Source organism: Marinomonas foliarum (genome assembly GCF_003337275.1).
Classification (GTDB): Bacteria; Pseudomonadota; Gammaproteobacteria; order Pseudomonadales; family Marinomonadaceae; genus Marinomonas; species Marinomonas foliarum.
The window spans coordinates 1-57671 of the sequence record NZ_QPJQ01000005.1; the positions used below are offsets into that span (position 1 = coordinate 1).

The following is a 57671-nucleotide window of genomic DNA, read 5'->3' on the forward strand; positions in this document are numbered from 1 at the left end:
CGCACGTCCGAGTAGGAAACGGTTGGTGAAACAACCGGTTTCGTCAGGTAGACATACCCTGCGAAACAGAAATACTTGCAACTTTCAGGTCGCACGAGCAGGGAACCATTGTTTATCCGGGTAACTTTGGGGTGTTTAACTGGGGGAGTATCGCGGTCGATCCTAAACGTCAGCAAATGTTTGGTATGCCGCTTTATTTAGCGTTTACATCTACTTTAGTACCAAAAGATGGTGTTGATTTAGGTGAGGCAAATAAAGGTGAGCAGGGGTTAAATTCAAATGAAGGCGCAGACTATGCAGTTGAGTTAAAACCTTTCTTGTCACCATTGGGTGTCCCTTGTCAGCAACCACCTTGGGGTTATGTGGCTGGTGTGGATCTTAAAACGGGTAAGACGGCTTGGAAACACAAAAATGGTACCATTGAAGATATGACGCCATTCAAGTTGCCAATTGAAATGGGTATGCCCGGTATTGGTGGGCCCGTTATCACGGATGGTGGTGTTGTCTTTATGGCGGCGGCAGTAGATAACTATTTACGAGCTTATGATTTGTCTACTGGTAAAGAGTTATGGAAAGGTCGTTTACCAGCGGGTGGCCAAGCAACACCAATGACATACCTAAACAGTAAGGGTGAGCAAATGGTTGTTCAAGTAGCTGGTGGCCATGGCTCTATTGGCACCACAATTGGCGATTATGTGGTTGCTTATAAGTTGAAAAAATAATATTCAAACTGAGTTTTTCTTATAAATAGGCTGTCTTTATAGCCTTCAACAGGTCCAGTATTGAAATGCCCAGAAAGCGGGTGGTTTTAATACTGGACTTTTTATTAGCTTAATATCTCATATAGCGATATTGAATAAAAAATATTTTCATGGGTGTTTTTTGTTATAACGTTTTGTGACAACGACATTGCTAATTATTATTGGTCTCGTGGACTACTTTTTACTATCATTCGCGCCTTTCTTCCCTATGACCAAAAGTTGCAGGGTTAACTCAATCTGGAATCCTCAGACGATATGACTTCTAAATCTCCTCTGGCATTGCTGCCATTGTTACTTTTCCTTGTTCTTTTTGTTGGCAGCGGCCTTTGGTATCAGTCTGAAGGTGTGGATTTTGCCTTCTATCAGATCTCTGCTCCTGTCGCTATTTTGCCTGCGATCGCCTTGGCGATTCTATTAGGAAAAGGACACTTTAATCAGCGTATTGAAACTTTTATTCAAGGTGTGGGTGATAATACGATTATTACCATGATCTTGATTTATCTATTGGCTGGTGCCTTTGCTAATGTGGCAAAAAGCGTTGGTGGTGTTGATGCCACTGTTAACTTTGGCCTGAGCATTGTTCCTGCTTCGTTATTGTTGCCAGGCTTGTTTGTTATCACGGCATTTGTTGCTACTTCTATGGGAACGTCCATGGGAACGATTGCCGCCATCGCGCCAATAGCGATTGGGGTTGCCGAAGCTGCAGATTTACCTTTGTTGCTAACGGTAGGTACCGTCATTGGTGGTGCTATGTTTGGCGATAATTTGTCGATTATTTCCGACACTACTATTGCAGCAACACGAACTCAGGGCTGTGATATGCGTGACAAATTCCGCATGAACTTCAAAATTGCCTTGCCTGCGGCATTAGCGGCTTTGGTGTGGTTGTTTTTCCAGAGTGGCGAAGCGCAAATTGCTGATGTTCAAGATTACGAGCTGATTCGTGTCCTGCCTTATGTGGCTGTCTTAGGCTTGGCTGTGGCTGGTGTTAACGTTATGTTGGTGCTGTTCAGCGGTATTATTTTAGCAGGTGTGATTGGTTTGACCATGCAACCTGATTATTCTGTCGCTTCTTGGTCGGCAGATATTTATGCTGGTTACACTGGCATGCAGGAAATTTTGATTCTTTCCTTGTTGATTGGTGGTCTTGCTGCGTTAATGAAATCGCAAGGCGGCTTGGCTTGGTTGGTTAGTGCGATTGAACGTATTAGCCGTGCTTTAGGTGCGAAAGCGGGCTCTACTCGTGCTGGTGAACTGAGCATCAGTGCCGCTGTTGCATTGACTAATTTATGTACCGCTAATAATACAGTGTCTATTTTAATTAATGGTTCTGTCGCAAAAGACATTGCTGAGCGCTACAATGTTGATCCGAAACGCAGTGCTAGCTTGTTGGATATTTTTTCTTGTGTAGTGCAAGGTATCTTGCCCTACGGTGCACAAATCCTATTAGCTTCCTCTTTAGCAAAGGTGTCACCATTTGAGCTTATTGGTTATGTCCAATACAGTTGGTTATTGGCCGTTGCTGCTTTGATTTCTATCTTTATTGGCTGGCCAAAAGGCGCAAAAGCAAATAACGCTTAGTAACAAGCAATAGGTTTTATAAAGCCTGCGTACTTAGTGGTTATTCACTCAGTAGGCGGGCTTTTTTGTGTCTTAAATTTAGCATCGGGTATCGTATCTTTTCCGTCAAACGTCATTATTTTTTAAATAAGGAAAGCTCTTGAAACATGGATCTCATCTGAAAGCTGAAATGATATTAGTCTTCGTCACTATTTTGGCGGGTTTTGGTTGGATATTTTCAAAAGAAGCCATAGCAGGGATGCCGCCGCAGTTTTTTATGGGAGTGCGCTTTATTGTTGCTGGTTTTGTTCTGTATCTTGTTGGACTGAAATATTTCCAAGGGCTGAACTGGCAGGGTGTTAAGCGGGCCGGATTGGTTGGCTTGGTAATGGGGGTCACCATGATGTTTTGGGTGAAAGGATTGGATCAAGGTTCTAACTTGGGTGTTGGGGCATTTATCGCTAGCCTTGGTGTTGTTTTGGTACCTTTGATTGCTCGTTTTATGTTTGGCGCGAGACCGCCTTTGAGTATTTGGCTTGCTTTGCCTGTGGCTGTTTTAGGATTGGGCTTTTTGGCGTTGGATAATGGTTTGGATTTTGAATTCGCTCATGTGTACTTTTTCTGCTCGGCATTGGGTATGGCGTTTCAGCTGAATTTATTATCCCGGTTTTCTATGCGGATGCATGTTTTGGTATTAACGACGATCCAGCTGTCTGTTGCGGGTTGTGTCTTACTGCTTCTATCGCTGCTCACTGAAACGCTTCCACATAGTATTAGTATTGAGGTGGCCGGTTGGTTTCTAGCAAGTACCTTGATCGCTAGTAGTCTGAGGTTTTTGTTACAAACTTATGGGATGAGTTTAACGCCAGTAAGCCATGCAGCAGTTATTATGAATTTGGAGCCTGTTTGGACTGCCATTTTTGCTGTGTTTTGGTTTAGTGAGTCGATGTCTGGTGGTCAGGTGTTGGGCTGTTTCTTAATCTTTATCGCGATGTTGATTAGTCGTTGGCCTCAAATTAGGTCCATATTTAAACCGTCTAAGTATTCATAATGGAGGCTTTAAGGCATTGTGTGAATATTCAATCTGGCAGAATAGTGTCTAAAGTTTGCTGATAGATTAGTTGTGTTTCTTCGTTAAAAGGTCTGCTTTGTGAGTCCCATCGAGCGAGCAAACCTTCTGTAAGCGTCACTAGTATTTCAATACGTGCGATGATTTCTCTTTCTTCCATTTTCGGGTAGTGAGATTGGAGAATCTTTACTGCGCGGCCTTGTAACCGGCGATTAGATTCCATATAAATTCTTTCAATAACAGAGTTGCGTGAGGCTTCTGCTTGGATTTCATAGTGCATCACCCTCATGTTATGAGTATCTTGATTTTCTTCAGAGAAATGTCGATTTAACCAATCTTTCTTATCTAAAAAAGAGGCCATAAACTGTAATCTTTTTTCGGTAAGCTGATCGACTAATGCGCAGATGATGTCATCTTTATGTGCAAAGTATCGATAAATTTGGCCGACGCTCAATCCAGCTGTTTTGGCAATTTCGCTCATGCTGGCTTTATGAAAGCCTTTAGCGAGGGCGTGTCGTTCAGTGGCATCAATAATGCATTGTTTTCGCTGATCGTTGTGGCGTGGTGGCTTAATAGATCTCATTTATTTGCACGTTTTGTCATATATCAGGTACATTTCTTGTATTATAGTGCTAGTGAATGGTCATTCTCAATATTTCGAAAGGAAGTTTCCTCAATGTTGTCTAAATCTAAGTATGCTTTAAGCGTGTTAGTCGTTTTTTTGTTGGCTGGTTGTCAAGAAGAGGCTGCTAAGTCTGATTCTGCTAAAGCGCCTGCTCCGAAAGTTCAAGTTGGAGTTGTTACTATTGAAGCCCAAAAAACGGATCTAATCGCTGAGTTACCCGGACGCACTACATCAAGCTTGGTGGCAGAAATACGTCCACAGGTTGGTGGGATTGTAAAGAAACGTTTTTTTGAAGAAGGGCAAAACGTTAAGACAGGCGACTTGCTATACGAATTGGATGACTCCACTTATGTCTCTTCTTATACACAAGCTCAAGCGGATTTAGAGTCTGCGAATGCAAGTCTCAAATCAGCGCAATTAAAACAAGAGCGTTACAGCGAGTTGCGTAAGCAAAACAATGTTTCTCAGCAAGATTTAGATGATGCCCAAGTTGCTTACCTAGAAGCTAGAGCGAAGCAAAAAGGTTCTGAGGCCGCATTAGAAAATGCTCAAATTAACTTGGGTTACACCGAAATTAAGTCACCTATTGATGGTCGAATCGGTATCTCTCGTGTCACTGTGGGCGCCTTAGTGACTGCTAGCCAAGCAGCTGTGATGACAACGGTTCGTTCATTGGATCCTATTTTTGTTGATTTATCTCAAACCAGTTTAGACCAGCTGCAGCAGCGTACATTCCTAGCTCAAGATGGTGTTGAACGTGGCTCAAATAAAGTGTCTTTGATTCTAGAAGATGGTACTGAATACCAATATAAAGGTAGCTTGAAGGCCAGAGAAATAAGTGTTGATGAGTCAACTGGCAGTGTGACCTTGCGAGCTGAATTTCCAAATCCAGATAACCTTTTATTGCCTGGCATGTTTGTCCGCGGCTTGATCCACGAGTTAACGCATAACTCCGCGATCCTAGTGCCTCAGCAAGCAGTGTCTCGTGATGTGAAAGGTAATCCAGTTGCTTTGGTTGTGAATGATAATAATGTGGTTGAAAGCCGTATTCTAAAAGTTGAACGCACTCTGGCAAACCAATGGTTGGTGCTGTCTGGTATTAAATCGGGCGAGAAAGTGATTGTTGAAGGTTCAATGAAGGTCAAGTCTGGCGATGAGGTCACGACGGTTGCAATGAAACGAGACAGTGAAACTGGTGTTATCGTCGATGCCAATGCTTCTTCGACTCAAGGGAATTAATCTATGTTAGCTCACTTTTTTATCAATCGTCCGGTGTTCGCGTGGGTTATTTCCATTGCTATCATGTTGGCGGGGCTTGGCTCAATAACGGCCTTGCCAATATCTCAATACCCAAATGTGGCACCACCTACGATTAGTATTTCAGCGACCTATTCTGGTGCGTCAGCTGAAACGGTTGAGAACAGTGTTACTCAGGTCCTAGAGCAGCAACTGACTGGTCTTGATGGTTTGTTGTACTTTTCGTCATCTAGTAGTTCTAGTGGCCGTGCGAGTATCAACGTCACTTTTGAGCAAGGTACGGATGCCGATATCGCTCAAGTACAAGTGCAAAATAAGATCCAGCAAATTACGTCTAATTTGCCAACGTCTGTTCAGCAAAACGGTGTGGCTGTTCGCAAGGCTAACTCTGACTTTTTGATGGTAGCGGCTGTTTATGATGAGACAGATAGAGATACGGCCAATGATATTTCAGACTTTTTAGTGTCAAGTATTCAGGATCCTGTTTCTCGTGTTGATGGTGTTGGTAGTATCCAAGTTTTTGGTGCTGCCTATGCAATGCGTGTTTGGTTGGATCCACTTAAACTGGCGTCTTATAAGCTGATGCCTTCTGATATTTCGGCGGCGATTAATGCGCAAAACACTCAGGTCGCTGCAGGTAGTCTCGGAGCTTACCCAATCATTAAAGGCCAAGAGCTGAATGTCACAGTAACGGCTCAATCTAAATTACAAACGGCAGAGCAGTTTAAAGACATCATACTTACTTATGATGATAGTGGTGCGACGGTCCGTTTGAGTGATGTTGCGAGAGTTGAGCTTGGTAGTGAGTCTTATGGCTATATCCCTCGTTTGAATAAACACCCTGCCTCTGGTTTAGCTGTGATGCTGGCGCCGGGCGCAAATGCTTTATCTACGTCAGAAGCGGTTAAAAAGACGTTAAATGATTTATCCAACAGCTTGCCAGAAGGGTATAAGTTTTCTTTCCCTGTCGATAATACTGACTTTATTAAAATATCCATCGAGGAAGTGGTTAAAACTCTGTTTGAAGCCATTGCTTTGGTAATTATTGTCATGTTTATCTTCTTACAGAACTGGCGTGCGACGCTGATTCCTGCAATCGCAGTACCTGTTGTACTTTTGGGTACATTTGGTGTGTTAGAGGTGTTTGGTTTTTCCATTAATACGTTAACCATGTTCGGTGTTGTACTCTCTATCGGTTTGCTAGTCGATGACGCCATCGTGGTGGTTGAGAACGTTGAGCGAGTCATGGAAGAGGAGAAGCTCTCTCCCAAAGAGGCGACGATCAAGTCCATGAAGGAAATTACCAGTGCCCTAATTGGTATTGCAGTTGTGTTGTCTGCGGTATTCTTACCGATGGCATTCTTTAGTGGTTCTACGGGTGTTATTTATAGACAGTTTTCGATCACTATAGTAGCAGCCATGGTTCTATCTGTGATTGTAGCGCTAACCTTAACGCCAGCCTTGTGTGCGACTCTATTAAAACCAAAGGATCACGCGAATGAGAAGAAGGGACTCGGTGGTTGGTTTAATCGAAACTTTGATAGTGCAACAGGCAGATATTTTAATGGTGTTAGCCGTATTATTAAAAAGCCTATTCGCTGGATGCTGGTATACGGAATAATCGTTGCTGGTTTAAGTGGTTTGATGCTGAATTTACCATCTGGTTTCTTGCCAACAGAGGACCAAGGTCGAGTTATGGTCATGGTGTCGTTGCCTGAAGGCGCCTCTATGTCTCGTACTGATAAGGTTATGCAAGAGGTGGAAACTTACTTCCTCGAGGCAGAGAAAGATAATGTTAATGACATTTTTACTATCTCTGGCTTTAACTTTATGGGAAGTGGTCAAAATGCAGGTATGGCATTTATTGCATTAAAAGATTGGAGTGAGCGAGTTGGCCCTGCAAATAGCGCAAGTGCAATTGTTGGGCGTTCTTACGGTGCTTTTGCTGGAATACGCGACGCACAAATTTTCTCTCTAATCCCGCCTTCAATCCAAGGTTTGGGTCAAAGTAGTGGCTTTACTTTCCAGCTTCAAGCGACAGGTAATACTGACCGTGAAACCTTGTTAGAAATGCGGAATAACTTGCTTGGTGATGCCAATGCAAGCCCATTATTGACAGGTGTTCGTTTGGGGTCTCAGTCTGAAGGGCCGCAGCTGTATATCGATATAGACCAAGAAAAGGCGTCAGCGCTTGGCTTGTCTTTATCTGACATAAGTTCGACCTTGAGCAGTGCGTGGGCTGGACGTTATATCAATGACTTTATCGACCGTGGACGTGTTAAGACTGTTTATATGCAAGGTGAAGCGGAATACCGCTCTTCCCCAGAAGATTTACAGCATTGGTACGTTCGAGGTGGTGACAATACGATGACGCCATTCTCTGCTTTTGCTAAAAGTGAGTGGACATATGGACCGAAGAGTTTATCTCGTTTTAACGGTTTGGCATCGTATGAAATTCAAGGCTCAGGTTCGCCTGGCGTGAGTTCTGGTGAGTCTATGGATGAATTGCAGCGTATTACAAGCAATTTACCTGGTGTAACTGGTTCTTGGAGTGGCTTGTCTTATCAAGAGCGCTTGTCTAGTGGCCAAACGCAAATGTTGTACGCCATTTCGATTTTGGTTGTATTCCTATGTCTTGCTGCTTTGTACGAGAGCTGGACTGTGCCTTTCTCAGTGATCATGGTTATTCCTCTTGGGGTAATAGGTTCTGCTGCTGCGGCGCATTTGCGCGGGCTAGAAAATGATGTGTATTTTCAGGTCGCTTTATTAACCACCATAGGTTTGTCGTCTAAAAATGCGATCTTGATTGTTGAGTTTGCGGAAGCGGCCTATCGACGAGGTCTTGGGGTGTGGGATGCTGCAGCTCAAGCTGCTCGTTTGCGCTTACGCCCTATTATCATGACGTCGTTGGCATTTATGGTGGGAACCTTGCCATTAGCACTTTCTTCTGGCGCTGGTGCAAATAGCCGAATCTCTATTGGCTCAGGCATAGTTGGCGGTACCTTAACGGCAACCGTGCTGGCTATTTTCTTTGTGCCTTTATTCTTTGTGGTTGTACGTCGGATTTTTCCAAAACGTCCAGATGGATTATCGACTCAAGAAAACATAGAGTAATTAGGCGTAGCTAAAAAGCAGAATCTTATGAGTATAAAAAAGGAGCCGGCTTAGGCTCCTTTTTTGTGCAATAAACTGTTTACTGAAGAGAGTTAAAGTAAGCGTTTGCGAATATTTACTACAACAATTTCAGCCAATATTACGATGACAAAGATAGCCAAAAGAGACATAGCCACTCTATCCCATTGAAATAAGTTCATTGAATCATCCAGTACCACGCCGATACCGCCTGCACCGACTAACCCTAGAACGGCAGATTCTCGGACATTAATATCCCAGCGAAATAGTACGATACTAAAGAAGGCGGGTAATACTTGCGGCCAGTAACCCTTAAGTAAAATAGACATCCAAGAAGCGCCAGTGGCTTTTAATGCTTCGATAGATCCCATATTTACTTCTTCGATGGCTTCGCCAAGTAACTTGCCGACAAAGCCGATAGAGCGAAAGGCAATGGCTAAAACGCCAGCAATAACGCCCGGGCCGAAGATAGAGACAAAAAGCAGAGCCCAAACTAATGAATTAACTGATCGAGAAGACACTAGAAAAAACCGAGATATCCAGTGACACCAGGCTGAATTAACAATGTTACTGGCATTCATCAAGGCTAATGGGATAGCGAAAATCAATGTGATGAGCGTGCCTAGCGTAGCGATATTGAGTGTCTCTATCATGGCGTCATGAACAGCGACCGGGTAGTAAGCAAAGTCTATTGGCCACATACGGCTGAACATGTCCGCCATTTGTTCTGGTGCATCTAATAAAAATTCTGGGATAACCTCAACTGACTGAATGGACTGTACAAAGGCAATAACGAGAACCAAATATACGGCATAGCGTGAGAGCTTTTGCTTAAGCGTGAAGCGTTGCCAGTGATGGTCTATTGTGTTCATAAAATTAGCTCCTAGGTCAAACTAGCGGAAAATGCGTCGAACAATGTTGGAGAGGAATTCACCAAACATGATAAGAGCAATAATGACGATAAGGATGGCCGCGACAAAGTCATAGTCGAAACGCTGGAAGGCAGAGAAAAGTGTGCCGCCTAAGCCGCCAGCGCCGACAATTCCCACCATGGTTGAGTTACGTAAGTTAGAGTCGAGTTGATAGGTGGAGAAACCTATAAAACGCGAAAACACTTGCGGCATAACAGAAAATAAAATGATGCTAGTAAAGCCTGCACCGGTAGCTCGAATGGCTTCTACTTGTTTAAGTGATATTTCTTCAATGGCCTCTGCAAATAGCTTGGCAATAAAGCCAATTGAAGCGACTATAAGAGTAAGAATCCCTGCCAAAGCTCCGAACCCCACGCTCTTAACAAATAAGATAGCAATGATCACCGGATGAAAGGTACGACAAAGTGCGATAAGAGTTCGCACCGGTGTGCTAATCCAGCTCGGCATCATATTACGAGCTGCAAATAGCCCTAAAAATAATGAAATGAAAATACCGCAAATACTGGAAATGATGGCAATTTCGAGGCTCTCTATCAGTCCGCTCATTAGCAATGACCAGCGGCTAAAGTTAGGTGGAATCATACGCCCTAATAGGTCGCTAGCATGGCCTAAGCCGTCGCTAAAGCGTTCCCAACTTAAGCCCATAGCGTTAAAAGAGTACAACACATAACAAATAACCAGCAGCCAAGTTGCGGTGACAAACCAATTTTGTTTAAAAGGATTGTCTCTATTTTTGGGAGTGTTTATACCAGCCATGATTCACCTCCATAAATTTGTTTTAGGTGTTCATCAGTAATCCCTTCCGGAGGTCCGTCGTAAACCACAACGCCGTTGCTCATCCCAATCATGCGCTTGGCAAAACGGCTGGCCAGTTTTACATCATGAATATTGACCAGAGCGGGGATGTTTTTTTCTGCTGAGAAGCGCTCTAGCAGCTCCATGATTTCCACCGCTGTTTTTGGATCGAGAGAAGAGGTTGGCTCATCAGCTAAGAGGATTTTAGGGTTTTGCATCACGGCTCTGGCGATGCCAACGCGCTGACGTTGGCCACCAGACAAGCTATCAGCACGTTTGCTTGCATGTTCGGTTAAGCCAACAGCGTCTAATAATTCAAAGGCCGTATTAATGTCTTCTTGGCTGAATTTTCTTCTCCAAGCGTGCCAAGCCGACATATAACCCAGACGACCTGTTAGAACATTTTCAATGACGGTTAAACGTTCAACAAGGTTGTATTCTTGGAACACCATGCCGACTTGACGACGAAGTTTACGTAGTTGGGCCCCTTTGGCTAAACACAAATCAGCCTCATCAAATAAAATTTGTCCATCTGTTGGATCAATTAAGCGGTTGATGCAGCGTAGTAGTGTACTTTTTCCTGTCCCAGAAGGTCCTATGATGGCAATGATGCCTGGTTCTGTGATGGTAATATCTATCCCTTTTAAAATGGGATTTCCTACAGTGTATTCTTTTTTTAAGTTTCGAATTTCTAGAAAGTTTGAACGCTCAGCTGTGTTTTGAGTAACAGACATGATGATTTCCTACAGGCGAAGAGGTCCAATAGCTTGATTTCTCAGGCTATTGGAGTCCTTTTAAATAAGTCTTTTAAATTACGTTAAACGATAAGAAACAACCGTTTATTGGCTTTTACTAGCGGCTTCTTTTTTGCGTTTATCAGCAGCGGCTTTCGCAGCATCTGCTTCAGCGAGTTGCTTAAGTCCTGCTTTGGTATAAGCCGTACCAGATGAATGAGCAATGTCACGGATAACTTGCCAATCTTCTTTGTAGGTTACAGGGAAGAAGCGGTCAGCTCCGCCAAAGGTTTTTTGCATTTCTGGTGGAAAGCGGAAAGTGAAGAAGGCTTTTTTGATTTTCTCAACCAGCTCAGGGTTGAGATCATAAGCGTAACCGAAGGATGACGTCGGGAAACGAGGGCTAGTATAAATGATACGGAAATCATCTTTACTCACGCGTTTTGCATCAACCATACGTTTGAACACGTCTGAGGCGACAGGTGCGGCATCATAGTCTCCAGATAATACACCCATAACAGACTGATCATGTTTGCCAGAATATTTTACTTCATAGTCTTTATCTGGGGTTAGCCCTAATGCAGGGAAGATGGCGCGAGGCGCTAAGTTACCAGAGTTTGATGACGCAGAAGTATGAGCAACCACTTTGCCTTTTAAATCTGTCATTTTCATCATGTTGCTGTCTTTGCGAACGATGGTGATCAGATTATAACCTTGGAAAGATTCCTCTGTGCCTTTGACGGCGATTGGTACCAAGCCTCCTAGGTTTACAGCGTAGCCAGTTGGGCCAGTAGAAAAGCCGGCTATGTGTAGTCTGCCAGAGCGTAACGCTTCGACTTCGGCTGCATTGGAATGAACTGTGTAATACACCACTTTTTTACCAGTCACTTCACTGAGGTATTTTTGGAAATCACTGAATGCGTCTTTGTAAACCGCAGGATCTTCCACAGGAGTGTAGGTGAATACTAAGGTGCTTGGATCTCGCCACTGGCTTGAATCTTTTGGTAGATCGGCAACAAGGTCGTAGTTTTCGTCGCAGAATTTATCGTCTAGAACGCCACGGTAGCTGCAATCATCGGCTAGGGCGGTGCTGGCACCTAATAGTAAAGAGCTAGAGAGCACTAAACCTGTTAATAATTTAATAGGCATTTTTGTTTTCCTCGTGATGTATTTTTTATTGTTATCACCGGTCGGGAGGTTCCGTTGTCGGAGATGAGTTAATCCTTCACACATGAAGGATTAACTCAGATAGAGCAAGGCTAATGCCAATAGTTTTAAATCCTTTTAAAACAGTGGTTTATGAATTTTATTTAGGTGAGAATAGGATCTTTGGGACGCTTTAGTCTCATTGAAAAATGCCAAATGGGTCATTCCTGTCCTTCGTCTTCCAGTATTTTAAACTGCTGTTTTTCTAGTTGGTGTTTCTTCATTTTACGGTAGAGAGTTTTACGAGACATGTCTAATAGCTCTGCAGCTTCATTTAATAAACCGTTTGTGGCTCTGAGCCCTTCTTCTATTATGTGGCGTTCGAATTGATCCATACGTTCTTCATAGCTGCCATTTATGTCTTCATCGCGTTTAATCGATGCGAGGGAGGTCTCGCTTATCCCTAGTACAAACCTATCCGCTGAGTTTTTTAATTCACGGACATTGCCTGGCCACTGGTGTTGAATTAAATAATCCAGGTAGGCTGGTGTGATGCTTGGTAGCTCTCTGGAAAAATGATCTGCCGCTTTGCGGGCATAGTGATGAAATAACGGTAAAATGTCTTCTGGTCTGTCCCTAAGTGGTGGAATGGTCAGACTGGCAACATTGAGACGGTAAAATAAGTCTTTACGAAATTTTCCTTCATCACCCAGTTGGGCAAGGTTGTCTTTACTGGCCGCAATAACCGTGAGTTCGACCGGAATTGGCATGGTGCTGCCGACTCGCTCAATGGTACGTTCTTGTAATACACGCAGTAGTTTTATTTGAACTGGTAGCGGCATGGTTTCTATTTCATCCAGAAACAGTGTTCCGCCATTGGCTGCTTCAATTTTGCCGATATGGCGCTTATTAGCTCCTGTGAACGAGCCTGCTTCATGCCCAAAAAGCTCGCTTTCAATCAGGCTTTCGCTGATGCCGCCACAGTTAATCGCAATGAATCGTCCATTGTTACGAAGGCTGAACTGGTGAAGAGCTCTGGCGACCACGTCTTTGCCGCAGCCTGTTTCACCATAGATAATAGTGTCAATGTTTGCCTGCGCCAGAGAGGATATATGTTGGCGAATATTCTTGATTGCCGCAGACTCGCCAATAATAAAGGCTGCTAAGCCTGTTTGTTGAGCGAGATTTTGTTTTAGTTTCCGGTTTTCTAGCACTAAATGTCTTTTTTCTGCAGCACGTTGCAGCTTGCTTATCAGTTGGGCTGGTTGTAATGGTTTTTCAAGAAAGTCGTAAGCGCCTTCTTTCATCGCTTCTATAGCCATTGGGATGTCGCCATGACCGCTCATGAGCAAGACTGGCAATTCATTGTCTAGTTGTTGAAGGCGAGTCAGTAAACTCATGCCGTCCATTTGGGGCATTCTGACATCGCTAAGCACGACCGCGGCGCTATTTTTATCAAGTAGATTAATGGCTTTATCTGCTCTGTAATAGCTTTCTATCAGGAAGCCTTCAAGCTCGAGCATTTCGGTTAATGCTTCGATGATGGTTTGATCATCGTCGATAATGATTATTTTTATTGTATTAAGCATTTATTTTTCTGCCTTTGTTAATTCCAAGGTAAATCGGCTGCCGGCTTCTGGTGTGGATGTCACTCTTATTTGGCCGCCAAAATCTTGAACTATGTTGTAACTAATAGATAAGCCTAGACCGAGCCCTTGGCCAACTTCTTTTTGAGTGAAAAATGGATCGAAAATTTGTTCCAACTGATTCCCATCTATGCCAATTCCAGTGTCACTGACATCAATCATTATCCTTTCATCTTGTTCATATACTCTGATAGAGAGCTGCTTTATTGAGGCACTTGATAGGGCGTCCACGCCATTGCTTATTAGATTCACCATGACTTGTTCTAGCCTGATTGGCTCAGCCAGAACATAGAATGACGCTGAGTTTGTTTGATAATCCAATGTGCAATGTTGGTCGATGATCTGGCTCGACATGAGCTCGATGGCGTCTTGGATGACTGTGTCTAAACAGACGGGAGTCAATTCAGTGCCTGCAACGCGAGCAAAGGCTTTAAGGTGCTTGGTTATCCGAGTGATTTTGGTAAGCAATAAGCCAATTTTGTCTAAGCTATTTCGCGCCTTTTCCACTTGATCTTTTTCCATGTGTCGCCCAGCTGTGTGTAAATGGCTGGCGATGGCGGTTAATGGCTGGTTGATTTCATGGGTGATACCAACGCCAAGCTGTCCTAATGCCGCGAGCTTTCCTGCTTGTACCAGCTCGTTTTGAGCCGCTTTTAGCTGCGCTTCTGCCGCAACTCTTTCTTCTATTTCTGCAGCGAGGACTTGATTGGTTTTTTCTACTTCGATGGCCGTCTTCTGGAAATATTGTAAGTCTCTAGCCATGCTGGAGACTTCATCATGTCCCACAATGCGTATTTTTGTATCCAGTTGAGAGCTTGCAATGGCGCGCATATTTCTTTGTAGTTCGATGATGCGCTGCAACACATTGCGTCGAACATAAAACCAAGAGATAGCACAAGCAATGCTTAGGCTGATGAGAGACAGTAATAGAATATCGCGAATGCTGTTGTTGATGGATTTGATAGCACCTTCAAGGGAGCCTCGAATGCTGGTGTTGGTGTAATTTGTATATTGATTGATTTGGGCTGCTAGCTGTTGGATATGCTGTTGGCTATTTTCCAGTAGAAAACTTTGTTGATAAAGCAGGTCTAACTCTTCATTTTTAAGTTGGAAAAGTTCGCCTTGTCGAGAGCTCATGATTAATAAGTCGAGTAACGATTGGCGCAATACAAGAGGTACTTGCGGCAATAGGGTGAGGTATTGAGCAATCTCTGAGCCTAGTTTTTCAAGTCGTAAAAAGGTGTAGTCCAATTCGTTGAAAGAAGCGTCATTACTTACTTTTTCTATGAGGCCTGAAAAATAATACAGTCGACTAATAACTTGCTCTAGTTCAGGAGAACGTTCTAGTTGATCAAGTTGAGAAATAACTTCCTGAAATAATGGAAAAATCAATCGTGATTGTCTGGTGAGTTCACGTCTTATCACTTCACGACGCTCAACACTTTGGTTGAGGAGGGTGAGGCTATTTTGGATTTGTGCAATGAGCTCTAGGAAGTAGCGGCTGTAGTCTGGCAGGTTGCGCATAAGTGAGTCCATTTCATTAATGGCTGCACTGAGTTCGACCATGGTTTTTTCTCTAGAAATAGAGGCATCGCTGGTCACGAGCATCGGTGCAGTCGCGACGATTTGCCGGCTTTTGTCGTTTAGCCGAGCTGCGGCATCTAAGCCTGGAATATCTTGGTGTTTTAGTAAGAGAAGACGGTCACTTAGTTGCAGATACGTGTTTGTCGCCAAGCCACTGGCAACAATAGTGATAGAAGAGATTAAGACGAAAGCTAAAAAAAGCCTGCCGCCAATACCAATATTGCGAAGCCGTAAAAACGTGGGAATACCCATCTGTATTTATCCTATTATTTTTATTATTAAATAACCTAATGAAAAAATAGTGCCAACTTTGATAGACGCTGATTACTAGGTTTTGGCCTATGGTGAGGACAAAAATGTCCCATAACAAGCTTTTTAAAAATATATCGCTCGTTAATGAATAATGCTTATGGTGAGGTCTGTTGGGGGTAAGTGCTCAAATCATCATTTATTACTAGAGCATCGATTGTTTATAACGTCGAGATCAGCGAAAATAGACGTATTGAACTCACGATTAACATCACGGGGCTTTTCTAGAAGCCCGCGTATAACTTAAAAGAACTTTTTAATGGCAGACCAGACTTTTCTAAATGAAGTAAGCGATAGACGCACATTCGCAATCATCTCTCACCCTGACGCTGGTAAAACAACGATCACTGAGAAACTATTATTACTAGGGCAGCTAATCCAGACAGCGGGCTCAGTAAAAGGCAGAAAAGGCGACAAACACGCCACATCAGACTGGATGGCAATGGAGAAGCAGCGTGGTATTTCGATTACCTCTTCTGTGATGCAGTTTCCTTATAGAGATCGTACGGTTAACTTGCTAGACACACCTGGACACGAAGACTTCTCTGAAGATACGTACCGAACGTTAACCGCTGTCGATTCTGTATTGATGATTATCGATGGGGCTAAGGGGGTAGAGGATCGCACGATCAAGTTGATGGATGTCTGTCGTCTAAGAGATACGCCTATTTTAACTTTCATCAATAAGATGGACCGGGATATTCGTGATCCGATTGATTTGTTGGATGAAGTGGAAGAAGTGCTGAAAATCGCAGCGGCACCGATCACATGGCCTATCGGCATGAGTGATTTCTTTAAAGGGGTTTATAACCTTTATACCGATACAATTCATGTGTTTGTTCGCGGGCGTGGTCATACTTTGATGGATGATATTCGCATAGAAGGTTTAGAGTCCGACGAAGCGAAAGAGTTACTTGGTGATGATTGGGCTGCTTACATGGATGAGATTGAACTTGTTCGTGGCGCAAGCCATGAGTTTGACCATGACGCGTATTTGGCTGGTGAATTAACGCCTGTGTTCTTTGGTACCGCATTGTCTAACTTTGGTGTTCGCGAAATGCTAGATGGCTTTGTTAAGTGGGCCCCTGCACCGATTGACCGCGAAACAAACTCCCGTAAAGTGGAAGCGAAAGAAGAGAAATTCTCTGGCTTTATCTTTAAGATCCAAGCCAACATGGACCCTAAGCACCGTGACCGTATTGCGTTCATGCGAGTGTGTTCAGGAACCTATAGTCGCGGCATGAAAATGCGCCATTGCCGTATTGGTAAAGATATCAAAGTGACGGATGCGGTGTCTTTCACTGCCGGTGATCGTGAAGGTGTTGAAGAAGCATTTTCTGGCGATATTATAGGTTTGCATAACCATGGCACAATTCAAATAGGTGATACTTTTACAGAAGGTGAGGATTTGAAATTCACCGGTATCCCTCACTTTGCTCCAGAATTGTTTCGCCGTGTACGCTTGAAAGACCCAATGAAAATGAAAGCGCTACAAAAAGGTTTGCAGCAACTTTCTGAAGAAGGTTCTACTCAGCTATTTATGCCGCAGCGTAATAATGAGCTGATTGTTGGTGCCGTAGGTCAGTTGCAATATGAAGTGGTGGCTTACCGTTTAAAAGACGAATACAAAGTTGAGTGCATTTACGAGCCAGTTAACGTTAATACCGCTCGCTGGGTTGAATGTGACGATGCGAAGAAGTTTGAAGAATTTAAGAACAAATGTCGTGATAATTTGGCGATTGATGGTGGAGGCCATTTAACCTATTTGGCGCCAACACGAGTAAATCTGATGATGGCGGAAGAGAAATGGCCTCAGGTACGTTTCCGTTCAACTCGTGAACATTGATCTATACTTGACTAAATTACTCGGATAAGCGGATAATTCATTTATCGAAATGGTTTTAGTGGTATTGAGATGAGCATGGTTGAATCGATTGATCCTATCGAGTTTACAGACGCAGCAGCGGCGAAGTTGCAATCTTTGATTGAAGAAGAAGAGAACGATCGACTCATGTTGCGAGTTTATGTAACAGGTGGCGGTTGCTCTGGCTTTCAGTATGGTTTTACATTTGATGAAGATCATCAAGAAGACGATACCGAGGTGCAGCGTAACGGAGTGACTTTAGTTGTTGACCCGTTAAGCTTCCAATATTTAGTTGGCTCAGAAGTAGACTATAAAGAAAATTTAGAAGGCTCACGTTTTGTGGTGCAGAACCCTAATGCTACATCGACTTGTGGTTGTGGTGCGAGTTTTAGTGTTTAGTTCTAATATTTAGTTACTGAAACCCTTCAAATCTCTGGTTTGAAGGGTTTTTTATTGGCTGGTGTTTTAAATTAAGCTTTGGTGTAGAGGTTGGATGCTTGTCTGGCGCTTTCTTCTGCGCTGTTAATGTTGCCTTCAAGGGTTCTGTAGTGACCGACAAAGAGTAGACCTATTTTATTATCCCCTAATACTATAGGTGTTAGCGTGTTGTTCTTTGCTCGCCAAATTCTTAAGCCAAACATCTGTTTTGGCATCGAGTTTTCTTCTGCTAACCGGCTTTGATTAACATGAGCATAGAGGGCTGATAGCTGGTCCGGCTCACCGTCTTGATCAATCAAGATGTGGTGATGTTTAATTTGTTGGTCCAAAAATTCTGGTGGGTATGGTGTTCTTAGGAGCGGTAGAGCGTTTTCTTTAGGGAGCGAATGAAAAAGTTCTAGTGTTTCCGGTGAGCCGTTATGTGGCGATAAAAGTAGAGTCATCTCTACTGGAATTCCGTATGACGGTTTTACAGGTATGTGGAAAATGAGTTGCTTTGCGGGTGGCCGTCGATGAATCTCTGGCGCCATGTATCCCGCTGTCTTATTGTTTTTGTTCGCGTGTATTGGTGGCACTTGCAAGAATAAGCGCCATTCTTTTTTGTCTAAATCGAGCTCTTCTGGCGAGTGAACGTGAAACTTAGTTTCAAATATGTGGCTGAGTACGTGCTCAATAAGGTTGGCGAATATGCTGGTTGATGCTGTGAGGGGTTCTTTGCTTTGACTGTCTAAGTATATTTCTTTTACTTGGTGCGCGGCAGAGCTTAGGTCAACCGAGTCTTGGTTGCTGGTTATAGGGCGATATTTGACCCGAGAAATGATCTTTTTCTCGTTCGGTTGATTGGATGCTCGATTGAGCGCCTCTATAAACAGCATAATACGACTCCTTGATTAGCTATCAAGAGTATCGGCCATATAGTTGAAGAGTTTAGAGATAGTCTGTTTTTTGTTCAAAAAAGACTATCTCATGGTGTATTTAGCGAAGAAGATTCGAAAGCTTTGGGTTTGGCTCTAAAGCTGCACGGTAAAAAAGCGCTACTTTGCCAATAGTTTGAACTGTTTCGCATTTCATTATTTTACTGATTTCTGCAATAAGAGCTGTACGAACTTCGCGATCGGCGATGCTAATACGTACTTTGATAAGCTCGTGATCTTCTAATGCGCGATCTACTTCAGTTAATACGGTTTCAGTTAAACCGTTGCCCGCAATCATAACCACAGGATTAAGTGCGTGGCCGATTAGGCGATATTGCTTTTTTTGGGCGTTTGTAAGACTCATAGTTAAATTTTCTCATATTAGTTGACCCTCTTTATTGGAGGCTTAAGAGGTTAAGCGATATTATAGCGGAATATTGACTAATTTAGGTATGATGAAAACGTGGCAAGATCAAAAAGTAGTAATAATTGGATGAAGGAACATTTTGACGATCCATATGTCAAAAAGTCCCAACAAGATGGTTATCGCTCTAGAGCGAGTTATAAGCTGATAGAGATTAACGATAAAGACAAGTTATTCAAACCCGCTATGCGAGTTGTTGATCTTGGTGCAGCTCCTGGTGGTTGGTCGCAAGTGGCCGCAAAGCTTGTTGGGGATCATGGAACGATTGTGGCTTCCGATATATTGGAAATGGCACCCTTGCCGGGCGTGCGTTTTGTTCAGGGGGATTTTACTGAGCAGGAAGTGTACGAAGCTATTTTATCTGAAATTGGAGATGAAAAAGCAGATCTTGTAATTTCAGATATGGCCCCCAATATGAGTGGTAACAGTTCTTCTGATCAGCCACAAGCTATGTATCTTGTAGAACTTGCTTTGGATATGGCGGCACAAGTGTTGCGTCCCGGTGGAAATTTTCTGGTGAAAGTGTTTCAAGGTGAAGGGTTTGAAGAATACCTGAAAACCATGCGGGCTCAGTTTGGGTCAGTAGTAACACGTAAACCAGAGGCATCGCGAGCAAGAAGTCGTGAAGTTTACTTATTAGGAAGACAATATAAAGGTTAATGGGATATGTTCTGGTATGATTGCCAGATACATTTTAAATAACCGTTTAGAGGTGTGCTCTTGAACGATATGCTGAAAAATATACTGTTGTGGTTGGTAATAGCTGCTGTACTGCTAACTGTATTTAATAATTTTAATACGACATCTGATACGAATCGAATTTCATACTCTGAGTTTGTGAAAGAAGTTCAGGATGGGCGTGTTGCCAAAGTAATGGTTGATAACTCTACTATCAGTGGTACTCGAACAAGTGGCGATACCTTTGATACAGTGCGTCCAGCTGCAGCTGATCCAAAAATTATGGATGACTTGTTGAGAAACAATGTAATTGTTGAAGGGCGTATGCCTGAGCAGCAAAGCATTTGGACTCAATTGCTTGTTGCCAGTTTTCCTATTCTTCTTATTCTTGCCATTTTTATGTTCTTTATGCGCCAAATGCAAGGCGGTGGCGGCGGTAAAGGCGGTCCTATGTCTTTTGGTAAGTCCAAAGCGCGCCTTTTGCCTGAAGATCAGATTAAAACGACTTTCGCGGATGTGGCGGGTTGTGATGAAGCGAAAGAAGATACTGAAGAACTTGTCGATTTTTTAAGAGAGCCAAGTAAGTTTCAGCGTCTTGGTGGCAAAATTCCACGCGGTATTTTGATGTGTGGCCCTCCAGGTACTGGTAAAACTTTGCTGGCAAAAGCCATTGCCGGTGAAGCTAAGGTGCCATTTTTTACTATTTCAGGTTCTGATTTCGTTGAAATGTTTGTTGGTGTTGGTGCTTCTCGTGTTCGTGATATGTTCGAACAAGCTAAAAAGCACGCACCTTGCATTATCTTTATCGATGAAATTGATGCTGTAGGTCGTAACCGTGGTTCCGGTATGGGTGGCGGTAATGATGAGCGTGAGCAGACATTGAACCAGCTGTTGGTTGAGATGGATGGTTTCGAAGGTAACGAAGGTATTATTGTTATTGCTGCGACAAACCGTCCAGATGTATTGGATCCAGCTTTGCTTCGTCCTGGTCGTTTTGACCGTCAAGTGCAAGTAGGTTTGCCGGACATTCGTGGCCGTGAACAAATTCTAAAGGTGCATTTGCGTAAAGTGCCTTGCGATGATGATGTTGAACCAAAAAACATTGCTCGTGGTACGCCAGGTTTTTCTGGTGCAGATTTAGCTAACCTGATAAATGAAGCCGCATTATTTGCAGCCCGCTCTAATCGTCGATTAGTGAATATGGAGTTGCTTGAGTTAGCCAAAGATAAAATCCTCATGGGTGCTGAACGTAAGACCATGGTGATGAGTGATAAAGAAAAACTAAACACGGCATACCATGAAGCAGGTCATACAATTATTGGTTACTTGATGCCTGAACATGATCCTGTTTATAAAGTGTCTATTATTCCTCGTGGTCGCGCTTTAGGTGTCACCATGTATCTTCCTGAGGAAGATAAGTACAGCATTAGTAAGCGTGGTCTTGAAAGTCAGGTTTGTAGTTTGTATGGCGGTCGTATTGCTGAAGAAATGATCCATGGTTTTGATGGTGTTTCTACTGGTGCTTCAAATGATATTGAGCGTGCTACGAGTATTGCTCGTAACATGGTTACTAAATGGGGCTTGTCTGAAAAACTAGGACCATTTGCGTACGAAGAAGATGACAACAGCGGCAGCTTTATTACTGGGCCTACAGGCAGTAAGTCGAACTACTTCTCGCCTGAAACTGGTAAGATTATTGATGCTGAGGTTCAGGATATTATTAGTCGTTGCTATGAAAAAGCGAACACTATATTGGTTGATAATCGCTCTAAACTGGATGTTATGGCGGAAGCCTTGATGCAGTATGAAACGATTGATGCGAAGCAAATTAAAGAAATTATGGACGGAAAAAAACCGTCTGCGCCTGAGGGGTGGTCTGACCCTGGAGTCAAAACTCCAAAAACAGAAGGCGCTGATCAAGTAGATGATACTGAGGTTGCTACTTCATCTGATGATGTGAAAGCTGATGATAATGCTGATGCGGCTTCTGGTCAGGTATCACCTAAATCTACAGGTGAGTGATTTCGAATAGTATTCTTTGATATGGTTTTTTCATGTCTTTAATGTCATTTGGGGATAAGTCGTTAGACTTATCCCTTCCTCATGTTATGGGGATATTAAATATCACCCCAGATTCTTTTTCTGATGGTGGCGCATTCAATTCATTGGAAGCGGCATTGCGTCAGTCTGAATTAATGATTCAAGAAGGCGCTAGCATTATTGATGTTGGTGGCGAATCTACGCGTCCGGGTGCTAAGGCTGTATCGACTCAGCAAGAGATGGATCGAGTTTTGCCCATTGTCGAAGCGATCAAAAAGCGTTTTGATATCATTGTGTCCGTTGATACTAGTACTCCTGATGTTATTCGAAGTGCTTCTGCTGTTGGTATGGGGCTGATTAATGATGTTAGGGCTCTGGAGCGAGAAGGGGCTTTGCAGGCATCTGCTGAAACTGATTTGCCCATATGTTTAATGCATATGAAAGGTGTGCCCGAAACGATGCAAGAGCAACCAGATTATGCCTCCGTAGTGGATGATGTGGTGGGCTATTTGATGTCGAGGGTTGCTGCGTGTGAGTTAGCTGGAATTGATCGTTCTCGACTTATTCTAGATCCAGGTATTGGGTTTGGAAAGACACTTTCGCATAATCTATCTCTGTTGAATCATACCGATACCTTAAGGTCATTAGGCTTTGAGGTGTTGATGGGCCTTTCTAGGAAGACCATGATAGGTGATGTTCTGGGGAACCCGGTTGAAGAGCGACTTTATGGCACCATGGGAGCAAATGCTTCAGCTTACCTTAAAGGTGCACGTATATTTAGAGTTCATGATGTTAGGCCGCATGTAGAAATGTTGGCGTTGATGTCTCGTATTGAGGGAGCGGTTTGATGCGTAAGTATTTTGGTACAGATGGAATTCGAGGGAAGGTTGGTACAGCGCCTATAACACCAGAGTTTATGTTGAAGTTGGGTTGGGCTGCAGGTCAGGTTTTTAAAGAGCACGATAAAAAAATTCTGATCGGCAAGGATACTCGTATTTCTGGTTATATGTTTGAGTCCGCGCTTGAGTCTGGGATTGTGGCTGCTGGAGCAGATGTGCGTCTGGTTGGACCAATGCCAACACCTGCAATTGCCTATTTGACGCGAACGTTTCGTGCCAGTGCAGGTATCGTTATTAGTGCCTCTCATAATCCTTATACAGATAATGGAATTAAGTTTTTTTCTGCGGAAGGCGGCAAGATTTCTGACGAAATCGAAGAGCGTATAGAGTATTTCCTAGAGCAGCCGATGGAGGTTGTTGAATCTAGTCTAATCGGTCGAGCTAAGCGTATTGATGACGCTGCGGGTCGTTATATTGAGTATTGTAAAGGCACCTTTCCTATTGGGCTGCAGCTTAGTGGCTTAAAAATCGTTGTCGATTGTGCTGACGGCGCAACTTATCATGTTGCTCCCCGGGTTTTTTCTGAATTGGGTGCTGACGTTATTCCAATTGGTATTAACCCTGATGGGTTAAATATTAATGAATTCTGTGGTGCAACTAAGCCTGAGTTATTGCGTAAGAATGTTTTAGCTGAAGAGGCGGATTTAGGTATTGCTCTGGATGGTGATGGTGACCGTTTGATACTGGTGGACCGCCATGGTGTGGTGCGTGATGGGGATGATATCTTGTATATTATCGCTAATCATCTGATGCGTACCGGTCGATTCAGTGGTGGTGTTGTAGGTACTTTAATGAGTAACTTCGGCCTGGAGTTGGCATTTTCTGAAACAGGTATTGGCTTTAGTCGAGCAGCTGTTGGTGATCGTTATGTGAACGAAAAACTAATGCAGCATGGTTGGGTGTTAGGTGGTGAACCTTCTGGCCATATTGTATGTCGCTCTATCACTACAACTGGTGACGGTATTATTGCGGCCTTGCAGGTTCTTCGTGCAATGGTTGAAGAGGATAAGGCGCTTGATGAATTGCTCGTGGGCTTGGTTAAATTTCCTCAAAAGCTAAAAAATATTCGTGTCGCTAAGCGTTTTATTCCAAATGAAGAGCCAGCTTTGCAAAAAGCTATCGCGGTTGCTAATGAACGTTTGAATGGCCTTGGTCGAGTATTACTAAGGGCTTCTGGTACAGAGCCTTTGATTCGAGTCATGGTAGAAGGGCGAGATGATGAAACGGTTGATGAGTTAGTTGAATATCTTGTTGACGAAGTGAATGCGGTTGTTGAGTCAAAAAGCAGAGTGTAAAGTGATTTTTAAATTGAAAAAATAAATACTTGAAACCAAAGCGCCCATTCCATAGAATGGGCGCCTCGAATTTAGGGGTTAGAATATGATTCGTCAAAAGATAGTCGCTGGTAACTGGAAAATGAATGGCTCTAAAGAGAGCGTTTCTTCACTTGTTAATGGCTTACTTGAGATGGAGAATTCTGGCTCTGAAGTAGTTATTGCTCCTTCATTTCCTTATTTATCTCAGGTTGACGGTCTTATTTCTGGAAGCCGTATTGTTTTGGCTGCTCAGAACGCGAGTCAAGAGGTAAAAGGCGCTTTTACTGGTGAAGTTTCGGCTTCTATGTTGAGTGACTTTGGAGTTAAGTACGTTTTGGTTGGGCATTCAGAGCGTCGTTCTCTTTATGGGGAGTCTGATGAATTGGTTGCTGCCAAAGTAAAAACGATCTTTGAATTTGGTCTGACTCCAATGTTGTGTATCGGCGAAACATTAGCTGAACGAGAGTCTGGCAAAACACTTGAAGTTTGTGAGCGTCAAATTCAAGCGGTTATTGATCTTGTTGGAATTTCTGCATTTGAGCAATTAGTTGTTGCTTATGAGCCAGTTTGGGCTATAGGAACAGGTCTATCAGCAAGTGCAGAGCAAGCTCAAGAAGTTCATCAGTCAATTAGAGCCTTTTTGGCTAAGTTGTCAGAGTCTGTTGCTGAAAAAGTTCAGATTTTGTATGGCGGAAGTGTTAAAGCATCAACCAGCTCGGCTTTGTTTCAAATGCCTGATGTAGATGGTGCTCTTGTCGGTGGTGCATCACTTGATGCAAAAGAATTTATCGCGATTGTAAAAACAGCAGGTTAATAGATGGAAGCACTTATTTTGGTTTTGCATGTACTAGCGGCGATATTGATTATCGCGTTGGTTTTGTTGCAGCAAGGCAAAGGTGCGGATGCCGGTGCCTCTTTTGGTGGCGGAGCATCCCAAACAGTATTTGGTAGTCAAGGTGGTGGTAGTTTCTTCGGAAAAATGACTGCAGTGTTTGCCTTGGTATTCTTTTTGACTAGCTTTGGCTTGGCGTTCTTTGCCAGTGAGCAGGCGAAAAGTGTTTCTGGTGCGCTTGATTTCGTTCCTTCAGCTCCTCAAGTTGAAGAAACAGTGGGTTTACCAGAGCTAGGTGAAAAGAATAAAACAAGTTCCGATCTTCCAGTTACTGAATAATAATTATATTTAGTTTCTGAAAGGTTTGAGTTGAAGCGTTAAGAGAGAGTTTTGCGGATGTGGCGGAATTGGTAGACGCGCCACCTTGAGGGGGTGGTGAGCTATGCTCGTGGGGGTTCGAGTCCCCCCATCCGCACCAATATTGAATTGATGTCGTGTTTTGTGTATGATGTCGGAATATTGATGCAGAGTAATCTGGTTTGTTGGAAGTGTTATGTTTTTCTTTCGCTTTCTTACGGTTTTCCTATTTTAGGTATCCGCACCAGTTTGTTCTTAGAGTATTTAGTGTCAGGATTGACAACCTTCTTTCTGAAGGCTGCTCTCTCAATTAGTTTTGATGAGAGTGCTAAGAACCCCTATATGGGGTTTTTTGTTATCTGTACTGCTGCACTAAGTTTTTAATGTAAATGGGCCTTGAGCCCGTTTTTTGTTTCTGCGTTTTACAAAATTGGTTTTCGGAGAAAACGATTGTCAGCAAAATATACGATTTTAGAAGAACTTATTCGACCAGTCGTTGAAGGTTTAGGGTTTGAGTTTTGGGGGATGGAGTATTTATCATTAGGTAAAGACTCTGTGCTTCGTATTTTTATTGAGACGGATGAAGAGAAAGGAATTGATGTCGAAGATTGCGCTCGTGTCAGCCGTCAGGTTAGTTCTATTCTAGATGTTGAAGACCCAATTACTGGGGAATATAACCTAGAAGTATCGTCACCAGGTTTAGATCGGCCTTTATTCAGTTTGGCTCAATATCAGGCTTATATCGGTTCTATTGTTTCTTTACGTTTACGTGTGCCTTTCGATGGCCGTCGTAAATTTAAGGGGCAACTAATGGGGATCGAAAGCGAAGATATTGTTATTCGTGTAGATCAAGAAGAATACTTATTGCCTATTGATTTGATCGATAAGGCAAATGTTGTTCCACAATTTTAACAATTAACCTTGAAGAGAGGCTAAAAGGATGAGCAAAGAAATTCTTTTGGTAGTAGAAGCCGTTTCCAACGAGAAAGATGTTCCGAAACAAGTTATTTTCGAAGCCGTTGAAATTGCTTTAGCTAGTGCTGCCAAACGCCGTTTTGAAGAAGACGCATTGATTCGTGTATCTATTGATCAACGTTCGGGCGATTACATAACTTACCGTCAATGGAACATTGTTGCGGATGAAGATTATTCTAATCCTGCTTTCGAATTAACAATTGATGATTCTGAAGAGCAAAATCTTGGCGTCGCTATTGGTGAGATTTACGAAGAAGAAGTTGAATCTGAAGTTTTTGGGCGTATTGCTGCACAAACAGCAAAGCAGGTTATTGTACAAAAAGTCCGTGAAGCTGAACGCGCAAAAATGGTTGCTTTGTACTCTGAGAAAGTGGGTAAACTTGTCCATGGTCAAGTGAAGAAAGTAACTCGAGATAGCTTGATTATTGATCTTGGTGAGAATGCAGAAGCATCATTGCCAAAAGATCAGTTGATCTCACGTGAAAGCTTCAGAATGAATGATCGAATTCGTGCTTTGTTGCTTGAGATTCGTGAAGACAGTCGTGGTGCACAGCTGATTTTATCTCGTAACGCACCTGCGTTTATGATTGAGCTGTTCCGCCTTGAAGTGCCAGAAATTTCAGAAGAAGTTATTGAAATTCGTAGCGCATCACGTGATCCAGGTTTGAGAGCTAAAATAGCGGTTAAGACGAATGACCGTCGTATTGACCCTATTGGTGCTTGCGTTGGTATGCGTGGCGCTCGAGTTCAGGCTGTTTCTAACGAAATGAATGGTGAGCGTGTTGATATCGTTCTTTGGGATGATAACCCAGCGCAATTGGTTATCAATGCTATGGCGCCAGCTGAAGTTGATTCTATTGTGATTGATGAAGATGCTCATTCTATGGATGTCGCAGTTAAGAGTGATAATTTAGCTCAGGCGATTGGCCGTAATGGGCAAAACGTTCGATTAGCCTCCGCTCTAACGGGATGGTCTTTGAATGTTATGACCAGTGAAGATGCTGAAGCGAAACAGCAAGAAGAATCGCAAAAGCTAATTGATATCTTTGTTACAGGGTTAGATATCGATGATGATTTAGCGATTCAGATGGTCGATGAGGGATTCACTTCTTTAGAAGAAGTGGCGTATATCCCAATGGAAGAAATGTTAGATATTGACGGATTTGATGAAGATTTAGTGAATGAACTTCGTTCACGAGCAAAAGAAGCTCTTTTGAATCAAGCACTTCAAGCAGAAGAACAATTAGATGATGCCAAACCTGCTGCTGACTTATTAGCAATGGATGGAATGGATAATCACCTTGCGTTGGTACTTGCCTCTATTGGGGTAATTTCAATGGAAGATTTGGCTGAACAATCAGTTGATGAATTGCTTGATGTTGAAGGTATGACAGAAGAGCGTGCAGCGAGTCTTATTTTGACAGCTCGTGCGCCTTGGTTTGCTGAATCTGAATAAAATCTGAGTACATAAGGGGGAACTTAATGACAGTTCAAACCGTAAAGATACTATCCGAATTGGTAAATACGCCAGTCGATAAGCTACTGGCTCAGATGAAAGACGCTGGTTTACCTCAAACAAGTGCGAGCCAAGAAGTCTCTGAAGTAGAAAAGCAAGCGCTATTGAATTACTTAAAGCGTCAGCATGGTGAAGAAGGCGATACAAGTCAGCGTATTACTTTGCAACGTAAAACCACAAGTACTTTGTCTCGTAGCGATGGCGGCAAAGCCGTTAATGTTGCTGTAAAGAAAAAACGTACCTATGTTAAGCGTGATGATGCAGATGAAGAAACTCAAAAGCAGGAAGAGTTGCTTGCGAAACGTCTTGCAGAAGAGCAAGAGCGTTTAGCAGCAGAAGAGCAAGCTCGTCTAGAAGCCGAGCGTAAGTTAGAAGAAGAGAAGGCAGCTAAAGCGAAGGCTGAAGCTGAAGTAAAAGCGCGTCAAGAAGCAGCAGCGAACCCTGCCGTAGCGGATGCTGGCGCGGTAAATGATACGGAGCAGTATGTTTCCGATATAGGAGCGGCAGAACCCGTGGAATCACCGAAGCAGCCAAAAACCCCGAAAAAAGTGTCTCAACCAGCAATGGACAGTAAAAAGTCGACTGTTGCACCTAAAGGCAAAAAGGGTCCAGTTAGACATGACAATGATAAAGATAAGCCTCGTGGTCGTGCTAACCCAGATAACAAGCGTTCACGTGTAAACGTGAATGACGAAGATGAATTTACTCGCCGCGGTAAGTTAGGTCGTAAGAATAAGAAGCCTACTAAACAAGAGCATGGTTTCCAGAAGCCTACTGCGAAGATGATTCATGAAGTAGCTTTGCCAGAAAGTATTACGGTTGCGGATCTTGCTGAAAAAATGGCAGTAAAAGGCGCAGAAGTAATTAAAATCATGTTTAAGATGGGCGCTATGGCGACCATTAACCAAACAATTGACCGTGATACAGCAACCTTGGTTGTTGAAGAGATGGGTCATACGGTTAAGTTCATCGACGAGAACGCAGTCGAGAATGACATGATCGAAGCGATTGACTACGAAGGTGAATCTATTAAACGTGCGCCTGTAGTGACTGTAATGGGCCACGTTGACCATGGTAAAACGTCATTGCTTGATTACATTCGTACTACTCGTGTTGCAGCGGGCGAGTCGGGTGGTATCACTCAGCATATTGGTGCTTATCACGTTGAAACGCCTCATGGCATGGTTAGCTTCTTGGACACACCTGGACACGCCGCGTTTACGTCTATGCGTGCTCGTGGTGCTAAAGCAACGGATATCGTTATCCTAGTTTGTGCTGCTGACGACGGCGTAATGCCGCAAACAATTGAGGCTATTCAGCACGCACGTGCTGGTAATGTTCCAATGGTTGTTGCTATCACCAAGATTGATAAAGAAGGTGCAGATATAGATCGTGTTAAAAACGAACTAGTTGCACAGGAAGTTGTGCCAGAAGAATGGGGCGGTGACGTTCAGTTTGTTGGTGTTTCAGCCAAATCTGGTGAAGGTATAGAAGAGTTACTAGAAGCGATTCTTTTGCAATCAGAAGTGCTTGAGCTTACCGCTGTGCCTAGTGCTCCTGGTAAAGGTGTTGTAGTTGAGGCTCGTCTTGATCGTGGCCGCGGTTCTGTTGCAACCTTGCTTGTTCAAAATGGTACCTTGAAAAAAGGTGACATTGTGTTGGCCGGTCTGCAAATGGGCCGAGTACGTGCTTTATTAGATGAAACGGGTAAGGCAATTAACTCTGCTGGTCCTTCTATTCCTGTTGAGATTCTTGGTCTTGATGGAACGCCTGAAGCGGGTGAAGAATTCATCGTTGTTGCTGATGAACGTAAAGCTCGTGAAGTAGCTAACTTCCGTCAAGGTAAATACCGTGAAGTACGTTTCGCTCGTCAGCATTCTGCTAAATTGGAGAATTTGTTCTCTGAAATGGGTAAAGATGAAGTTCGTACATTGAATGTGGTTCTTAAGGCAGATGTTCGTGGTTCTCTTGAGGCGTTGATTAAGTCTTTGACTGATCTAAACACTGACGAAGTAAAAGTGAATGTCGTTTCTAGCGGCGTTGGTGGTATCACTGAAACTGATGCGACTTTGGCTTTAGCTTCTGATGCCGTGATTTTTGGTTTCAATGTGCGTGCTGACAACTCTGCTAAGCAGTTTATTGAGCGTGAAAGTATCGATCTTCGTTACTACAGCATTATTTATAACATCATTGATGATGTTAAGTCTGCCTTGTCTGGCATGTTGTCTCCAGATCTTCGTGAGGACATCAAGGGTACTGCAGAAGTACGTGATGTATTCCGTTCGCCTAAGTTTGGTTTGATCGCAGGTTGTATGGTTATCGAAGGTACAGTTTACCGTAACAAGCAGATTCGTGTATTGCGCGATGATGTTGTTATTTATGAAGGTGAGCTTGAATCACTTCGTCGCTTTAAAGACGCTGTGAATGAAGTTAGCCGCGGTATGGAATGTGGTATCGGTGTGAAGAATTACAACGATGTCAAAGTAGGCGATAAGATCGAGGTTTTTGAAACCGTCGAAGTAGCGCGTACGCTTTAATAGGGCAAGATCATGGCAGGCGAATTTAGTCGTACTAGTCGGATTGGTGACCAGCTCCAAAAGGAGCTGGCGTCCTTGATCCAGTTTGAAGTAAAAGACCCTCGTTTAGGGTTAGTTACTGTCAACGAAGTGCGTGTAGCAAAAGATTTGGGTTATGCGGATATTTACTATACCGTCCTTGGTAAAGATGATCAGCCAGAAGTATTGGCTGAGAACCAGGCTGCATTAGATAGTGCCAAAGGGTTCTTGCGTCGTCGTTTAGCACAAGAAGTGAAGCTTCGTGTTATGCCACATCTGCGTTTCCATTACGACCAGAGTGTAGTTAATGGTTCGCGCATGTCTGCTCTTATTGACGAAGCAATTCGTGATGATGAGACAAAAAACGGTAACGAAGACGAGTAATAAGTTCGTATGGCTAAGGCAACATGGCGTTCAGTGGACGGTATTGTTCTACTGAATAAGCCGATAGGTTTAAGTTCGAACCAAGCGCTGCAGCGTGTCCGTCGCCTTTATCAGGCCGCAAAAGCAGGACACACTGGAGCCCTTGACCCTTTGGCAACAGGAATGTTGCCATTGTGTCTTGGAGAGGCGACGAAGTTTTCTCAGTATTTATTGGATGCGGATAAGCGTTACCTAACCTGTATTCAGCTGGGAAAGAGAACAACCACAGGTGATCGAGAAGGGGAGGTATTGACGGAAGAGCCGATTCCTACTCTTACTGATGACGAGCTTGAGGTTGTTTTTGACAAATTTCGTGGTGAAATAGAGCAAATACCGCCAATGTATTCTGCTTTGAAGCACGAAGGGAAACCTTTGTATGAGTATGCCCGTCAAGGGATTGTCATCGAAAGGAAACGCCGTCGCGTTATCATTTCTAATCTGACCCTTATTTCAAGAACAGAAGATACGCTGACTTTAGATATTCAGTGTTCTAAAGGTACCTATATTCGAACCATTGGTGAGGATATTGGAGAGGTATTGGGCTGTGGTGCTCATCTTCATTCATTGCATCGTATTTCTACAGCAGGGTATTTGCCGGAAAATATGATGACGTTAGAAGAGTTTGAGTCTATTGCTGAACAGGGTTATGAGGCGTTAGATTCGCATCTAATTTCTATGGATACGGCGGTTGAGCATTTTGTTAAAGTGGATATACCAAAAGTAGATTCATTGGATATGATGTTTGGTCGAACTATTCCAAGCCCAGTCTCATTAGAGCATGAGACGGTTATTAGAATGTATGATCATGAGTCTCAGCGATTCTTAGGACTAGGGCAGATTAATGGGACGACTATTCGCCCTTATCGATTGGTTAATACCAGTGAGTTCTCTTTATAAATAGCAGTGAGTTCTGCGAAAAAGAGTGTTAAACTTGTTGGCCTAGGATAACTGAAAATATGCTCGGCTATCCTTTACTTTTAATAGCATATTAATTTGGAGATTAAGATTATGGCATTGTCTGCAGAATCAAAAGCAGCGTTGGTAAAAGAGTTTCAAGTAGCGGAAGGCGACACTGGTTCTCCTGAAGTTCAAGTAGCATTGTTGACTAAGAACATCGAAGGTCTTCAAGGTCACTTTAAAGCTCATATCCACGACCATCATTCTCGTCGCGGTCTAATCCGTATGGTAAACCAGCGTCGTAAGTTGTTGGATTACCTTAAGCGTAAAGATGCAGCTCGTTACACTAGTTTGATCAAAAAACTAGGTCTGCGTCGCTAAGACTGAGAAAGGGCCATAAGTTATTATGGCCCTTTTTTTATTGGTCTCCCAAGGGACAGCCTGTACTTCATATGCACTTTTCTTTTCTGTGATTGAGGAAAGCAAAAAGAGTTCATATGAGTACTGGCTTAAAAAGAGGTCTTTGGGAGAAGAATTATTTTTAATGAAAAGGAATACGCGTGAGTATTACTACGAAAACTTTCCAGTTCGGTAATGATACCGTAACTCTAGAAACAGGCCGCGTTGCTCGTCAAGCAACAGGTGCTGTTCTTTGTACAATTGGTGATGCACAAGTACTTGCTACTGTTGTGGGTGCTAAATCAGCTAAACCTGGTCAAGACTTTTTCCCATTGTCTGTTCATTATCAAGAGCGTGCTTACGCTGTTGGTAAAATTCCAGGTGGTTTCTTAAAACGTGAAGGTCGTCCATCTGAAAAAGAGACGCTAACTTCTCGTTTGATCGACCGTCCAATTCGTCCATTGTTTCCTAAAGGATTCATGAACGAAGTGCAGGTTGTTTGTACGGTTATGTCTACTAACACTAATCTAGACGCTGACATTGCGGCTATGTTGGCAACATCTGCAGCATTGACTATTTCTGGTATTCCATTTAATGGTCCTATCGGTGCTGCTCGCGTAGGTTTTAACGACGAGTCTGGTTACGTTCTTAACCCAAGCTATTCTGATCTAGATGGTTCTTTGCTAGACATGGTTGTAGCGGGTACTAAAGACGCAGTATTGATGGTGGAGTCAGAAGCGCAAGAGCTTACTGAAGACGAAATGCTAGGTGCTGTTCTTTACGCTCATAAAGAAATGCAATCTGCTATCTCTGCTATTACTGAATTTGCAGCTGAGTGCGCTAAGCCTCGCTGGGATTGGGTTGCAGATGCGGCAAACGTTTCTTTGACTGATGCTCTTCAGTCTGGTTATGCCGCTCAAATCGAAGATGCATACGGAATCAGTGAAAAAATGGCTCGTTACGCTCAACTCGGTGTTGTTCGTGATGCGGCTGTTGCTGCGCTAGTTACTGAAGAAGGTGAGTTCTCAGAAGCGGATGTTACTGGTGCTTTCTCTAAACTAGAAAAACGCATTGTTCGTCGTCGTGTAATTGATGGTAAGCCTCGTATTGATGGTCGTGACAACAAAACGGTTCGTCCAATTGATGTTGAAGTGGGTTTGCTAAGCAAAACTCACGGCTCTGCTTTGTTTACACGTGGCGAAACTCAGGCAATTGCAACTTGTACTCTAGGTACTAGCCGTGATTCACAAATGACTGATGGTTTGACTGGCGAAAGCAAAGATAGCTTCATGCTTCATTACAACTTCCCTCCTTACTCTGTAGGTGAGTGTGGTCGTATGGGTGGTGTGGGTCGTCGTGAAATTGGTCACGGTCGTCTAGCTCGTCGTGGTGTTCAAGCAGTATTGCCTTCTGAAGATGAATTCCCATACACAATTCGTATCGTGTCTGAGATTACTGAATCTAACGGTTCAAGCTCTATGGCGTCTGTTTGTGGTGCGTCTTTGTCTATGATGGATGCGGGCGTTCCTTTGAAAGCACCAGTTGCAGGTATTGCAATGGGTCTTATCAAAGAAGACGACGGCTTTGCTGTATTGACTGATATCTTGGGTGATGAAGATCACCTTGGCGATATGGACTTTAAAGTAGCGGGTACTGCAGAAGGTATCACTGCGCTTCAAATGGACATCAAAATTGAAGGTATCAACGAAGAAATTATGGATATCGCCTTGAGCCAAGCGCTTGAAGCTCGTACTCATATCCTTCGTGAAATGGCGAAAGTTATCGGTTATGCTCGTCCAGAAGTTTCTCCAAATGCACCTTCTATGGCGACGATCAAAATTGATCCTGAGAAAATTCGTGACGTTATCGGTAAAGGCGGTGCAACAATCCGTTCTATCACTGAACAGACAGGTGCTTCTATCGATCTAGATGACGATGGTACTGTTCGTATCTACGCTGCAGATAAAGCGGCTTCAGATGCAGCCTTGCTTAAGATTCATGAAATCACTGCAGAAGCAGAAGTGGATAAACTTTACAAAGGTAAAGTTGTTCGCCTAGCTGAGTTTGGTGCATTCGTAAATATCTTACCTGGTAAAGACGGCCTAGTTCATATTTCTCAAATCGCTGAAGAGCGTATTCGTGCGGTCTCTGACTTCTTGTCAGAAGGTCAAGACGTGATTGTTAAAGTACTAGACGTTGATGCTCGTGGTCGTATCAAGCTTTCTATGAAAGATGTAACGGAAGAAGAAAAAGCAGCTTACACTGAGTAATTACTAGTGTAAATTGATGTAAAAGGGCGCTATTTATAGCGCCTTTTTTTGTTTTTAATAGTCTGAATAGACTAAAATAACAACCATGTTTTTAATGTTTAAGTTATTTTTTGCCACTATTTATCTCTTAGTAATTCAGAAACTTAGATAAAGGAAAAAGTCATGACGATGAAGGTTGTAGGTTTATTGGCTGCTAGTATGCTTTTGGCTGCTTGTAGCAAAGATGTGGTGAATGCGCCAGTTGCTGCTGTTCCTGATTGTGTTTTTGCGGATGGCTCTAACCAGCCTGCTCCTGACTGGGTGTGTGGTGCACCTGTTGAAGGTGTGGCTTTGTCTGCAGTAGGTTATAGCGAAAAATCAGCGGCTGGACCTAATTACATGAAGCAAATGGCTTCGACGGCGGCGCGTGTTGAGTTGGCACAAGTGCTTAGTGTTGATTTGCAAAATATGGTTAAGCAGTATGTCGAGACAACGGGCGCTGGCGATGCTGAAACCGTTGACCGTGTGAATAGTGTGGTAACAAAGCAAGTAACTGAGCAAAAGCTGATTGGTTCAAAGGTGGTTCGTCAGATGCCTACGCCTAGCGGTGGTTTGGTTGTTTTGGTAGGTCTAGATCCGGATCAAGCAGGAAAAGTAGCGCAAGATATTTTGCGTACTTCTATGAAAAATGAAGCAGCTTTATTTCAGAAATTAGAAGCTGAAAAGAGTTTTGATGAATTAGCCTCTGAAATCGCTAAACGACGTGCCAATTAAATGAGTAAAGATGGGAGGCAGGCTATATTGCCGCCCATCGTTTTCTAGAATAGGTGTTAAGCATTTTCGTCTTCGTCAAAGATTGGCGTAGGTTTCTTATTGCTGTCTACTGCTACAAAGTTAAAATGCCCTGTGACGGCTTTTGTTCGTTTGTCGCTGTCGAGTTGCTCAAGAAAAATAGACACTTCTACTTTTAATGATGTTCTGCCAACATGAACTACGCGAGCGATAAGTTCAACTAAAATGCCTGAGGGGATTGGTTGTTTAAAATCGACTTGTTCTGTTGAAATGGTAACCATGGTTTTTCTTGAAAACCGAGTTGCTGCAATGTAGGCAACTTCGTCCATCCATTGTAAAGCGATACCACCAAATAATGTGTCGTAGTGGTTTGTTGTGCCAGGGAAAACCATTTTCGCCACACGTGTTTCTGAAATTTCTTCTCGTTTTTGGATGAGTAGCTTGTTCATGTTAATAAAACCTTTTTGTTCTAACATTCTGTTGCTTGCTATTATACTCGTTGTTGTTAGTGGTTGTGATACTCGCTTTAAAGCTGAAACCGTTTTGAGTGAATATATAGCAGATTTAAATCGTTCTCAGTCGCTGTCCGTCTCTTCTCCTGCGATTGTCATGCCAAAAAGCTTTCCTTCACCGCGTTATCGACAGCAAACTTTAAGCCAGTTCGATATTGGTTTATTGGATTTTCTTTCACTTCAGAAATGTGATGTGGGCGCTGTTGCTGGAAGAAAAAACAGTATTCTTGGCAAGGTAATGCCTGACAGTCAGCGATTTTTATACGAATTAGATATTATTCGTGCAATTGAGTCATGCGACATTAAGAATGATTCATTGTCTGAGGAGTTGCATCAAGTTGCCCAGACGAAGCGGCTTGAATTGCCTAAAGCGTTTGGGAATGCGGTTTTTAATGGTGCAGAAAGTGATGCATTTTTTAGTTTGTCGAATGGTTATCTGCCACTTAACTACTCTACGGCTGAGCAGCAAGAATTACTTAATTCACTGAATAGGTTGGTGGTTATTGGTGGCAATTTACAAAGTTTACCTATTGTCGATGCGGGTACTTTCGAAGACGATCTGAAAGTCTTAATGGACAGTGAGTACGCTGGCCGTTTGTTGTACTCTTTAGCTCGAATAAGGGAGTATTTGGACCTTGTCGCAAAAAATGTACAGGCTTTAAATGGAGGTGTTTGCGGTGCGCCAATGACATTTCTACAGCAGCAATTTGAGGCGCACTATGTGAAAAAAATTCAGCCTTATATGGGGCGTATTAATCGCGGTGCTTATCAGGTTTTACCGTTATTAAATCAATTGTTCGAGGTGAGTCAGCCGCTAAGTTCTGATATGACTGTATTCTCGCGCCAATTTTCTTTGCAGCAACAGGGCAGTGAGTGGCAGCACTATCAGTTGGCTTCTCAGTATCATGCTAAAGAATGGAGTGCATTATTCGAGCGTTGCTCTATTTCTGTTCGGGATCTTTAGATACGAACACTGAGCTGTTGCTCTAAACTTTCAACAGCATCATATTGGTAAGCAGGACCGTTTGCTAAAGGCTCTTGGCTTAATGCTTTTAACAGAGCAATGTTAGCAATTGGGTTCTCACCAATGTTATGAGAAAACTGCATTGGCCGTGTTAGTGCATGAGGTTGATGAAAACTTAATTCATCGTCCGTGTTCATGATAGACGGACCAGGTTGATTAAATAAGCTCATTAATAAGGCAAAATTAGCATTGCCAGATACAGGTTGGCCCGCTTTGCTGCTTTGGGTGACCTGCGTTTCAACAATTTCTCTTATATTCATTTGTATGCCTATTAAACAGTCTTAGATTAGATATCGGCAAAGACGATACTTTCTTAAAGAAAGCAGGCAATTAATTTAGGCTTAGTAGTATTGGGTGGTGATGTTAGGAAAATAGTATGACGTTAAATTTTGCTTAAGTGGCGTAGGAAAACACTATTTTGTATGATTATTCATCACTTTTTTGTTCCATCTATAGCTCAAAGTATTTAAGCGTCGTACTATAATGTAAGTAGATCAATGATAATTTTGGGATCTGGTGCTTCTATATAGAATTAATGAACCGCTTTAATAGATTGCGGTAAGGCATAATGCATGCATGATATTAATGAATTGATCGATAATGTTAGACACAATGAAGAGATAGCACGCAAATTTTTTGAAATTGAGCGCTGTATTCTTTCGATTGGTCGCTGTGATCAGTTTGTTTCGACTCTGACTAAAGAAGTGCAAAAACAATTTAATGTTCCTTATGTTTGGGTGAATTTAATCAACGAGGCCCCTTTGTCTCATCTAATTGAGAGTCTAGAAAAAATGCCAGATCTTCGTGATAGGGTATTGTTTACAAGACGTCGTTCAATGATTGATATCATTAAATCCAGTAATAAGACGGTTTTGGTTAATACAAATTTAAGTCGCTGCTGGGAGATTATTCCTTCGGTTTACCGAGATATTATTTCTTCGGTTGCTATTTCACCGTTAACAATTGATGGTGAGCTAGTGGGGTTATTTTGTCAGGCTGATTCGGACAGTACTCGCTACGATGCCACTACAAAAGACACCTTCTTACTTGATCAGTTGGCTATCAAAATTTCCATTTGCCTTAGTAATGTGACAGCAAGAGAAAAGCTTGAATACTTGGCGACTCGAGATCCTTTGACTGGTTTGTTAAACCGCCGACAATTGGAGTTAATGTTAGATCGTGAGTTCGCGCGTTCGAAGATGCAGGAACGTGATTTGACAACTGTGTTCATTGATTGTGATGCTTTTAAGTCGATCAATGATACGTTGGGACATAATTGTGGTGATGAGGTATTAGAATACATTGCCAAACGGTTATTGAAGTATGTGCACAAGCAGGGCTTGGCGTTTCGATTTGCTGGCGATGAATTTGTTTTTGTCATGCCTGGTAAAAGCTATGAGCAGGCTATGCAGATCGCTGAGTCTATCCAAGAATATCTACAATCTAATCCATTAAGGTATAAATCTAACCTTGTACCTATTACTATTAGTTATGGTGGTGCCAGTGTTACATCTGACAGACCAAGTAACTATAAGCATCTGTTAAAGATCGCAGATGAACGTCTCTATGATTATAAAAATAACCGTAAAAGATTGGTGCCGACAAAGGTGTTTAAATTTTTAAACAGGCTTAGATAAAATTGTAATTTTATTACATTTAAGGGTTTGTTTTTTCGGTGTTACGGTATTTTTCACTTCATTTTTGTTGTAAAATTTCAAAAAAATTAAATAGGGTTCGTTTATGTCCCATGCTTTAATCGCCGATCTCGGCGGAACTAACGCGCGTTTTGCTTTGGTTCCTATTCATCAATACGTGCCTCTAGAAGTTAGAGTGCTTCCTTGTGAAAATTACGATAATTTTTTTGATGCTGCGGCAGACTATATAGAAAACTGCAGTATCAGTATGGATAGAATAGACGCTATTGTTTTGGCGATTGCAGGCCCAGTTAATCAGCCTGTGATACAGTTTTCTAATAATCCGTGGAAGTTTACTCGTGATGAAGTGCAGTCCTATTTTGGCGATAATAAAGCAGTTGCCTTATTAAACGATTTTGATGCTGTTGGACATTGCTTAGAAATCCTTACTCCTGAAGATATGGTGGTCATTGGAGAAAGCTCAACAGTCGATCCAAAAGGTGCTTGTTGGGTGGTTGGTGCTGGAACGGGCTTGGGCATATCATGCGTCGTACCTCAAGACAATGGACCTAATATTGTTTTGCCTGGCGAAGGCGGGCATGTTGATTTATCTGCCTGTAATGATGTTGAAGATGATATTTTAAAATTTCTTCGTACGCGCCATAAACGAGTTTCAGCAGAGCGTGTTTTATCTGGCATGGGTCTCGAAAATATATACGAATCATTGGCTCTTCGTGAAGGTATTAAAAAGCGGTTAACCGCGCCTGAAATTGGCGATGCATTAAAGCTTGGTAATGATCCTGTAGCAACCGCTGCTTTAGAACAGTTTTTTGTGTTTTTAGGTCGAGTGATCGGTGACCTTGTGTTATCTGTTGAATCTCGCGGTGGTGTATATATTGCCGGTGGTATTGTGCCTCGCTATTTAAATTCGATTCTTAAAAGTGGTTTCCGTGATGCGATGCAAGATAAAGGTCGCATGAAAGATTTTGTTTCCCCTATTCCGACTTTTGTTGTGATGTCTGAATACCCAGGGCTGATGGGCTGTGCATGTTACGCGTCTCATCTTGTGTCGAAAGCCTAGATTTAGTTGGAGAGTAAAGAATGAAGGCCAGTTTGAAAGCCTGTGATGTTGTGATTTTTGGTGGTGGTGGCGATCTTGCAATGCGTAAGTTGTTACCAGCTTTATACCATTTAGATATGGATGGTTTGCTTGCTCCAACAACACGAATTATTGGTGCTTCTAGAAGAGAAGTAGCAACAGAAGATTATCAAGCCAAAATTCGTACGGCACTTGATGAATTTGTGCCTTCAAGTATAGGTGACAGCAAAACATGGGAGCGTTTTAAAAAGCGTTTGAGTTATGTTTCTGTTGATGCACAGCAAGAAGCTGACTTCGCTCGATTGAATGAGCACCAAGTAGGAGGTGATGATCGTGATGTTGTATTTTATCTTGCGACTTCTCCTGATCTATTTGGTTCTATTTGTTCTTCATTGGCGACGCATGGCTTAAACGCAGATCGTATGCGTGTGGTTCTAGAAAAACCACTTGGTCGTGATCTTGTTTCTTCTCGTGCCATTAATGATGAGGTGATGAAAAACTTTACGGAACAGCAAGCGTTTCGTATCGATCACTATCTAGGTAAAGAAACGGTACAAAACCTGTTGGCGATCCGTTTTGGTAACACACTTTTCGAACCACTATGGGATAGTGCTCATATAGATAACGTACAGATTACTGTATCTGAAACGGTCGGAGTGGAAGGTCGCTGGGGGTACTATGATAATGCTGGCGCCATGCGTGATATGGTGCAAAATCATTTGATCCAGCTGTTATGTTTGGTGGCAATGGAGCCTCCAGGTCGAATGGATGCTGACTCCGTACGTGATGAAAAAATCAAAGTGTTAAAGGCGCTGCGTCCAATCGCGGGTGCAAATGCTTATACCAAGACTGTTCGTGGTCAATATGCCAAAGGCATGATTAAAGGTAAGGATGTTCAAGGTTACTTTGATGAAGAAGGTAGTAATCCGAATTCAAGAACGGAAACCTTTGTTGCTTTGCGTGCAGATATTGATAACTGGCGTTGGGCTGGTGTGCCATTTTACTTGAGAACGGGTAAGCGTCTTGGTCAGCGTTATTCTGAGATTGTTATCCAGTATAAAGCGGTGCCACATAGTATTTTTAGTGACGAGAGCAATCGTCAGCTCCAGCGCAATCAGTTGATTATTCGTCTTCAGCCAGAAGAAAAAATATCTTTGACTGTTATGAATAAAGTGCCTGGCGCTAGTGAAGGGATGAACCTTCAGCCTGTCGATTTAAACTTGAGTTTGACAGAAGCCTTTAATGATAAGCGAAGCCCAGAAGCGTATGAGCGTTTATTGTTGGATGTGATGCGCAATGATGCAACCTTGTTTATGCGCTACGATGAAGTAGAGGCTGCTTGGAAGTGGGTAGATGGTATTATGTCTGCTTGGAGCCAAACTAGTGAGCGTCCAAAAGAGTACGCTTCTGGTTCATGGGGGCCTGCAGCATCCATGGCTCTGCCTATAAAAGACGGCCGTAATTGGCACGACTATTAGTCCTTAAACAAAGAAGTCTTAAAAAAGGAAAATCTCAATGATCACTTCTTATACTGCTGAGCAGGTAATGACTGCTACTCCGGTTGTTCCTGTTATTGTTGTTGATGACGTAGAGCAAGCTGTTGCTTTAGGTAAAGCGCTTGTGGCTGGCGGAGTGCCTGTTTTAGAGGTTACTTTGCGCACGCCTGCTGCCTTGGAAGCGATTACAGCGCTTCGCAAGGAAGTGCCTGATGCGATTGTTGGAGCTGGAACGGTTTGTTCTCGTGCACAATATATTCAAGCAATTGAAGCTGGCTCACAATTTATTATCAGCCCAGGAATGACAGCTGACCTATTGGCTGTTGGTAAAGAGTACGATGTGCCTTACTTGCCTGCTGTTGCGACTATTTCTGATATTTTGCTGGGAATGGAGCACGGTTATGATCGCTTCAAGTTTTTCCCGGCAGAAGTGAATGGTGGTGTTAAAGCGCTGAAAGCATTTGGCGGTCCATTACCACAAATCAAATTCTGCCCAACAGGTGGGATTGGTGCTGATAACTTTCGTGAATATTTGGCCTTGCCAAATGTGCTTTGTGTGGGTGGTTCGTGGATTGTTCCAACCGATTTGGTTCGTGCTGGTAAGTGGGACGAAATTACAGAATTGGCAAAATCTGTAAGTCTGTAGTGAATAGAATTTGCTCTTTGATTGGGTAAATTAAAAAAGGGAAATAGCATGTATGCTATTTCCCTTTTTTTGTTTCACTTTTTTCTACTTAGAGATTTTCTTCTGCAAATTCTGCAAGTCGACTGCGTTCAATGCCATTGACATGCATTATGCTTGAGTATTTGAAAGATTTTGTTTTTTCAACCAAATAGGTTAAACCTGATGTGAGAGGGGTGATGTACTTGTTGTCTATCTGTGCCAAATTGCCTAAGACGATAATTTTTGAATTGCTACCAACCCTTGTCACGATAGATTTAAGTTGGAATTGTGTTAATCCCTGAGCTTCGTCAATAATAATTAAGGCGTTATTGAAAGATCGCCCTCTCATAAAGTTCAATGATTTGAACTGAATATTGGCTTTTTGTTTTACGTAGTCGATGCTGCTAAAAGAGTGTTCGTCAGCACCATGAAGAATTTCTAGGTTGTCATCGAAAGCGGCTAACCAGGGTGCCATTTTTTCTTCTTCAGTACCTGGTAGGAAGCCAATGTCCTCAGCCATTGGCGGTGTTGATCTTGCCACAATGATCTTGTTAAAGCGTTTTTCTTCCATGGTAACTTGCAGGCCATAAGCTAGAGCCAGTAGGGTCTTACCGGAGCCTGCTGGGCCTGTCATTACCATTAAGTCTGAGTTGTCGTGGCGTAGTAAGTAAAACGCCATGGCTTGCTCTAGGTTGCGTGGGTGAATCCCCCAAAAGTTCTGATTCATCAAATGTTGTTTATTTACATCAAGCAAATAGACAAACTCTTGATCGAGGTTTACCACAAAGCCAATGAAGTCCTCATCATCAATAACGAACATATTGATGTAAAGGTTGGGGAGTCGGCTTTTATTTATCACGTGGACCGTATGGCGACCGTGTGATTCAGTTTTGACACTATCAATGGTCGACCAAAAGCTTCCTGTAAATTGAATATAACCTTTGGTCATTAAATCTAAGTCATCTAAAACACGATCTTTTCTGTAATCTTCAACTCGCTCTAGGCCGGAGCCTTTTGCTTTAATGCGCATATTAATGTCTTTAGTTACCAAACAAACCGAGGAGCGTGGGTGTGTCGCTTGTAAGCTTAAGCCAACATTAATAATGCGATTATCATTTGCGTGGTCATGGTTCCCATTTAGGAAAGGGATGTTATCGGTTAATGTAATTTGCTGATCAGGGTAGATCGCCAGAGAACCTTCTGTACGCGTATTTTGATCCTTGTCTATATCGTTACTAACGACACGGATTGGAACGCCTGCTTGTAATTCACGAGGGGAAGCATCACCGACTATTTTATCTATCGTGTTGATGGCTACTCGCGCCTCACGGCTGACGTCTTTGTCTCTTCTGTCTTTAATTACGTCTAATTCTTCTAAAACTGTCATTGGGATGACGACTTTATGTTCAGCGAAAGCATAAATTGCCAAGGGGTCGTGCAATAGCACGTTGGTGTCAAGAACGTATATTTTTTCCATAGAGTATTACTCCTGTAATGAACATGAAGTTTTCTTTTGAAAGTGTGTTTAAACGTACAAAACAATCGGTGCTTAGCGTTTTTTGTGATGCTGAACTTTTATAGGGGGTGGATATTGGAGTTGTGTGGGGTGTCTGACTAGAGTGGTGATCTGTCAGTGAGGTAGGGGGTGTTTTATGATCTGGATTATGGTTTTGTAGCAAGCTAAACCTCACTGTCTTTATCCATACTCTAATTAGAGTGTATGACAGTTTTGTTGCGTATGCTTGTTCTAATTGGTATTTTTTACATTTTTTGGTTATAAAAAAACCGCTGTTTATGGCAGCGGTTTTTTTTATAGCCAATCGTATCATTCGTCCAAGAAGCTTCTTAGGTGCTCTGAACGGCTAGGGTGACGCAGTTTACGTAATGCTTTTGCTTCGATTTGACGAATACGTTCACGAGTAACGTCAAATTGCTTACCGACCTCTTCAAGGGTGTGGTCAGTGTTCATGTCAATTCCGAAGCGCATACGTAGAACTTTGGCTTCGCGGGCAGTTAAGCCAGCAAGTACCATTGTTGTGGATTCACGCAAGCCCTCGATAGTCGCTATATCAATAGGAGATTCAGCGCCATCGTCTTCAATGAAATCGCCTAGGTGAGAATCTTCATCATCACCAATTGGTGTTTCCATTGAGATTGGTTCTTTAGCAATCTTCAGTACTTTGCGAATTTTGTCTTCTGGCATATCCATGCGAGCTGCCAATTCTTCTGGCGTTGCTTCGCGTCCCATTTCCTGAAGCATCTGACGAGAGATGCGATTAAGTTTATTAATCGTTTCAATCATATGCACAGGAATTCGGATGGTACGAGCCTGATCGGCAATTGAGCGAGTGATTGCCTGACGAATCCACCATGTAGCGTAAGTTGAGAACTTATAACCACGACGGTATTCAAATTTATCAACCGCTTTCATTAGGCCAATGTTACCTTCCTGGATCAAATCCAAGAATTGTAGGCCGCGGTTAGTGTATTTCTTCGCTATAGAGATAACCAAGCGTAAGTTGGCTTCAACCATTTCTTTTTTCGCACGACGAGCACGAGTCTCGCCAATAGAAATGCGACGGTTAATTTCTTTTAGCTCGGCAATAGTTAACCCTGTTTCTTTAGTCACTGCGCGAAGTTTGCGTTGGCTGCGCATAAACTCAGCTTCGTTTTCTTCTAGAGTGGCAGCGTAATCTGCACCCGTTGCAATTTGTTCTTTAAGCCAATCTGGATTGGTTTCATTGCTTGGGAAGCGTTTCAAGAATTCTGTTCTTGGCATACCTGCTTTACGGACACACACTTGCATGATTAAGCGTTCTTGGTCGCGTACTTTTTCCATACGCGAACGAACACGATCAATTAAATCATCAAACAGCTTAGGTACAAGCTTGATAGGAGCAAAGCTGATGCTTAATTCTTCTTGCTTGCTCTTTACCGCTGGATCTTGTCTATTGCTATTTTCTAGCAAGACTTTTAGCTCTTCGTAAATGCGTGAAATATCATTGAAGCGCAGTGCTGTTTCTTCAGGATCAGGACCGTTATCGGTTTCTTCTTCGCTGTCTTCGGAATCGTCATCATCGTCATCAGTGTCAACCGAATCCTCTTCGACCGCAGGTTCTTCCGTTACGACTTCCTCGAAAACAGGCTCTTCACCATCACCGTCAATAAAGCCGCTGAATATATCGCTTAGACGGCCTTCTTCTTCCTGTACTTTTGTGTAAGCATCTAGTAGTACGTCTACCGCACCAGGGAAGTAAGAGATAGCCGCCATGACTTCGCGGGTACCTTCTTCGATACGCTTTGCAATGGCTATTTCGCCTGCGCGTGTCAATAGCTCAACGGTGCCCATTTCACGCATATACATACGCACTGGGTCGGTTGTTCTGGTGATATCACCTTCTACTGCCGCTAACGCTGCCGCAGCTTCTTCAGCTGCTGCTTCGTCTGTAGCGTCACCTTCTTCCATAAGAAGGTTATCTTTATCGGGAGCAACTTCAGAAACCGTAATGCCCATGTCGTTGATCATGGCAATAATTTCTTCTACTTGCTCCGGGTCTGAAAGGTCATCAGGTAGGTGGTCGTTAACTTCTGAGAAAGTTAGGTAACCTTGTTCTTTACCCTTGGAGATCAGCTCTTTGAGACGTGACTGTTGAGTGTCTGGCATTCGACAACCTATCGTTAGAAATTCATTTGGGAGTTTAGCAAGCCGCGGATTATAACAAAATCAATCACTTTTATCCACCAAATCCTTCTTTTTTTGAATGAAAAGTAAGCAACCTTTAAGATTTTTTTTGCCTAATCAGATCCATCAAATTTCGCAGTTCTTGCTGACTGTTAATATCCTTTATGGATTCATTCCCCCTATTTTTCAACCGTGCAATGCTGCTATTTAATCCAAGATTTTTTTCCAGTGCAAGGATCATATCAAGCACTTCTTGCTTTGCGTTGGTTATTTTTTGCTTTGTAGTGGCATCTTTGTGGTTTAATAGTGCGTAAATAGAAGAAATAGCGAATGAATCTGTCATTTCACCCAAAAGATTTCCGGTGTTTTTTGTTGGATGTTTAGTGAAAAAACGCCAAATTTTACAAAAAACTTGTAACTCTTCGTTTGCTTGGTTGATTAAGGGGTCTGGTACATCAATTTCTTTGGCAATGTGCGGGTGCAACAAAAGGCACAGAGTAGCTTGTTTAATTTGACTTAAACTAGGTGCTGCTGGCGGTAATGCGGGCTCATCATTATAAAACTTACCTTTGGAAAAAGGCTTTTTACTAAATGGTTTTTTGAACGAGCCTTTAGGATTTGATTGAGCTGGTGGCGTGGGGTGATCCACGTGGTGGTAGTCATCATACCCACTATGAGGTGGCTCATAGTCGTAATGGCTTAAATCAGGGAGATCTTCATTGTAGCTTTGAGTTGGCGGCGTATGACTCTGTTGCGTAGTCTCATGAGCTTCTGGTGCGGCGGTATACTGGCGTCGAGCTTTAAAAACAGTATTGCTCAATGTTTCGCTGTCGATGCCAGATTGATCACTTAATTGGCGAATCAATACTGAGCGAAAGGTTAGCTCTTTCGGGATATCTCTAATCATTTCCATGGCGTTGCGGGCAAATTGTGCTTCGCCTTCTTCGTCGCCAAGGGTTACCTGATTTCGGGCGTGATCAAATAGAACATGAGAAAGAGAGGATGCGTCTTCTAGGCGGTGGTTGAAGGCTTCTTTGCCCTCCTTTCTGACAAGCGAATCGGGATCTTCACCTTCAGGTAAGAATAAAAATCGTACTTGTTTTTCATCTTGCATCACTGGAAGGGAGGCTTCTAAACCGCGAATCGCTGCGGCACGACCCGCTTTATCGCCGTCAAAGCAAAGTACAACTTTGCTGACCAGTTTAAACAGTTTGCGTATGTGTTGGCTGTTGACAGATGTGCCTAGTGTGGCGACTGCATTGGTAATGCCGTGTTGGGCTAGAACGATGACATCCATATAGCCTTCGACCACAATAATTTGGTCTAGTACAGGTGTGTTTTGCTTTGCTTCAAACAAACCGTAAAGTTCTTGGCTTTTTTGAAAAACGGGTGTTTCTGGAGAGTTTAGGTATTTGGGTTTTTCGTCGCCAAATGCGCGTCCACCAAAAGCGATCACTCGACCTCGTGAGTCGCGTATAGGGAAAATGATGCGGTCCCGAAATCGATCATAGTAATGGCCAGGCTGATCCTTTTTCTCGATTAGCATGCCGCCCAAAAATAGTTGTTCTTGGCTTTCAGCGCGGGTGCCGACTTTTTTAAGGAGGTTGTCCCATCCCGGTGGTGCGTACCCTAATCCAAATACTTTGGCGATTTGGCCTGAGAGTCCTCGGTCTTTTGATAAATAGTCGGTGGCCTTTTTCTTGTCAGGGTGCTGAGTTAATTGTTGCTGATAAAACTGTGAGCTTTCAGAAAGGCGTTTAAGTAGCTCTGCGTTTTGCTCATATCTATCTGGTGCGCCTTGTTCTCTCGGAACTTCCATACCAGCGTCTTTGGCGAGGGTTTCTATCGCATCGACAAAGTCCACATGATCGTGTTCCATCACAAATGAAATGGCGTTACCGCCGGCGCCACAGCCAAAGCAGTAATAAAATTGCTTGTTGGGGTTTAAGCTAAAAGAAGGGCTTTTTTCATTATGAAAGGGGCAGAGGGCACTGTAATTTTGCCCAGTTTTTTTTAAGCTAATACGAGACGCAACCACGTCGGTTAAGTCGGTTCGAGCGAGTAGCTCATCTATAAACTGATCAGGAATGCGTCCCGCCATTATATTAGCCTAGTTGTGCTTTTACTTGTTTGCTGATCTGCGCCATGTCGGCACGGCCTTGTACTTGAGGTTTTACGATGGCCATAACCGCGCCCATTTGTTGCATGGAGCTGGCACCCGTTTCTGCGATTGCAGCTTTAACAATCTCACCGACTTCTTCATCAGTCAATGGCGTTGGTAAAAATTCGCTAATGATTTCCATCTCTTCTTTTTCGACTACAGCTAGATCTTCGCGACCACCGTCAATGAACTGTTGGTAGGAGTCTTTGCGCTGCTTGTTCATTTTATCTAATACGGCCAATACGCGCGCATCATCTAGCTCAATGCGTTCATCGACTTCAATTTTTTTACATTCAGCTAGGATGGTTCGAATTACGGTTACACGCTGTTTTTCTTTGGCGCGCATCGCTGTTTTTAGGGTGTCTGAGATGTGTTTTTTTAATTCTGACATGGGATCCTCTTTAAATTCATGGTGCTTTAATTTATTGAGACGGTTGCTCGCGGTGTCATGCAAGGGTCTCTTTGGAAACAAAAAAAACGGCTAGTTGCATAACTAGCCGTTTTTTATAAGCCTAAATGTTAGAAACGTCTAGGCAAACCTTTGTTCTTTAGCAAATTGCCAAACGGCAGATTGGCCTAGTACAAACGTTGGAATTTCTTCTGCTCGCGAGAAACTTTCTTAGCGTGACGTTTAACAGCAGCGGCTGCAGCGCGTTTGCGAAGAGTAGTTGGTTTTTCGTAGCATTCACGACGACGAACTTCAGCCAAAACACCTGCTTTTTCACAAGAGCGTTTGAAGCGACGTAGAGCGATATCAAATGGTTCGTTATCTTTTACTTTTACAGCTGGCATGTTATTACCTTCAATAATATTTTTTTAAAGTTTAAGTATTCACAAAAACGGCGTGAATCATACCCGTATTTATTGGGCTTTCAAAGCGCGCTTTTGTTGAACAGAGTGTGATCCGCTATGGATCGATTTTTCTAGGCTAAAAAAGCCCAACCCTGAACAGACTATTGTCGCGTCTGTAACTGTATTCATTCTTTAAGAGGGTGTTTGGATCGCCATTGCGCTTACATCAGAAGCTATGTGCCAAACTAGAAAAATCACCTGCCTTTTAATTTAAACATTTAAAACGCGCGCATTATAATGCTTTTACTTTGACATGTCTAATTTCATTTGGGTAGTTTGCTAAGGAAGTCGCTCTTTGCTCTGCAATGGTCGAGATAGATAGGGTACAATGCGCTCAAATTATTGATGAGATTATTCTAATGAAAGTATTGGGATTAGAAACCTCTTGTGACGAGACAGGTATTGCGATTTACGATACTGAAAATGGCTTGTTGGCCCACAAGATTTATTCTCAAATAGCGCAGCATGCTGAGTACGGTGGTGTGGTGCCTGAATTAGCGTCTCGTGATCATGTTCGTAAGACCTTGCCTCTTATTGATGAAGTATTACAAGAAGCGGGAATGAAAAAGTCAGAATTGGATGCGATTGCTTATACCAGTGGCCCAGGTTTGGTTGGTGCTTTGATGGCTGGCGCCACAATTGGTCGCTCTTTAGCGTATGCGTTAGGTATTCCTGCTTTGGGTGTGCATCACATGGAAGGTCATCTTTTAGCGCCTATGTTAGAAGAGTCTCAACCAGCGATGCCGTTTATTGCTTTACTGGTTTCTGGTGGGCACACTCAATTGGTTCGAGTGGATGGTATTGGTGAATATCGTTTATTAGGTCAATCACTTGATGATGCCGCTGGTGAGGCCTTTGATAAAGCGGCAAAAATGATAGGTTTACCTTACCCCGGTGGCCCACAGATAGCTGCCTTGGCAAAAAAGGGTGATCCAAAGTCAGGGTTGAAATTCCCTCGCCCTATGACTGATCGCCCAGGCTTGGATTTTAGTTTTAGTGGTTTGAAAACGGCGTTTTTGACGGCCGTTCATGATGCATTGGATAACGATCGTTGTGATGAGCAGTTTAAAGCGGATGCCGCATTAGCGTTTGAAACTGCAGTGGTTGATACCTTGGTAATTAAATGTCGTCGAGCTTTGGAAGCGGAAGGGCTGAAACAACTAATTATTGCCGGTGGCGTAAGTGCAAATCAGCGCTTACGTGAACAGCTTGAAAGCCAGTTGAAAAAAATTAAGGCCAGTGTGTTCTATGCGCGACCAGAATTTTGTACCGATAATGGTGCTATGATCGCTTATGCAGGTGCGCAGCGTTTAGTAAATGGTCAATCTTCGGAATTGAGTTTATCGATACGTGCCCGCTGGCCTTTGTCTGAATTGCCATCTTTAAAGGGATGAGAATATGCAAGATTTAGTGTTTATTGAAGGCCTTAAAGCTCAGGCTGTCATAGGTGTTTATGATTGGGAAAAAAAGATTCAACAAGATTTGGTGTTTGATTTGGAAATGGAGCATGACAATCGTGTTCCTGCCGAAACGGACGATTTGGCTAAGACGTTAGATTACGAGGCCATTTCTAATTACATTTTAACTTTCTGTGCAGAGCGTCAATTTGAATTGATTGAAACCTTGGCAGAGCATTTGGTAGGTGAACTGATCGGGCAGTTCAAGTTAAATGCTGTCACGTTAACTTTGCGTAAGCCTGGTGCCGTCCCAGCAGCACAGGCCGTTGGTGTGAAGATTCACCGGAAGTCCGCTGTAACTTATTAGTTAGTTGTTAAGTTTTAGCTGATAAATGGTGATAGGGTTTTATCGAGCGCATCAGCACGTATTTTTTTAAGTGCTTGTCCAAGCTCGGCACCAACTAGGCCTTGCTTAATTAGACCCGCTGCATTAATTGCAGCAATAGTGTTGCGTAGCAATTGCCAGTCTTCTAGCTTGCTATTGGTTAATAGGCTCAGAACCTCAATTAGTAAGACAAATGGTTGAGGTTTTTTTATTGCGTTAACCGAAATTAACCAGTTTTCCCATGCGACAGAGTCCATAGGTATACGTTGATTTTCTAAAAAAGAACGAGTTTGCTCTGCGAGTACCTTAAACTGGTTAGGGCAGCGAATATGCTGATGCAGTTGAGCTAACTCTGCCAAAGGTGTGTCTTTGCAAAGAATGGCCCAGCGCTGAGCGGGAGTAAGCTCTATTTTGCTTAATATATCGACAAGAGATTGACTGTCTTCCCAAATGAACTCAGAAAAAAGCTTTTCAAGTGCGTTTGCTTCTTTTAATACTGAAAAAAAGGCATTAGAGTTCTGAGTATTTAGCGCTTTTTCCAGTTCTTTCCAAATGCGTTCAGCACTTAAAGAGGAAAGCTCCCCAGATGCGCTTATAGCTTGCATTAACCGCATGGTTTCTGGGGCGATAGAAAAGCCAAAGTGATGAAAGCGAGCGGCAAATCGAGCGACTCTTAATACTCTTAGCGGGTCCTCGATGAAGGCATTTGATACATGACGAAATACTCTATCATGTAAGTCTTTTTGCCCATTAAATGGATCTATTAGTGTGCCGTTTTTATCTTGTGCAATGGCGTTGATAGTCAGATCTCGGCGCTCTAAATCTTCTTCTAGGCTGATGTCAGGCGAAAAATCACAGATGAATCCTGTATAGCCTTCACCTTGTTTTTTTTCTTTGCGGGCAAGGGCATACTCTTCTTTATTCTTTGGGTGTAGAAAAACAGGAAACTGTTTGCCAACTTGCTGGAAACCTTGTTGTTCAAGTTGCTCTGGAATGGCACCTGTGACGACCCAATCGTGGTCGGTTACGGGTAATTCTAATAAGGCGTCGCGAACGGCGCCACCAACGAGATAAACTTGATAGGGTTGTGGCATTATCGGTTAATTGCCTGATTCACATTGATCTGGAAACATGGCGCTCCATTGACTAAAGCCACCATTCAATGAGTAAACTTCTTTAAATCCCTGAGATGCTAGGTATTCCGCTGCACCTTTACTGCTGTTGCCATGGTAGCAGCACACAATAACGGGTTGTGTTTTGTCCGTATTGTCGATGAAGTCTTGTACGTTGTCATTGCTTAGACTTTTTGCATTTGCGATACGGCTTGTTTGGAAGCTAGCCGTATCACGGATATCTACGATAGCTGCATTGTTTTCAATTATTGGGAGGGCGTCTGAAATATCGATACAAGTGTAAGTCATGATTTCTTCCGGTTGATGGTACAAGGTGTGCTAAAGCGTTGCATATCTTCAAGACGTAAAGCTGTTAAACTTCCGCCCCAGACGCAGCCAGTGTCTAAAGCATGGATATGGCTTTTCTGGGTTTCCCCTTCTATTGCAGCCCAATGCCCAAATACAATATGACAACCTTCAGGTAATTTTGTTGGGTAGTTGAACCATGGGGCATAGCCTTTGGAGGCAGTGTCTACGCCTTCTTTAGATTTTAAGTCGAGCTTGCTATTTTCGTCGCAAAAGCGCATCCGAGTGAGATAGTTGGTAATAGCTCGAAGACGATCTAATCCAGTTAATTTATCGTCCCATAAATCAGGTGTATTACCATACATGGTCGCAAAATATTCATCAACACTGTCTGACTGAAGCTTGTTTTCAACTTCTTTGGCTAATGTAAGTGTTTCTGACAAATCCCAGCAAGGGGGGATACCTGCGTGGGTCATAATAGTGTTGAGTTTTGCGTCGTAATGGCATAAAGGTTGGCTGCGTAGCCAATCTATTAATTCATCTCTATCTCTAGCTGTTAGTATTTCCATTAGTGTGTCGCCACGCTTTAATTTGCCATGACCAAACGAAATGGCAAGCAAATGTAAATCATGATTGCCTAAAACAACAGTGGCGTTATCGCCTAATGATTTAATAAACCGTAGTGTTTCAAGTGATTCGTGTCCACGGTTAATTAAGTCTCCCGCAAACCACAGTTTGTCTTGCTCAGGGGAGTAACCAATTTGTTCTAATAACTGCACTAATGGGGTCAGACAACCTTGCAAGTCCCCAATTACATACGTTGCCATAGGGGCCTCAGTGAATTTGGTTAGGAACAGACAGGGTGAACGGGCGAACTGGGGCACGAAATTCTGTGCCATCATCTGCAAGAAATTGGTAGCTGCCATGCATACTACCAACCACTGTGTCCATCACTGTGCCGCTTGTGTAATGGAAAGATTCCCCAGGCTGTAAATAGGGGTATTCGCCTATGACACCGCTGCCTTTAACCTCTTGAACTTGTTCGTTGCCATTGGTGATGACCCAGTGGCGAGTCTGAAGTTTTGCAGACTCGGTTCCACAGTTAGTAATGGATATATGGTAAGCAAATACATAGCGTGACTCAGCTGGTGTAGATTGGCTTGCTATATATTCTGTTCGAACAGAAACCACGACGTCATATTTTTCCATTCAGCCTTCCTTGTTAAGGACGTAGTTTGTAATTCTAACAAAATCTTCTACATCCAATCGTTCTGGGCGCAGTGTTGGATCGATGTTTACTGCCGCAAAATCATCATTGTCCAGTACCCCTTTATAGTTGTTTCGAAGGGTCTTACGTCGTTGTTGGAAGCCAATTCGAACCATGTCTTCTAGCTTCTTAATATCGTTGACAGGGTGAGGTGGTGTTTTGTAAGGCGTCATTCTAACAATGGCTGAATCGACTTTAGGTGCAGGGTCGAAAGACTCGGGTCCAACAATAAAAAGTGATTCAACAGCGCAGTAATATTGCGCCATGACACTGAGTCGTCCATATAAGCTGTCACCTGGACGTGCGGCCAATCGGTCTACTACTTCTTTTTGTAGCATGAAGTGCATGTCTTCAATAGCGCTAGCTTGGCTTAGTAAATGGAATATTAGAGGCGTTGAAATATTGTAAGGCAAATTACCAACAACTCGAATGGCTTGTTCTTCTGTTCTTAGGGAGGTGAAGTCAAACTTCATCGCATCGGCTTCATGTACCGTAAGGTCAGGGTAGCGGAACAGGTTTACTCTTAGTATAGGAATAAGATCACGGTCAAGCTCAACCACGTCCATGCGCTCAGTGACGCTGATAATTCCTTCCGTTAGGGCCCCTTTACCGGGTCCTATCTCTACGATGCGCTGTCCTTTTTTAGGGCCTATACAGGCGACAATTTTTCGGATGACACCATGATCGTGAAGAAAATTTTGGCCGAATCTTTTTCTGGCTTTATGGGGTTGTGGTTTGCTCATTTAGAAAACTTTTTCGCGTTATTTGCCATGTTAATAGCATGTTGAATGGCCACTTTTAGGCTGCCGTTGCTTGCTTTGCCTGTGCCGGCTAAATCAATCGCCGTGCCGTGGTCTACAGATGTCCGAATAATAGGTAAGCCTAATGTAATATTGACGGCATTACCAAAACCTGAATATTTTAACACAGGTAAGCCTTGATCGTGATACATGGCCAAAGCACAGTCGGCATCATTTAGGTATTTTGGGGTGAAAAGTGTGTCTGCTGGCAAAGGACCAATGAGATTGAGTCCTTCTAGGCGGAGTTTATTGAGTGTTGGGATAATGACGTCGATTTCTTCTCTGCCCAAATGACCGTCTTCGCCAGCATGTGGGTTTAGCCCGCAAACGAGTATCTTGGGTTTTTTGATGCCAAACTTTTCTATTAAATCTTGATTAAGTGCTCTGGTAACAAGGCTAATACTGTCTTTTGTGATCGCAGCTGGTATATCTTTCAGCGGTAAATGAGTGGTAACTAAAGCCACTTTCATCGCTTCGGTTGCTAGCATCATAACAACATGAGGGGACTGGCACTGGGCTTGAAAAAACTCAGTATGTCCAGAGAAGTGTATCCCAGTCTCACATAAAACGCCCTTGTGAACAGGTGGCGTGACAATGGCATCGAACTCTTTTCGTATGCAACCTTCACCAGCTTGCTTAAGTGTTTCTAACACATAGGGCGAGTTGTCGACGTCTAATATGCCCGCTGTAGTGGGCTTTGCTTGCTTTATTGGCAGTACGCTAATAAGGCCTTGCCGATGAGGTGGGGTGTCTTTAGGGTTGCTTAAAGTGTGGATTTCCACACAGATCCCAAGTTTTTGGGCTCTGTCTTTAAGCAATTCTGGATCGGCAAGAATCACTAAGCGCGCAGGGAATGCCTGTTCGCTTAGTGCACTAAGGATAATATCCGGACCAATGCCTGCAGGCTCCCCTGACGTGATGGCAATAACAGGCAATGACTCAAGCAGATCGTTAGGCATTAGGTGACCCTTAATCTTTAATATCTATAAAGGCATCGGCGCGTAATTCATCAAGCCAATTGCCTAACACAATATCTTGCTTTTGTGCTGTTAGGGCGCGTTCTGCATTGCTGCGTTTAACTTTATCGCTAATATCTGCTTCACGGCGACCTTCAACTTGAAGGATATGCCAACCGAATTGTGTTCTAAAAGGCTTGCTCACATCTCCGATGGCTGTTTGGTCCATCATCTCTTCGAATTCTGCGACCATAGTGCCTGGTGTGACCCAGCCTAGGTCTCCACCTTGTAAGGTCGAGCCTTGGTCTTCACTGTATTCCTTGGCTAGTTCAGAGAAATCAGCGCCATTTTGTAGCTTGGTGTAAATTTCTTCAGCGACCGTTTTAGTTTGTGCTATGTTTCTGATTTCATTAGCTCTAATAAGAATATGTCGAGTTTTTGTTTGTTGTTGCAATGTCACATCAGGAGAGCGCTTTTCAATTACCCACAAGAGGTGAAAGCCTGCGTTGCTTTGTAACGGGCCAACAAGTCGACCACTTTGTGAGTCAAGGGCTCGTACGAACAGCGGTGGAAGCTGATTTAATGGTCTCCAGCCTAAATCACCGCCTTCAATAGCGAATTGCCCATCTGAGTTTTCAATCGCTTGTTGAATAAAGTCATCCTCAGTTTGAATCTTTTGTGCGATGGCTTCTACTTTGCTTTTCGCTTGCTCAGAGTTGGTCGCTCGAATCAGTAAGTGGCGCAAATGAACTTGGTCTTTTTCTTTAGTAATACTGGTGTCAGAGCTTAAGTAATCGTTGATCTCTTGGTCTGAAATCACAATGCGCTTTTTGATTATTTCTCTTTTGATGTTGTTGATCAGAATCTCTTGCTCAATTTGTTCTCGGTAGCGTGCGTAGTTAATTCCTTTGCTAGCAAGTACATTTTTCAGCCCTTGAAGGTCCTGATTCATGTTTTTGGCAACACCAAGAATGGCATTGTCGACATCGGAGCTGGAGGCTCTCATACCGACTTTGCGTGCATAGTTTACCTGCAGTGCTTCGTCGATCATTTGGTTTTGAATTTGACGATGAATGTTGTCTGTCATAATGCCGCCAGGAACGCGTTCTTTCACGATTTGGAAGCGGCTTTGGATATCACTCTCTAAAATAGGGCTCGAGTCCACAATGGCAGAAATACCATCGATTTTTGTTGGTGCTGCGTGTAGTGATTGCAAGGGTAATAATGCAAACAGAATAAAAGATAAAAAAGACAACTTCATGATTAATATCCAACGTTTCCTTGGTTCCAATAGTTATCAGCAATATTGGCTTCGCTGTTTGCTCGGCCGGCAGTGCTTAAACCACGTAAAATAAATTGTAAAAAGACACCTCTATCAAATACATTGTCATCATTTAGCCAATCTTGATAGCTAAGCGATACTTTGATACAGCAGTTTTCATAGCCTAAACCTACGATTTCCTTAGTTGAGTCTTCTCGGGTGAAATCATAGGTGTATTGAGTGTACATAGACCAGTTTTGGTTAAGTGGAAATATCGTTCCAATACTGGCTTGTTTGGCGTCATCATCTGGGTCTGTGTTATTAATTGAATACAAATAACTTAGATTAATTTTGACATCTTTTATAGGCTCTATATTGGCAATAAATTGCGCTAAGTTTACCTCGTCGTGATCAATGTTGTAATTCAAATTACCTGTGAGTGTATAGTTATTCCCATTATAATTGGCAGAGGTCAGCAAATCACTGCGCTTGTTTGTATCTATGGGAGTGTACTCGTCAGTATCGCCAATAATACCAACATAGCGATCTTTCAAATAAAAGATCTGCCCTGCTTTAAATGCCCACTTTTCATTATTGTTTTCGTCATATATACGACTTTCTAAGCCAAAGGTTATCTGCTCTGTATCGCCGATGCGGTCATTACCATTAAAACGGCTATGACTAAAGGCTTGTGAGTAAGTTGTGACGGGAAGACTCGCATCAAATTTGGGAACCAAACTTTGTTCTTTATATGGCGAATTTAAATAGTTGATCCTTGGTTCAAGAGTTTGTCTCCAGACATTGTCTTTTATCATTAAGCGTCGCTCAAAGGTGACTGATGAATCTAAGTAACCACTAAGGTGCTCTAATGATTGTTCGCTATTTGAATCTGTACCGTAGTGGTGAAGGCTATAGTCGCGATATTGAGCTATAAAACCTGTTGTTAGGTCCCCCCAAGCATTTTTGAAATTTAGTTTTGAGTCTTGATTGATTACGATACGTTGCCCATCAAAATTATTTTCATCAGGGTCATAGAAGTCGGTATATTGGGTGTCAATTTTATAATCGAGAAAGGTAGTGGCGATTTGGTAAGAGCTATCAATACGAGGCAGCCAATCAAATGGTTTATCAGTGCTGCTATTTGGTGTTTGGTGGGTTAAGTAAGTCGCTTTGTTTAAAAAATTGCCGTTGTTCACCGAAAAGTATGCGCTCTGCTTATAATGGTCTTTCTCGCCAATGGAAGTGCTGTTGGCTTCTGGGAATTTATTGTCTGTTGGGTTTGCCTCTAATAAAAAGCCAGCATTGAAGTGGTCGTTAAATTTTTGTTTAGAGGTTAATTTCAATAGTGTCTGCTCGCCTTCATCATTATCAGAGAAAGTAGACTGTTCATATGTCGTTTGTCCGTAAGGACTTAGATGACGAAACTCTAAGTCTATGCCTTCCCCTTTTTTCTGAATGAACTGAGGTGTAATGGTAGCGTCGTAGTTTGGTGCAATATTCCAGTAGAATGGTGCTGAGAAACTTAGACCGTCTGATCCAGAATAGCCAAATTCAGGAAATAGAAGGCCAGTTTGACGGGTGTCATCTAGTGGAAAGCGTAACCATGGAAAGTAAAAGACCGGTATGCCAGCGATGCGTATTTGCACATGCTTTGCCGTTCCGAATCCACTTTTGGTGTCTAACTCAATTGAGCTTCCATAAAGTTTCCAGCTCTCTTGGGTTGGCTCGCAAGTAGTAAAGAAGCCCTCTTCAATGAAGACTACTCCATCTTGGTCGTTCGACAGCGATTTGGCTGCAACACGAGTACCTGACTGGTGGTTAAGCAGGGTCGCATCATTAAATTCGGTTGTTCCATTGCCGTTATTTGAAATGTAAGCGTTGGAGCTGCGTATTAATTGATTGTTGCCACGTAAGGTGACATTGCCATCGGCGCGATAGTAGTCAT

The 57671-nt window shown here is 42.9% G+C and carries 52 protein-coding genes and 1 tRNA gene (1 of these 53 running past the window's edge); 29 read left to right on the plus strand and 24 right to left on the minus strand.

The window, feature by feature from the left end:
* Positions 1–71 precede the first annotated feature (71 nt).
* The 3 genes from DFP77_RS03635 to DFP77_RS03645 all read left to right on the plus strand — a co-directional run bounded on the left by DFP77_RS03635 (position 72) and on the right by DFP77_RS03645 (position 3372).
* On the plus strand, positions 72–722 hold the full coding sequence (locus DFP77_RS03635) for an outer membrane protein assembly factor BamB family protein (RefSeq protein WP_441328189.1): 651 nt from the start codon (positions 72–74) through the stop codon (positions 720–722).
* Between the two features lie 294 nt (positions 723–1016).
* Positions 1017–2342: a Na+/H+ antiporter NhaC family protein gene (locus DFP77_RS03640; RefSeq protein ID WP_114410939.1), complete on the plus strand. Its 1326-nt coding sequence runs from the start codon at positions 1017–1019 to the stop codon at positions 2340–2342.
* Positions 2343–2481: 139 nt separating this feature from the next.
* On the plus strand, positions 2482–3372 hold the full coding sequence (locus DFP77_RS03645) for a DMT family transporter (protein ID WP_114410940.1): 891 nt from the start codon (positions 2482–2484) through the stop codon (positions 3370–3372).
* 28 nt (positions 3373–3400) lie between these two features.
* On the opposite strand, the gene DFP77_RS03650 is transcribed toward DFP77_RS03645, so the two are convergent.
* The gene (locus tag DFP77_RS03650; protein WP_114410941.1) at positions 3401–3973 is read right to left on the minus strand and encodes a TetR/AcrR family transcriptional regulator; all 573 of its coding nucleotides are present in this window, start codon (positions 3971–3973) and stop codon (positions 3401–3403) included.
* A gap of 93 nt (positions 3974–4066) precedes the next feature.
* On the opposite strand from DFP77_RS03650, the gene DFP77_RS03655 reads away from it, so the two are divergent.
* Together DFP77_RS03655 and DFP77_RS03660 are read left to right on the plus strand one after the other, a co-directional pair.
* Positions 4067–5254, plus strand: coding sequence for an efflux RND transporter periplasmic adaptor subunit (locus tag DFP77_RS03655; protein ID WP_476738609.1), 1188 nt, complete (start codon positions 4067–4069; stop codon positions 5252–5254).
* A gap of 3 nt (positions 5255–5257) precedes the next feature.
* Positions 5258–8386, plus strand: a complete 3129-nt coding sequence (locus DFP77_RS03660) for an efflux RND transporter permease subunit (RefSeq protein ID WP_114410943.1) — start codon at positions 5258–5260, stop codon at positions 8384–8386.
* A 92-nt stretch (positions 8387–8478) separates the two neighbouring features.
* Here DFP77_RS03660 and phnE (DFP77_RS03665) read toward each other — a convergent pair whose 3' ends face one another.
* The 6 genes from phnE (DFP77_RS03665) to DFP77_RS03690 all read right to left on the minus strand — a co-directional run bounded on the left by phnE (DFP77_RS03665) (position 8479) and on the right by DFP77_RS03690 (position 15493).
* The gene (phnE, locus tag DFP77_RS03665) at positions 8479–9276 is read right to left on the minus strand and encodes a phosphonate ABC transporter, permease protein PhnE (RefSeq protein ID WP_114410944.1); all 798 of its coding nucleotides are present in this window, start codon (positions 9274–9276) and stop codon (positions 8479–8481) included.
* A 21-nt stretch (positions 9277–9297) separates the two neighbouring features.
* Positions 9298–10092: a phosphonate ABC transporter, permease protein PhnE gene (gene phnE / locus DFP77_RS03670; protein ID WP_114410945.1), complete on the minus strand. Its 795-nt coding sequence runs from the start codon at positions 10090–10092 to the stop codon at positions 9298–9300.
* Complete coding sequence (gene phnC / locus DFP77_RS03675) at positions 10080–10865, minus strand: phosphonate ABC transporter ATP-binding protein (protein WP_114410946.1); 786 nt, start codon at positions 10863–10865, stop codon at positions 10080–10082. Before phnC ends, phnE (DFP77_RS03670) begins: the two co-directional genes overlap by 13 nt.
* 105 nt (positions 10866–10970) lie before the next feature.
* Entirely contained in the window at positions 10971–12014 is a 1044-nt protein-coding gene (gene phnD, locus DFP77_RS03680; RefSeq protein ID WP_114410947.1) for a phosphate/phosphite/phosphonate ABC transporter substrate-binding protein, read from the minus strand.
* A gap of 218 nt (positions 12015–12232) precedes the next feature.
* Positions 12233–13600, minus strand: a complete 1368-nt coding sequence (locus DFP77_RS03685; protein ID WP_114410948.1) for a sigma-54-dependent transcriptional regulator — start codon at positions 13598–13600, stop codon at positions 12233–12235.
* Positions 13601–15493 (minus strand): ATP-binding protein, encoded by a 1893-nt coding sequence (locus DFP77_RS03690; protein ID WP_114410949.1) that lies wholly within the window; start codon positions 15491–15493, stop codon positions 13601–13603.
* 316 nt (positions 15494–15809) lie between these two features.
* On the opposite strand from DFP77_RS03690, the gene DFP77_RS03695 reads away from it, so the two are divergent.
* Positions 15810–17396 carry a peptide chain release factor 3 gene (locus tag DFP77_RS03695; protein WP_114410950.1) on the plus strand — a complete coding sequence of 529 codons (1587 nt, stop codon included), beginning with the start codon at positions 15810–15812 and terminating at the stop codon, positions 17394–17396.
* A 69-nt stretch (positions 17397–17465) separates the two neighbouring features.
* Positions 17466–17813: an iron-sulfur cluster insertion protein ErpA gene (gene erpA, locus DFP77_RS03700; RefSeq protein ID WP_147270549.1), complete on the plus strand. Its 348-nt coding sequence runs from the start codon at positions 17466–17468 to the stop codon at positions 17811–17813.
* Positions 17814–17884: 71 nt separating this feature from the next.
* Here erpA and DFP77_RS03705 read toward each other — a convergent pair whose 3' ends face one another.
* Positions 17885–18727, minus strand: a complete 843-nt coding sequence (locus DFP77_RS03705) for a hypothetical protein (protein WP_114410952.1) — start codon at positions 18725–18727, stop codon at positions 17885–17887.
* A 100-nt stretch (positions 18728–18827) separates the two neighbouring features.
* Positions 18828–19130 carry a YhbY family RNA-binding protein gene (locus DFP77_RS03710; RefSeq protein ID WP_114410953.1) on the minus strand — a complete coding sequence of 101 codons (303 nt, stop codon included), beginning with the start codon at positions 19128–19130 and terminating at the stop codon, positions 18828–18830.
* Positions 19131–19229: 99 nt separating this feature from the next.
* Between DFP77_RS03710 and rlmE the strand changes: the two genes are divergently transcribed.
* The 15 genes from rlmE to DFP77_RS03785 all read left to right on the plus strand — a co-directional run bounded on the left by rlmE (position 19230) and on the right by DFP77_RS03785 (position 35100).
* Positions 19230–19850: a 23S rRNA (uridine(2552)-2'-O)-methyltransferase RlmE gene (gene rlmE / locus DFP77_RS03715; RefSeq protein WP_114410954.1), complete on the plus strand. Its 621-nt coding sequence runs from the start codon at positions 19230–19232 to the stop codon at positions 19848–19850.
* A gap of 60 nt (positions 19851–19910) precedes the next feature.
* Entirely contained in the window at positions 19911–21890 is a 1980-nt protein-coding gene (gene ftsH / locus DFP77_RS03720) for an ATP-dependent zinc metalloprotease FtsH (protein ID WP_258861060.1), read from the plus strand.
* A gap of 32 nt (positions 21891–21922) precedes the next feature.
* Positions 21923–22756 carry a dihydropteroate synthase gene (folP, locus tag DFP77_RS03725; protein ID WP_114410955.1) on the plus strand — a complete coding sequence of 278 codons (834 nt, stop codon included), beginning with the start codon at positions 21923–21925 and terminating at the stop codon, positions 22754–22756.
* Entirely contained in the window at positions 22756–24102 is a 1347-nt protein-coding gene (gene glmM / locus DFP77_RS03730) for a phosphoglucosamine mutase (RefSeq protein WP_114410956.1), read from the plus strand. The genes folP and glmM overlap by 1 nt, the downstream gene beginning before the upstream one ends.
* An 85-nt stretch (positions 24103–24187) precedes the next feature.
* On the plus strand, positions 24188–24937 hold the full coding sequence (tpiA, locus tag DFP77_RS03735; protein ID WP_114410957.1) for a triose-phosphate isomerase: 750 nt from the start codon (positions 24188–24190) through the stop codon (positions 24935–24937).
* Positions 24938–24940: 3 nt separating this feature from the next.
* Entirely contained in the window at positions 24941–25294 is a 354-nt protein-coding gene (gene secG, locus DFP77_RS03740; protein WP_114410958.1) for a preprotein translocase subunit SecG, read from the plus strand.
* Positions 25295–25347: 53 nt separating this feature from the next.
* A tRNA-Leu gene (locus tag DFP77_RS03745) sits at positions 25348–25433 on the plus strand.
* A gap of 329 nt (positions 25434–25762) precedes the next feature.
* Positions 25763–26224 carry a ribosome maturation factor RimP gene (rimP, locus tag DFP77_RS03750; protein WP_114410959.1) on the plus strand — a complete coding sequence of 154 codons (462 nt, stop codon included), beginning with the start codon at positions 25763–25765 and terminating at the stop codon, positions 26222–26224.
* A gap of 28 nt (positions 26225–26252) precedes the next feature.
* Positions 26253–27743, plus strand: coding sequence for a transcription termination factor NusA (gene nusA, locus DFP77_RS03755; protein WP_114410960.1), 1491 nt, complete (start codon positions 26253–26255; stop codon positions 27741–27743).
* Positions 27744–27769: 26 nt separating this feature from the next.
* Positions 27770–30340 carry a translation initiation factor IF-2 gene (gene infB, locus DFP77_RS03760; protein ID WP_114410961.1) on the plus strand — a complete coding sequence of 857 codons (2571 nt, stop codon included), beginning with the start codon at positions 27770–27772 and terminating at the stop codon, positions 30338–30340.
* 12 nt (positions 30341–30352) lie between these two features.
* Positions 30353–30742 (plus strand): 30S ribosome-binding factor RbfA, encoded by a 390-nt coding sequence (gene rbfA / locus DFP77_RS03765; RefSeq protein WP_012068746.1) that lies wholly within the window; start codon positions 30353–30355, stop codon positions 30740–30742.
* Positions 30743–30751: 9 nt separating this feature from the next.
* Positions 30752–31678 (plus strand): tRNA pseudouridine(55) synthase TruB, encoded by a 927-nt coding sequence (gene truB / locus DFP77_RS03770; protein WP_114410962.1) that lies wholly within the window; start codon positions 30752–30754, stop codon positions 31676–31678.
* A gap of 111 nt (positions 31679–31789) precedes the next feature.
* Entirely contained in the window at positions 31790–32059 is a 270-nt protein-coding gene (gene rpsO, locus DFP77_RS03775; RefSeq protein WP_012068748.1) for a 30S ribosomal protein S15, read from the plus strand.
* 179 nt (positions 32060–32238) lie between these two features.
* Positions 32239–34347, plus strand: a complete 2109-nt coding sequence (gene pnp, locus DFP77_RS03780; protein WP_114410963.1) for a polyribonucleotide nucleotidyltransferase — start codon at positions 32239–32241, stop codon at positions 34345–34347.
* A gap of 162 nt (positions 34348–34509) precedes the next feature.
* Entirely contained in the window at positions 34510–35100 is a 591-nt protein-coding gene (locus tag DFP77_RS03785) for an LPP20 family lipoprotein (RefSeq protein ID WP_114410964.1), read from the plus strand.
* Between the two features lie 56 nt (positions 35101–35156).
* Here DFP77_RS03785 and DFP77_RS03790 read toward each other — a convergent pair whose 3' ends face one another.
* Positions 35157–35567: an acyl-CoA thioesterase gene (locus DFP77_RS03790; RefSeq protein ID WP_114411069.1), complete on the minus strand. Its 411-nt coding sequence runs from the start codon at positions 35565–35567 to the stop codon at positions 35157–35159.
* On the opposite strand from DFP77_RS03790, the gene DFP77_RS03795 reads away from it, so the two are divergent.
* Entirely contained in the window at positions 35566–36594 is a 1029-nt protein-coding gene (locus tag DFP77_RS03795; protein WP_114410965.1) for a DUF3080 family protein, read from the plus strand. The two genes, DFP77_RS03790 and DFP77_RS03795, sit on opposite strands and share 2 nt — an antisense overlap.
* Here DFP77_RS03795 and DFP77_RS03800 read toward each other — a convergent pair.
* Positions 36591–36914, minus strand: a complete 324-nt coding sequence (locus DFP77_RS03800) for a hypothetical protein (RefSeq protein ID WP_114410966.1) — start codon at positions 36912–36914, stop codon at positions 36591–36593. The genes DFP77_RS03795 and DFP77_RS03800 overlap by 4 nt on opposite strands.
* 312 nt (positions 36915–37226) lie before the next feature.
* On the opposite strand from DFP77_RS03800, the gene DFP77_RS03805 reads away from it, so the two are divergent.
* From DFP77_RS03805 to DFP77_RS03820, 4 genes are all read left to right on the plus strand, one after another.
* On the plus strand, positions 37227–38291 hold the full coding sequence (locus DFP77_RS03805) for a sensor domain-containing diguanylate cyclase (RefSeq protein ID WP_114410967.1): 1065 nt from the start codon (positions 37227–37229) through the stop codon (positions 38289–38291).
* Positions 38292–38394: 103 nt separating this feature from the next.
* Positions 38395–39369 carry a glucokinase gene (gene glk / locus DFP77_RS03810; protein WP_114410968.1) on the plus strand — a complete coding sequence of 325 codons (975 nt, stop codon included), beginning with the start codon at positions 38395–38397 and terminating at the stop codon, positions 39367–39369.
* Positions 39370–39389: 20 nt separating this feature from the next.
* On the plus strand, positions 39390–40865 hold the full coding sequence (gene zwf, locus DFP77_RS03815) for a glucose-6-phosphate dehydrogenase (protein ID WP_114410969.1): 1476 nt from the start codon (positions 39390–39392) through the stop codon (positions 40863–40865).
* 37 nt (positions 40866–40902) lie between these two features.
* A complete protein-coding gene (locus DFP77_RS03820) occupies positions 40903–41529 on the plus strand; it encodes a bifunctional 4-hydroxy-2-oxoglutarate aldolase/2-dehydro-3-deoxy-phosphogluconate aldolase (RefSeq protein ID WP_114410970.1) in 627 nt (208 codons plus the stop codon).
* 88 nt (positions 41530–41617) lie between these two features.
* Here DFP77_RS03820 and DFP77_RS03825 read toward each other — a convergent pair whose 3' ends face one another.
* The 5 genes from DFP77_RS03825 to rpsU all read right to left on the minus strand — a co-directional run bounded on the left by DFP77_RS03825 (position 41618) and on the right by rpsU (position 48182).
* Positions 41618–43024 carry a PhoH family protein gene (locus DFP77_RS03825; RefSeq protein ID WP_114410971.1) on the minus strand — a complete coding sequence of 469 codons (1407 nt, stop codon included), beginning with the start codon at positions 43022–43024 and terminating at the stop codon, positions 41618–41620.
* 348 nt (positions 43025–43372) lie between these two features.
* The gene (rpoD, locus tag DFP77_RS03830) at positions 43373–45211 is read right to left on the minus strand and encodes an RNA polymerase sigma factor RpoD (RefSeq protein WP_114410972.1); all 1839 of its coding nucleotides are present in this window, start codon (positions 45209–45211) and stop codon (positions 43373–43375) included.
* Positions 45212–45326: 115 nt separating this feature from the next.
* On the minus strand, positions 45327–47330 hold the full coding sequence (dnaG, locus tag DFP77_RS03835; RefSeq protein ID WP_114410973.1) for a DNA primase: 2004 nt from the start codon (positions 47328–47330) through the stop codon (positions 45327–45329).
* A gap of 4 nt (positions 47331–47334) precedes the next feature.
* Entirely contained in the window at positions 47335–47781 is a 447-nt protein-coding gene (locus DFP77_RS03840) for a GatB/YqeY domain-containing protein (protein WP_114410974.1), read from the minus strand.
* A gap of 185 nt (positions 47782–47966) precedes the next feature.
* Positions 47967–48182 (minus strand): 30S ribosomal protein S21, encoded by a 216-nt coding sequence (gene rpsU / locus DFP77_RS03845; RefSeq protein ID WP_009835737.1) that lies wholly within the window; start codon positions 48180–48182, stop codon positions 47967–47969.
* 419 nt (positions 48183–48601) lie between these two features.
* Between rpsU and tsaD the strand changes: the two genes are divergently transcribed.
* Together tsaD and folB are read left to right on the plus strand one after the other, a co-directional pair.
* Complete coding sequence (gene tsaD, locus DFP77_RS03850) at positions 48602–49636, plus strand: tRNA (adenosine(37)-N6)-threonylcarbamoyltransferase complex transferase subunit TsaD (protein ID WP_114411070.1); 1035 nt, start codon at positions 48602–48604, stop codon at positions 49634–49636.
* A gap of 4 nt (positions 49637–49640) precedes the next feature.
* The gene (gene folB, locus DFP77_RS03855) at positions 49641–50006 is read left to right on the plus strand and encodes a dihydroneopterin aldolase (RefSeq protein WP_114410975.1); all 366 of its coding nucleotides are present in this window, start codon (positions 49641–49643) and stop codon (positions 50004–50006) included.
* Between the two features lie 14 nt (positions 50007–50020).
* Here folB and DFP77_RS03860 read toward each other — a convergent pair whose 3' ends face one another.
* The 8 genes in view from DFP77_RS03860 to DFP77_RS03895 are tightly spaced (at most 10 nt apart) and all read right to left on the minus strand, a layout consistent with a single transcriptional unit that may run on beyond the window.
* Complete coding sequence (locus DFP77_RS03860) at positions 50021–51118, minus strand: tRNA nucleotidyltransferase/poly(A) polymerase-related protein (protein WP_114410976.1); 1098 nt, start codon at positions 51116–51118, stop codon at positions 50021–50023.
* A 6-nt stretch (positions 51119–51124) separates the two neighbouring features.
* A complete protein-coding gene (gene glpE, locus DFP77_RS03865) occupies positions 51125–51445 on the minus strand; it encodes a thiosulfate sulfurtransferase GlpE (protein ID WP_114410977.1) in 321 nt (106 codons plus the stop codon).
* Positions 51442–52269, minus strand: coding sequence for a symmetrical bis(5'-nucleosyl)-tetraphosphatase (locus DFP77_RS03870; protein ID WP_114410978.1), 828 nt, complete (start codon positions 52267–52269; stop codon positions 51442–51444). Before DFP77_RS03870 ends, glpE begins: the two co-directional genes overlap by 4 nt.
* Positions 52270–52276: 7 nt before the next feature.
* Entirely contained in the window at positions 52277–52651 is a 375-nt protein-coding gene (apaG, locus tag DFP77_RS03875) for a Co2+/Mg2+ efflux facilitator ApaG/CorD (RefSeq protein WP_114410979.1), read from the minus strand.
* Entirely contained in the window at positions 52652–53452 is an 801-nt protein-coding gene (gene rsmA / locus DFP77_RS03880; RefSeq protein WP_114410980.1) for a 16S rRNA (adenine(1518)-N(6)/adenine(1519)-N(6))-dimethyltransferase RsmA, read from the minus strand. It abuts the gene before it with no gap.
* Positions 53449–54468 (minus strand): 4-hydroxythreonine-4-phosphate dehydrogenase PdxA, encoded by a 1020-nt coding sequence (gene pdxA / locus DFP77_RS03885; RefSeq protein WP_114410981.1) that lies wholly within the window; start codon positions 54466–54468, stop codon positions 53449–53451. Before pdxA ends, rsmA begins: the two co-directional genes overlap by 4 nt.
* A 10-nt stretch (positions 54469–54478) precedes the next feature.
* A complete protein-coding gene (locus DFP77_RS03890) occupies positions 54479–55726 on the minus strand; it encodes a peptidylprolyl isomerase (protein ID WP_114410982.1) in 1248 nt (415 codons plus the stop codon).
* Between the two features lie 2 nt (positions 55727–55728).
* On the minus strand, positions 55729–57671 hold the 3' portion of the coding sequence (locus DFP77_RS03895) for an LPS-assembly protein LptD (RefSeq protein ID WP_114410983.1). It continues 310 nt past the right edge of the window; the window shows 1943 of its 2253 coding nt (coding positions 311–2253); its start codon lies beyond the right edge, outside the window; the stop codon is at positions 55729–55731.

Coding starts and splice junctions, on each gene's coding strand:
- rbfA (WP_012068746.1), top strand. CDS start 30,353: ATGGCAGGCGAATTTAGTCGTACTAGTCGGATTGGTGACCAGCTCCAA.
- glpE (WP_114410977.1), bottom strand. CDS start 51,445: ATGACTTACACTTGTATCGATATTTCAGACGCCCTCCCAATAATTGAA.
- DFP77_RS03710 (WP_114410953.1), bottom strand. CDS start 19,130: ATGAGTCTTACAAACGCCCAAAAAAAGCAATATCGCCTAATCGGCCAC.
- DFP77_RS03825 (WP_114410971.1), bottom strand. CDS start 43,024: ATGGAAAAAATATACGTTCTTGACACCAACGTGCTATTGCACGACCCC.
- DFP77_RS03805 (WP_114410967.1), top strand. CDS start 37,227: ATGCATGATATTAATGAATTGATCGATAATGTTAGACACAATGAAGAG.
- zwf (WP_114410969.1), top strand. CDS start 39,390: ATGAAGGCCAGTTTGAAAGCCTGTGATGTTGTGATTTTTGGTGGTGGT.
- tsaD (WP_114411070.1), top strand. CDS start 48,602: ATGAAAGTATTGGGATTAGAAACCTCTTGTGACGAGACAGGTATTGCG.
- pdxA (WP_114410981.1), bottom strand. CDS start 54,468: ATGCCTAACGATCTGCTTGAGTCATTGCCTGTTATTGCCATCACGTCA.
- rpsU (WP_009835737.1), bottom strand. CDS start 48,182: ATGCCAGCTGTAAAAGTAAAAGATAACGAACCATTTGATATCGCTCTA.
- glmM (WP_114410956.1), top strand. CDS start 22,756: ATGCGTAAGTATTTTGGTACAGATGGAATTCGAGGGAAGGTTGGTACA.
- DFP77_RS03800 (WP_114410966.1), bottom strand. CDS start 36,914: ATGAATATAAGAGAAATTGTTGAAACGCAGGTCACCCAAAGCAGCAAA.
- DFP77_RS03860 (WP_114410976.1), bottom strand. CDS start 51,118: ATGCCACAACCCTATCAAGTTTATCTCGTTGGTGGCGCCGTTCGCGAC.
- rsmA (WP_114410980.1), bottom strand. CDS start 53,452: ATGAGCAAACCACAACCCCATAAAGCCAGAAAAAGATTCGGCCAAAAT.
- DFP77_RS03640 (WP_114410939.1), top strand. CDS start 1,017: ATGACTTCTAAATCTCCTCTGGCATTGCTGCCATTGTTACTTTTCCTT.
- DFP77_RS03660 (WP_114410943.1), top strand. CDS start 5,258: ATGTTAGCTCACTTTTTTATCAATCGTCCGGTGTTCGCGTGGGTTATT.
- phnD (WP_114410947.1), bottom strand. CDS start 12,014: ATGCCTATTAAATTATTAACAGGTTTAGTGCTCTCTAGCTCTTTACTA.
- phnE (WP_114410944.1), bottom strand. CDS start 9,276: ATGAACACAATAGACCATCACTGGCAACGCTTCACGCTTAAGCAAAAG.
- DFP77_RS03870 (WP_114410978.1), bottom strand. CDS start 52,269: ATGGCAACGTATGTAATTGGGGACTTGCAAGGTTGTCTGACCCCATTA.
- DFP77_RS03795 (WP_114410965.1), top strand. CDS start 35,566: ATGTTAATAAAACCTTTTTGTTCTAACATTCTGTTGCTTGCTATTATA.
- DFP77_RS03890 (WP_114410982.1), bottom strand. CDS start 55,726: ATGAAGTTGTCTTTTTTATCTTTTATTCTGTTTGCATTATTACCCTTG.
- folP (WP_114410955.1), top strand. CDS start 21,923: ATGTCTTTAATGTCATTTGGGGATAAGTCGTTAGACTTATCCCTTCCT.
- rpsO (WP_012068748.1), top strand. CDS start 31,790: ATGGCATTGTCTGCAGAATCAAAAGCAGCGTTGGTAAAAGAGTTTCAA.
- nusA (WP_114410960.1), top strand. CDS start 26,253: ATGAGCAAAGAAATTCTTTTGGTAGTAGAAGCCGTTTCCAACGAGAAA.
- DFP77_RS03840 (WP_114410974.1), bottom strand. CDS start 47,781: ATGTCAGAATTAAAAAAACACATCTCAGACACCCTAAAAACAGCGATG.
- rpoD (WP_114410972.1), bottom strand. CDS start 45,211: ATGCCAGACACTCAACAGTCACGTCTCAAAGAGCTGATCTCCAAGGGT.
- apaG (WP_114410979.1), bottom strand. CDS start 52,651: ATGGAAAAATATGACGTCGTGGTTTCTGTTCGAACAGAATATATAGCA.
- DFP77_RS03705 (WP_114410952.1), bottom strand. CDS start 18,727: ATGCTGTTTATAGAGGCGCTCAATCGAGCATCCAATCAACCGAACGAG.
- secG (WP_114410958.1), top strand. CDS start 24,941: ATGGAAGCACTTATTTTGGTTTTGCATGTACTAGCGGCGATATTGATT.
- DFP77_RS03790 (WP_114411069.1), bottom strand. CDS start 35,567: ATGAACAAGCTACTCATCCAAAAACGAGAAGAAATTTCAGAAACACGT.
- DFP77_RS03650 (WP_114410941.1), bottom strand. CDS start 3,973: ATGAGATCTATTAAGCCACCACGCCACAACGATCAGCGAAAACAATGC.
- DFP77_RS03820 (WP_114410970.1), top strand. CDS start 40,903: ATGATCACTTCTTATACTGCTGAGCAGGTAATGACTGCTACTCCGGTT.
- DFP77_RS03690 (WP_114410949.1), bottom strand. CDS start 15,493: ATGGGTATTCCCACGTTTTTACGGCTTCGCAATATTGGTATTGGCGGC.
- infB (WP_114410961.1), top strand. CDS start 27,770: ATGACAGTTCAAACCGTAAAGATACTATCCGAATTGGTAAATACGCCA.
- erpA (WP_147270549.1), top strand. CDS start 17,466: ATGAGCATGGTTGAATCGATTGATCCTATCGAGTTTACAGACGCAGCA.
- folB (WP_114410975.1), top strand. CDS start 49,641: ATGCAAGATTTAGTGTTTATTGAAGGCCTTAAAGCTCAGGCTGTCATA.
- glk (WP_114410968.1), top strand. CDS start 38,395: ATGTCCCATGCTTTAATCGCCGATCTCGGCGGAACTAACGCGCGTTTT.
- DFP77_RS03695 (WP_114410950.1), top strand. CDS start 15,810: ATGGCAGACCAGACTTTTCTAAATGAAGTAAGCGATAGACGCACATTC.
- DFP77_RS03785 (WP_114410964.1), top strand. CDS start 34,510: ATGACGATGAAGGTTGTAGGTTTATTGGCTGCTAGTATGCTTTTGGCT.
- dnaG (WP_114410973.1), bottom strand. CDS start 47,330: ATGGCGGGACGCATTCCTGATCAGTTTATAGATGAGCTACTCGCTCGA.
- tpiA (WP_114410957.1), top strand. CDS start 24,188: ATGATTCGTCAAAAGATAGTCGCTGGTAACTGGAAAATGAATGGCTCT.
- DFP77_RS03655 (WP_476738609.1), top strand. CDS start 4,067: ATGTTGTCTAAATCTAAGTATGCTTTAAGCGTGTTAGTCGTTTTTTTG.
- phnC (WP_114410946.1), bottom strand. CDS start 10,865: ATGTCTGTTACTCAAAACACAGCTGAGCGTTCAAACTTTCTAGAAATT.
- DFP77_RS03685 (WP_114410948.1), bottom strand. CDS start 13,600: ATGCTTAATACAATAAAAATAATCATTATCGACGATGATCAAACCATC.
- phnE (WP_114410945.1), bottom strand. CDS start 10,092: ATGGCTGGTATAAACACTCCCAAAAATAGAGACAATCCTTTTAAACAA.
- truB (WP_114410962.1), top strand. CDS start 30,752: ATGGCTAAGGCAACATGGCGTTCAGTGGACGGTATTGTTCTACTGAAT.